The sequence below is a fragment of the Sphingomonas sp. Leaf17 genome (genome assembly GCF_001421505.1).
Lineage (GTDB): Bacteria > Pseudomonadota > Alphaproteobacteria > Sphingomonadales > Sphingomonadaceae > Sphingomonas.
The window spans coordinates 335,298-388,886 of sequence record NZ_LMKL01000006.1 but is presented as its reverse complement, the minus strand read 5'-3'; the positions used below and the strand labels follow the sequence as shown (position 1 = coordinate 388,886).

General features: G+C 68.5%; 63 protein-coding genes (2 of these 63 running past the window's edge). 22 read left to right on the top strand and 41 right to left on the bottom strand.

All coding sequences use genetic code 11. The features are described from left to right. From ASE75_RS16040 to ASE75_RS10770, 24 genes are all read right to left on the bottom strand, one after another. A protein-coding gene (locus tag ASE75_RS16040) for a phage tail protein (RefSeq protein ID WP_055933226.1) crosses the window boundary here: on the bottom strand, positions 1-761 show its 5' portion. 1,399 nt of this gene lie to the left of the window's left edge; 761 of the gene's 2,160 nt are visible here — the first part of the coding sequence; it begins with the start codon at positions 759-761; the stop codon falls past the left edge of the window. A gap of 1 nt (position 762) precedes the next feature. Beyond that, a complete protein-coding gene (locus tag ASE75_RS10880; protein ID WP_055933223.1) occupies positions 763-1,179 on the bottom strand; it encodes a hypothetical protein in 417 nt (138 codons plus the stop codon). Continuing rightward, positions 1,176-1,988, bottom strand: a complete 813-nt coding sequence (locus tag ASE75_RS10875) for a DUF2163 domain-containing protein (RefSeq protein WP_055933220.1) — start codon at positions 1,986-1,988, stop codon at positions 1,176-1,178. The genes ASE75_RS10880 and ASE75_RS10875 overlap by 4 nt, the downstream gene beginning before the upstream one ends. After that, positions 1,985-4,255 (bottom strand): DUF2460 domain-containing protein, encoded by a 2,271-nt coding sequence (locus ASE75_RS10870; RefSeq protein ID WP_055933217.1) that lies wholly within the window; start codon positions 4,253-4,255, stop codon positions 1,985-1,987. Before ASE75_RS10870 ends, ASE75_RS10875 begins: the two co-directional genes overlap by 4 nt. A gap of 122 nt (positions 4,256-4,377) precedes the next feature. Then, positions 4,378-4,944, bottom strand: coding sequence for a hypothetical protein (locus tag ASE75_RS10865; protein WP_055933214.1), 567 nt, complete (start codon positions 4,942-4,944; stop codon positions 4,378-4,380). Continuing rightward, a complete protein-coding gene (locus tag ASE75_RS10860; RefSeq protein WP_235512649.1) occupies positions 4,937-5,161 on the bottom strand; it encodes a phage tail assembly chaperone in 225 nt (74 codons plus the stop codon). Before ASE75_RS10860 ends, ASE75_RS10865 begins: the two co-directional genes overlap by 8 nt. After that, positions 5,161-5,484: a gene transfer agent family protein gene (locus ASE75_RS10855; RefSeq protein ID WP_055933211.1), complete on the bottom strand. Its 324-nt coding sequence runs from the start codon at positions 5,482-5,484 to the stop codon at positions 5,161-5,163. The genes ASE75_RS10860 and ASE75_RS10855 overlap by 1 nt, the downstream gene beginning before the upstream one ends. Continuing rightward, on the bottom strand, positions 5,481-5,888 hold the full coding sequence (locus tag ASE75_RS10850) for a phage major tail protein, TP901-1 family (RefSeq protein WP_055933207.1): 408 nt from the start codon (positions 5,886-5,888) through the stop codon (positions 5,481-5,483). Before ASE75_RS10850 ends, ASE75_RS10855 begins: the two co-directional genes overlap by 4 nt. Before the next feature lie 135 nt (positions 5,889-6,023). Further along, positions 6,024-6,416, bottom strand: a complete 393-nt coding sequence (locus ASE75_RS10845; protein WP_055933204.1) for a DUF3168 domain-containing protein — start codon at positions 6,414-6,416, stop codon at positions 6,024-6,026. Further along, entirely contained in the window at positions 6,413-6,592 is a 180-nt protein-coding gene (locus ASE75_RS10840; RefSeq protein ID WP_055933201.1) for a hypothetical protein, read from the bottom strand. Before ASE75_RS10840 ends, ASE75_RS10845 begins: the two co-directional genes overlap by 4 nt. Then, entirely contained in the window at positions 6,589-7,155 is a 567-nt protein-coding gene (locus ASE75_RS10835) for a head-tail connector protein (RefSeq protein WP_055933198.1), read from the bottom strand. Before ASE75_RS10835 ends, ASE75_RS10840 begins: the two co-directional genes overlap by 4 nt. Positions 7,156-7,272: 117 nt before the next feature. Then, on the bottom strand, positions 7,273-8,172 hold the full coding sequence (locus ASE75_RS10830) for a phage head spike fiber domain-containing protein (protein WP_055933194.1): 900 nt from the start codon (positions 8,170-8,172) through the stop codon (positions 7,273-7,275). Next, positions 8,172-8,438 (bottom strand): spike base protein, RCAP_Rcc01079 family, encoded by a 267-nt coding sequence (locus tag ASE75_RS10825; protein ID WP_055933191.1) that lies wholly within the window; start codon positions 8,436-8,438, stop codon positions 8,172-8,174. The genes ASE75_RS10830 and ASE75_RS10825 overlap by 1 nt, the downstream gene beginning before the upstream one ends. Positions 8,439-8,501: 63 nt before the next feature. Next, positions 8,502-9,503: a phage major capsid protein gene (locus ASE75_RS10820; protein ID WP_055933188.1), complete on the bottom strand. Its 1,002-nt coding sequence runs from the start codon at positions 9,501-9,503 to the stop codon at positions 8,502-8,504. 108 nt (positions 9,504-9,611) lie between these two features. Next, positions 9,612-9,989: an HK97 family phage prohead protease gene (locus ASE75_RS10815; protein WP_055933399.1), complete on the bottom strand. Its 378-nt coding sequence runs from the start codon at positions 9,987-9,989 to the stop codon at positions 9,612-9,614. A gap of 26 nt (positions 9,990-10,015) precedes the next feature. Continuing rightward, positions 10,016-10,321, bottom strand: coding sequence for a DUF6127 family protein (locus tag ASE75_RS10810; RefSeq protein ID WP_055933185.1), 306 nt, complete (start codon positions 10,319-10,321; stop codon positions 10,016-10,018). Further along, on the bottom strand, positions 10,318-11,427 hold the full coding sequence (locus ASE75_RS10805) for a phage portal protein (RefSeq protein WP_055933182.1): 1,110 nt from the start codon (positions 11,425-11,427) through the stop codon (positions 10,318-10,320). Before ASE75_RS10805 ends, ASE75_RS10810 begins: the two co-directional genes overlap by 4 nt. A 72-nt stretch (positions 11,428-11,499) precedes the next feature. After that, entirely contained in the window at positions 11,500-11,685 is a 186-nt protein-coding gene (locus ASE75_RS10800; protein ID WP_055933179.1) for a hypothetical protein, read from the bottom strand. Positions 11,686-11,743: 58 nt separating this feature from the next. Further along, positions 11,744-12,220 carry a hypothetical protein gene (locus tag ASE75_RS10795; RefSeq protein ID WP_235512647.1) on the bottom strand — a complete coding sequence of 159 codons (477 nt, stop codon included), beginning with the start codon at positions 12,218-12,220 and terminating at the stop codon, positions 11,744-11,746. Positions 12,221-12,272: 52 nt separating this feature from the next. Next, a complete protein-coding gene (locus tag ASE75_RS10790) occupies positions 12,273-13,571 on the bottom strand; it encodes a DNA-packaging protein (protein WP_055933173.1) in 1,299 nt (432 codons plus the stop codon). Continuing rightward, positions 13,568-14,050: a hypothetical protein gene (locus ASE75_RS10785; RefSeq protein ID WP_156340385.1), complete on the bottom strand. Its 483-nt coding sequence runs from the start codon at positions 14,048-14,050 to the stop codon at positions 13,568-13,570. Before ASE75_RS10785 ends, ASE75_RS10790 begins: the two co-directional genes overlap by 4 nt. Before the next feature lie 242 nt (positions 14,051-14,292). Continuing rightward, positions 14,293-15,234 carry a diaminopimelate epimerase gene (gene dapF, locus ASE75_RS10780; RefSeq protein WP_055933396.1) on the bottom strand — a complete coding sequence of 314 codons (942 nt, stop codon included), beginning with the start codon at positions 15,232-15,234 and terminating at the stop codon, positions 14,293-14,295. 97 nt (positions 15,235-15,331) lie between these two features. Continuing rightward, positions 15,332-16,333: a GGDEF domain-containing protein gene (locus tag ASE75_RS10775; RefSeq protein WP_055933167.1), complete on the bottom strand. Its 1,002-nt coding sequence runs from the start codon at positions 16,331-16,333 to the stop codon at positions 15,332-15,334. A gap of 82 nt (positions 16,334-16,415) precedes the next feature. After that, complete coding sequence (locus ASE75_RS10770; RefSeq protein ID WP_055933164.1) at positions 16,416-17,414, bottom strand: ligase-associated DNA damage response exonuclease; 999 nt, start codon at positions 17,412-17,414, stop codon at positions 16,416-16,418. Positions 17,415-17,584: 170 nt separating this feature from the next. On the opposite strand from ASE75_RS10770, the gene ASE75_RS10765 reads away from it, so the two are divergent. Both ASE75_RS10765 and ASE75_RS10760 read left to right on the top strand, forming a co-directional pair. After that, complete coding sequence (locus ASE75_RS10765; RefSeq protein ID WP_082463918.1) at positions 17,585-20,020, top strand: ligase-associated DNA damage response DEXH box helicase; 2,436 nt, start codon at positions 17,585-17,587, stop codon at positions 20,018-20,020. A gap of 77 nt (positions 20,021-20,097) precedes the next feature. Further along, positions 20,098-21,495, top strand: coding sequence for a M20/M25/M40 family metallo-hydrolase (locus ASE75_RS10760; RefSeq protein WP_055933161.1), 1,398 nt, complete (start codon positions 20,098-20,100; stop codon positions 21,493-21,495). 112 nt (positions 21,496-21,607) lie between these two features. Here ASE75_RS10760 and ASE75_RS10755 read toward each other — a convergent pair whose 3' ends face one another. Then, entirely contained in the window at positions 21,608-22,015 is a 408-nt protein-coding gene (locus ASE75_RS10755) for a hypothetical protein (protein WP_055933158.1), read from the bottom strand. Between the two features lie 93 nt (positions 22,016-22,108). Continuing rightward, the gene (locus ASE75_RS10750) at positions 22,109-23,995 is read right to left on the bottom strand and encodes a potassium transporter Kup (RefSeq protein ID WP_235512658.1); all 1,887 of its coding nucleotides are present in this window, start codon (positions 23,993-23,995) and stop codon (positions 22,109-22,111) included. 221 nt (positions 23,996-24,216) lie between these two features. Here ASE75_RS10750 and pdeM point away from each other — a divergent pair, with 221 nt between their 5' ends. Next, positions 24,217-24,879, top strand: coding sequence for a ligase-associated DNA damage response endonuclease PdeM (pdeM, locus tag ASE75_RS10745; RefSeq protein ID WP_055933151.1), 663 nt, complete (start codon positions 24,217-24,219; stop codon positions 24,877-24,879). A gap of 25 nt (positions 24,880-24,904) precedes the next feature. Here pdeM and msrA read toward each other — a convergent pair whose 3' ends face one another. From msrA to pabB, 4 genes are all read right to left on the bottom strand, one after another. Then, positions 24,905-25,570 carry a peptide-methionine (S)-S-oxide reductase MsrA gene (gene msrA, locus ASE75_RS10740; protein ID WP_082463917.1) on the bottom strand — a complete coding sequence of 222 codons (666 nt, stop codon included), beginning with the start codon at positions 25,568-25,570 and terminating at the stop codon, positions 24,905-24,907. Positions 25,571-25,610: 40 nt separating this feature from the next. Continuing rightward, positions 25,611-25,754 carry a hypothetical protein gene (locus tag ASE75_RS15755; RefSeq protein ID WP_200922346.1) on the bottom strand — a complete coding sequence of 48 codons (144 nt, stop codon included), beginning with the start codon at positions 25,752-25,754 and terminating at the stop codon, positions 25,611-25,613. A gap of 149 nt (positions 25,755-25,903) precedes the next feature. Further along, positions 25,904-27,103, bottom strand: a complete 1,200-nt coding sequence (locus tag ASE75_RS10735; RefSeq protein ID WP_055933148.1) for a pyridoxal phosphate-dependent aminotransferase — start codon at positions 27,101-27,103, stop codon at positions 25,904-25,906. Between the two features lie 39 nt (positions 27,104-27,142). After that, a complete protein-coding gene (gene pabB / locus ASE75_RS10730; RefSeq protein ID WP_055933145.1) occupies positions 27,143-28,942 on the bottom strand; it encodes an aminodeoxychorismate synthase component I in 1,800 nt (599 codons plus the stop codon). Between the two features lie 78 nt (positions 28,943-29,020). On the opposite strand from pabB, the gene ASE75_RS10725 reads away from it, so the two are divergent. The 5 genes from ASE75_RS10725 to ASE75_RS10705 all read left to right on the top strand — a co-directional run bounded on the left by ASE75_RS10725 (position 29,021) and on the right by ASE75_RS10705 (position 36,113). After that, a complete protein-coding gene (locus tag ASE75_RS10725) occupies positions 29,021-29,722 on the top strand; it encodes an MBL fold metallo-hydrolase (protein ID WP_055933141.1) in 702 nt (233 codons plus the stop codon). Between the two features lie 128 nt (positions 29,723-29,850). Further along, positions 29,851-30,969: a phenylalanine--tRNA ligase subunit alpha gene (gene pheS / locus ASE75_RS10720; protein WP_055933138.1), complete on the top strand. Its 1,119-nt coding sequence runs from the start codon at positions 29,851-29,853 to the stop codon at positions 30,967-30,969. Further along, positions 30,966-33,332: a phenylalanine--tRNA ligase subunit beta gene (pheT, locus tag ASE75_RS10715; protein ID WP_055933135.1), complete on the top strand. Its 2,367-nt coding sequence runs from the start codon at positions 30,966-30,968 to the stop codon at positions 33,330-33,332. Before pheS ends, pheT begins: the two co-directional genes overlap by 4 nt. 228 nt (positions 33,333-33,560) lie before the next feature. Continuing rightward, on the top strand, positions 33,561-34,448 hold the full coding sequence (locus ASE75_RS10710) for an aldose 1-epimerase family protein (protein ID WP_055933133.1): 888 nt from the start codon (positions 33,561-33,563) through the stop codon (positions 34,446-34,448). A 96-nt stretch (positions 34,449-34,544) separates the two neighbouring features. Further along, positions 34,545-36,113: a peptide chain release factor 3 gene (locus ASE75_RS10705; RefSeq protein WP_055933130.1), complete on the top strand. Its 1,569-nt coding sequence runs from the start codon at positions 34,545-34,547 to the stop codon at positions 36,111-36,113. Between the two features lie 159 nt (positions 36,114-36,272). Here ASE75_RS10705 and ASE75_RS10700 read toward each other — a convergent pair whose 3' ends face one another. From ASE75_RS10700 to rpmF, 5 genes are all read right to left on the bottom strand, one after another. Next, positions 36,273-36,611 (bottom strand): MerR family transcriptional regulator, encoded by a 339-nt coding sequence (locus tag ASE75_RS10700; protein ID WP_055933127.1) that lies wholly within the window; start codon positions 36,609-36,611, stop codon positions 36,273-36,275. 8 nt (positions 36,612-36,619) lie between these two features. Then, entirely contained in the window at positions 36,620-36,925 is a 306-nt protein-coding gene (locus ASE75_RS10695) for an integration host factor subunit alpha (protein ID WP_055933386.1), read from the bottom strand. Positions 36,926-37,026: 101 nt separating this feature from the next. Continuing rightward, positions 37,027-37,995 (bottom strand): beta-ketoacyl-ACP synthase III, encoded by a 969-nt coding sequence (locus ASE75_RS10690; protein ID WP_055933124.1) that lies wholly within the window; start codon positions 37,993-37,995, stop codon positions 37,027-37,029. Further along, on the bottom strand, positions 37,992-39,062 hold the full coding sequence (gene plsX / locus ASE75_RS10685; RefSeq protein WP_055933121.1) for a phosphate acyltransferase PlsX: 1,071 nt from the start codon (positions 39,060-39,062) through the stop codon (positions 37,992-37,994). Before plsX ends, ASE75_RS10690 begins: the two co-directional genes overlap by 4 nt. A gap of 32 nt (positions 39,063-39,094) precedes the next feature. Next, a complete protein-coding gene (gene rpmF, locus ASE75_RS15170; protein ID WP_082463916.1) occupies positions 39,095-39,274 on the bottom strand; it encodes a 50S ribosomal protein L32 in 180 nt (59 codons plus the stop codon). A 213-nt stretch (positions 39,275-39,487) separates the two neighbouring features. Here rpmF and ASE75_RS10680 point away from each other — a divergent pair, with 213 nt between their 5' ends. Next, complete coding sequence (locus ASE75_RS10680) at positions 39,488-39,931, top strand: MAPEG family protein (protein WP_055933118.1); 444 nt, start codon at positions 39,488-39,490, stop codon at positions 39,929-39,931. Positions 39,932-39,979: 48 nt separating this feature from the next. On the opposite strand, the gene ASE75_RS15485 is transcribed toward ASE75_RS10680, so the two are convergent. From ASE75_RS15485 to ASE75_RS10665, 4 genes are all read right to left on the bottom strand, one after another. Further along, positions 39,980-40,186 carry a hypothetical protein gene (locus ASE75_RS15485; RefSeq protein WP_156340383.1) on the bottom strand — a complete coding sequence of 69 codons (207 nt, stop codon included), beginning with the start codon at positions 40,184-40,186 and terminating at the stop codon, positions 39,980-39,982. Between the two features lie 354 nt (positions 40,187-40,540). Continuing rightward, positions 40,541-40,909 carry a 50S ribosomal protein L20 gene (rplT, locus tag ASE75_RS10675; RefSeq protein ID WP_055933116.1) on the bottom strand — a complete coding sequence of 123 codons (369 nt, stop codon included), beginning with the start codon at positions 40,907-40,909 and terminating at the stop codon, positions 40,541-40,543. A gap of 19 nt (positions 40,910-40,928) precedes the next feature. Continuing rightward, positions 40,929-41,132 carry a 50S ribosomal protein L35 gene (rpmI, locus tag ASE75_RS10670; protein ID WP_055933113.1) on the bottom strand — a complete coding sequence of 68 codons (204 nt, stop codon included), beginning with the start codon at positions 41,130-41,132 and terminating at the stop codon, positions 40,929-40,931. 125 nt (positions 41,133-41,257) lie between these two features. After that, positions 41,258-42,088 carry an inositol monophosphatase family protein gene (locus ASE75_RS10665; protein ID WP_055933110.1) on the bottom strand — a complete coding sequence of 277 codons (831 nt, stop codon included), beginning with the start codon at positions 42,086-42,088 and terminating at the stop codon, positions 41,258-41,260. A gap of 94 nt (positions 42,089-42,182) precedes the next feature. Here ASE75_RS10665 and ASE75_RS10660 point away from each other — a divergent pair, with 94 nt between their 5' ends. The 3 genes from ASE75_RS10660 to ASE75_RS15480 all read left to right on the top strand — a co-directional run bounded on the left by ASE75_RS10660 (position 42,183) and on the right by ASE75_RS15480 (position 44,151). Beyond that, the gene (locus ASE75_RS10660) at positions 42,183-42,716 is read left to right on the top strand and encodes a peroxiredoxin (RefSeq protein ID WP_055933107.1); all 534 of its coding nucleotides are present in this window, start codon (positions 42,183-42,185) and stop codon (positions 42,714-42,716) included. 63 nt (positions 42,717-42,779) lie between these two features. Beyond that, positions 42,780-43,868, top strand: coding sequence for a GGDEF domain-containing protein (locus tag ASE75_RS10655; RefSeq protein WP_055933104.1), 1,089 nt, complete (start codon positions 42,780-42,782; stop codon positions 43,866-43,868). 16 nt (positions 43,869-43,884) lie between these two features. Next, entirely contained in the window at positions 43,885-44,151 is a 267-nt protein-coding gene (locus ASE75_RS15480) for a hypothetical protein (RefSeq protein ID WP_156340381.1), read from the top strand. A gap of 39 nt (positions 44,152-44,190) precedes the next feature. Here ASE75_RS15480 and ASE75_RS10650 read toward each other — a convergent pair whose 3' ends face one another. Then, positions 44,191-44,841, bottom strand: a complete 651-nt coding sequence (locus tag ASE75_RS10650) for a YbhB/YbcL family Raf kinase inhibitor-like protein (RefSeq protein WP_055933102.1) — start codon at positions 44,839-44,841, stop codon at positions 44,191-44,193. Between ASE75_RS10650 and ASE75_RS10645 the strand changes: the two genes are divergently transcribed. The 6 genes from ASE75_RS10645 to ASE75_RS15165 all read left to right on the top strand — a co-directional run bounded on the left by ASE75_RS10645 (position 44,809) and on the right by ASE75_RS15165 (position 49,422). Next, positions 44,809-45,300: a hypothetical protein gene (locus ASE75_RS10645; RefSeq protein WP_235512644.1), complete on the top strand. Its 492-nt coding sequence runs from the start codon at positions 44,809-44,811 to the stop codon at positions 45,298-45,300. The two genes, ASE75_RS10650 and ASE75_RS10645, sit on opposite strands and share 33 nt — an antisense overlap. Before the next feature lie 14 nt (positions 45,301-45,314). Continuing rightward, on the top strand, positions 45,315-46,295 hold the full coding sequence (gene ribD / locus ASE75_RS10640) for a bifunctional diaminohydroxyphosphoribosylaminopyrimidine deaminase/5-amino-6-(5-phosphoribosylamino)uracil reductase RibD (protein ID WP_327196315.1): 981 nt from the start codon (positions 45,315-45,317) through the stop codon (positions 46,293-46,295). Positions 46,296-46,297: 2 nt separating this feature from the next. Continuing rightward, positions 46,298-46,918 (top strand): riboflavin synthase, encoded by a 621-nt coding sequence (locus ASE75_RS10635; RefSeq protein ID WP_055933099.1) that lies wholly within the window; start codon positions 46,298-46,300, stop codon positions 46,916-46,918. Then, a complete protein-coding gene (gene ribB / locus ASE75_RS10630; RefSeq protein ID WP_055933097.1) occupies positions 46,905-48,053 on the top strand; it encodes a 3,4-dihydroxy-2-butanone-4-phosphate synthase in 1,149 nt (382 codons plus the stop codon). Before ASE75_RS10635 ends, ribB begins: the two co-directional genes overlap by 14 nt. A gap of 1 nt (position 48,054) precedes the next feature. Further along, positions 48,055-48,477 carry a 6,7-dimethyl-8-ribityllumazine synthase gene (gene ribH, locus ASE75_RS10625; RefSeq protein WP_055933094.1) on the top strand — a complete coding sequence of 141 codons (423 nt, stop codon included), beginning with the start codon at positions 48,055-48,057 and terminating at the stop codon, positions 48,475-48,477. Positions 48,478-48,720: 243 nt separating this feature from the next. After that, positions 48,721-49,422, top strand: coding sequence for a glycosyltransferase (locus ASE75_RS15165; RefSeq protein ID WP_082463915.1), 702 nt, complete (start codon positions 48,721-48,723; stop codon positions 49,420-49,422). Positions 49,423-49,506: 84 nt separating this feature from the next. Here ASE75_RS15165 and ASE75_RS10615 read toward each other — a convergent pair whose 3' ends face one another. Then, complete coding sequence (locus tag ASE75_RS10615; RefSeq protein WP_055933089.1) at positions 49,507-50,592, bottom strand: alkene reductase; 1,086 nt, start codon at positions 50,590-50,592, stop codon at positions 49,507-49,509. A gap of 219 nt (positions 50,593-50,811) precedes the next feature. Here ASE75_RS10615 and ASE75_RS10610 point away from each other — a divergent pair, with 219 nt between their 5' ends. The 4 genes from ASE75_RS10610 to feoB form a co-directional block, all read left to right on the top strand. Then, positions 50,812-51,684, top strand: coding sequence for a DMT family transporter (locus ASE75_RS10610; protein WP_327196314.1), 873 nt, complete (start codon positions 50,812-50,814; stop codon positions 51,682-51,684). Then, a complete protein-coding gene (locus tag ASE75_RS10605; RefSeq protein ID WP_055933086.1) occupies positions 51,681-52,337 on the top strand; it encodes a COQ9 family protein in 657 nt (218 codons plus the stop codon). The genes ASE75_RS10610 and ASE75_RS10605 overlap by 4 nt, the downstream gene beginning before the upstream one ends. Before the next feature lie 86 nt (positions 52,338-52,423). After that, complete coding sequence (locus tag ASE75_RS10600; protein ID WP_055933083.1) at positions 52,424-52,705, top strand: FeoA family protein; 282 nt, start codon at positions 52,424-52,426, stop codon at positions 52,703-52,705. Beyond that, positions 52,706-53,589 carry the start of a ferrous iron transporter B gene (gene feoB / locus ASE75_RS10595; protein WP_055933081.1) on the top strand. It continues 988 nt past the right edge of the window, so the window shows 884 of its 1,872 coding nt (coding positions 1-884); the start codon lies at positions 52,706-52,708; its stop codon lies beyond the right edge, outside the window.

The following is a 53,589-nucleotide window of genomic DNA, read 5'->3' as shown; positions in this document are numbered from 1 at the left end:
CCCCGCAGCATCAGCCGCGCGCCGTCCAGCGCGAACACCGCGCCGCTTGCCTGCGCCAGCGTGTCCAGCACCGCGCGCACGCTGCCGCCCGCCACCGCAAAGCCGTCGACCGCAAACGCCACGTCGCCGGTCACCGTATCGGCGATGGCCCGCGCGATCGTCCCGACGTCGACCGGCCCGTCCTCGGCGATCACCTCGAACGTCAGTGACGGGATGCGGTTGCCATAGTCGGCCAGCGCCAGCCCCTCGAACACCGCATAGGCGCAGCCCCGGTGCGCCGGTGTCGCCGCCCCTTCGGCCGACGCGATCAGCGGGTCGGGCGTCTGTGCCTCGCCGCCCCGGTGCAGCCGGAACAGGCCCGCCACCTTCAGGTCGCCCGCCGCCCCGCGCAGCAGCGTTCCATCCGCCCAGATCCGCCCGACGCCGGCAATCGCCCGCGCCGACAGCAGCACCGCGAACGATGCGGCATAGCTGTAGCTGGTCGTGCCGGGCTGCCCCTTGCCACCGCCCGCCGTCCCGCGCGTCTCGATCAGGTCGGTCGCCCAGATCACCGTCCCCGCCACCCGCATCCGCCCGAACACCTGCGGAATCTGCGCGCCGTAGCGCGACGTCTGCACGGCGAGGTCGGTCAGCCGCGGCCCCTCGCGCCGCTTTGGCCCCAGCACCCGCCGGTCGACCGCCTGGCCGATCAGCGCGCCGATCGCCCCGCCGACCGGACCGCCCACCGCCGTCCCGACCGCGCTCAACACCAATGTCGCCATGTCAGTCCTCCCCCGACGTTCCGATTGGCGGCGACCACGCTCCCAGCAGCGGCCACGGCGCGACACCCGGTCTCAGCACCACGCGCCGCAGTCCCGCATCGGCATGGACCAGCCCGCCGCCGGCGCGCACCGCCAGATGCAATTGCCCCGGCCCGCTCGCGAACAGCAGGACGTCGCCATCTGCCCACCCGCTGCCCCTTGCAAACCGCGCATCCAGCATCGCCGCGACCGCATCGGGATCGCCACCGCGCAAGCCATAGCCCGTCGGCACCACCCCCGTGCGCGCACCACCCCCGGCCAGCGCCAGCGCGACCAGCCCGACACAGTCCAGCCCATGTTCCACATCGCGCCCGTGCAACCGATAGCGCACGCCCACCGCCGCCAGCGCCGCCGCCGCGACCCGGTCCCCGGCCGTCACGCGCCGGGATACCGCGTCAACAGGTCCATCCCCGGCAGATACGGTTCCCCGCGAAAATTCACCGCATTGCCGAACCGCGCGGTGCAAGTGGCGATGCTGCGGTCGCATCCCTCGATCAGCTCGACCAGCGCCCCCGCCGCCACCGGCAACGCCGGCGGCGAGCGCAACGTCACGGTCGCGCCCTCCGACCGTGCGACCGCCTGTTCCAGCCCGCTGTTCCCGCCCCCGAACCAGCGCAGCAGCCCAGCCCCATAGGCGTCCGCTACCGGCTCGCTCCCGTCCAGCGTCAACGCCGCGCCCTCGGCGGCGACCACCCGCGCGAACCGCCGCCGCCCGGCCATCGCCACGCGGCACCGCCGGTCGCCAAGGTCGGCGCGACACTCGGGCGACGTCTCCTCCACCACCGGCCGGTCCAGTGCCGCATTGCCGCCGCGCAGTTCGGCGGTGAAACCGCCTTCGCGCAGTTCGACCGCGCCGATCGTCCCCTCGCCAAGGTCGACCCGGCCGGATTCGCCACTCCAGTCGACCGCGAACAGCATCACCCGCGCCCCGTCCCATCGCCCGGCCAGCAGGTCGCGCTCGCTGATCGCCCCGGCCGACAGCGCGCCCGACACGTCCATCGTCTCCGCCTCCAGCCCGATGCTTCGCGTGATCGCCGACGGCACCATGCCCGGCGCGGCCCGGTGGACCAGCCCGTCGATCGTCAGGTCGCGGTCATGCGCGGTCAGCCCGATCGCCACCCCGTCGCGCCGCTCGATCCGCCAGCACAAGGCAATCGTCGCCAGTTCCGCCGCCAGCCAGCCGCTCATACCCGCACCTCGACCAGCGGCACCGACGCGGCCATGCCGGCCAGATGCGTCGCCCGGTTCACCGCCAGCCGGTCCTGCGCGAACCGCACCACCACGTCGAAGGTGCAGGCGGCGCTGACCACCGCACCGGCCGGCGGCGCGGCGTCCAGCACCACCCACCCGTCCGGCTCCACCGTGAAGGCCGCCGTCGCCACACCGGACACCGCCACCGCCACGCTGCCCGCCACCGGCCGGACGATCCGCCGCATCGTCTCGCCATAGCGTTTGGCCAGCGCGAACCGGCGCGTGCGCCCGTCGCCGGTGCCGATCGGCGTGTCGGCCATCGTCGCATCGAACGGATCGCGCAGGCGAAACGCGCGCGCCGGCCCCATCCGCGCCCGGAAAAAGTCGAGCAGCAGCGCGATGTCGCCTTCCGACCGCAGCCCCGGCCCGACATCACAGGTCGTCCGCGCCTCCGCCCAGGCCGCCACCCGCTGCTCGGTCCCGCCGGCCCCCGTCAGGATCGTCGTTGCGAACCCGGGTGCCACCTCCGCCTCACGCCCGATCGGCATCGGAAACAGCACATCGTCATAGGCCTGCATCGCATCCTCCCCGTCTGTATCGAAATGCACAAAGCCGTCACGCATCACCTGCGGCAGCGCCCAGACAAAGGTCGCCGCCACCCCGCGCGCGCGCGCCACGTCGGCCGCCGCGTCGATCAGCGCCCACTGCGCCCGCTGGTCGGGCCGCAGCACGAACCCGCTCAGATAATGCTGCCGCGCCACCGGATAGCCCAGCCGCGCGCCCGCCACCGCGACCCCCGCCGCGCTGGCGGCGGTGTCGCCCCCGGTCACCCAGTCATAATCCTCCAGCTGCAGCACATCGAACGCCGGGCTGGCCCAGCCGACCGGCATGTTCGCCCGCGCCATCGCCGGTGCCGCGCGGTCCAGCACCGTGGGCAGATACGTCAGCAGATGCGTGACGCACCCCGGCGCGGCCGCCTTCGCCGCCGCCACCAGCGCGGCGGTCGATGCCGCCAGGCACGCCCCCGCCCGCTCCAGCGTCGCCAGTTGCGCCGCCGTCTTGTCGCCCTTCGCGGAGGGAATCGCGACCGGCGCGAACGCGGCGACGGCGGCGGCATCGTACAGGCACGGCTTCCCGTCCGGCGTCACCCACCACCACGGCTCCCCCACCTGGAACTTCGGCACCAGCCCGGCGTCGATCGTCACGCCCAGAAACGCAGCCGCAACCGCGCGCAGATACGCCATCGCCCCGCCATGCGCGGGCGACAGCAACGTCGACGGCGGCACCCACCCGGTCAGCGCCGGCGCGCCATCCGCCGCCCGCTGCTTCCAGTCGCCCCAGCAATGCGCGTCGAACACTTCGTAACTCAGCGACCAGATCACGCCGATCCCCAGCGCCTGCGCCCGGCTCGCAAAGTCGCGATGCCACGCCGCACACGCGTCATTCAGCACACCGCCCGCCAGACTGACGAACAGCCCGTCCCCGGCGCGTTCCAGCCGGAAATAATGGCTCATCCCCACATAATGGATCACGTCGCCGCGATACCCCAGGTGCAGCATGGTGCGCAGCAATCGCGCCGGCGTCAGGTGATAGCTGTCGTCATAGCCGCTCGCGATGCCCAACCCGTGTTCGGGCACCACCGCCTCGCCGATCGCCAGCACCGACCCCGGCCCGTCGCAGGCTATGTCCGACAGCGCGACCCACCCCTCGGCCGGCGTCGCCAGAAATCCATCCGTCCCGTCATAGTCCGGCGCGACCAGCGACACGAACATCCGGTCGACGTCCCCCGCCCACACCGGATCCGCCTCACCCGGCAGCAGGAACCCGCCGGTCACCTGCGCGAAGTCCAATGTGACGACCGCATCCTCCGGCGTGCCGTCCGCATAATTCCACAGCCGCACATACCAGGCGCGCGGCCGTCCACCCGCATCGCGCCCCTCGATCGTCAGCGTCGGTCCGTTGACCGCATCCAGCGCCCGCACGCCCGCCGACCGCCAGCGAAACCGCAAGGTGCAGTCCCGGAAATCCCGCGCCGTCTCATACGCCAACAACGGATGATCATGGACGTCCTCGGCCTCCCAGATCAGCCCGGCCAGGTCGTCCCGGCGATAGAACACGCAATCCACGCGCAGCGCATCCGGCGCGGTCGTCGTCACCGCCGCCATCATCGGCCGCGGAAAATTCACCGTCCAGAACCGCGGATCGAACCGCGTCAGGACCCCTTCCGCCTGCACCGTCCGCGCCGCCGCCAGCCAATGGCCCATGGTCCTACTCCCCCACCCCAAATCCAACCCGTGTTCCTGCGAACGCAGGAACCCCGGAGCCGCGCGCCGAACCCTCGCGACGACCCCAGCCTTCTGCGCTCGCGAAAGAACAGCCCGCCGCCTCAATCCTCGGCCAGCAACGCACCCCGCACCGCCCGCGCCACCTGCCGGCTCGACTGCGCCATCGCGCCGGCCGCCTCGCCCGCCCCCGCATGGACGATGATCGACACCCGCACGTCGCGCCCGCCGCCGCCGGCCACCGGCACGGCCACACTGCCGCTCGCGGTCGGCACGAACAGCTCCGGCCCGCGCTCCCCCACCCAATAGGGTCGCCCCGGCGACACCGGCCCGCCGGTCGCCCGCCCCGGTGCGCCGCCGAACAGCGCCAGCAAACCGGAAACCAGACCGCCGGCCAGACCGCCGCCGCCCGCCATCTGCTGCACCCCGCCGCGCAGCGAAGCCGCAGCAATCTCGCTCATCGCCTGCACCGCCACCGCCTTCAGATCGTCGAAGCCCAGCTTGCCGGTCCGCACCGCGCGCAACAGCGATCCCTCGATCGCGCGCCCCGCCCGGTCCGCACCCATGCCCAACGACCCCTCCAGCATCTCGCGCAGCAACCCCACATCGCGCGCAAACCCGGCGGTGTCGGCGCGCACGCCGATCACCAGCCGTTCGATCTCCTCATCCATCCGGAAACGCCTCCCGCAATTTCATGATCGCCGCCGCATCGGGCGGCGCAGTCATGCCGTCGCCCACACCCCGGCTCTCGGTCATCGCCGTGACGACCACCGCCAGTTCCGCCGGGGTCGCCGCCCAGAATCCGTCCGGCGACCAGCCCAGCACCGCCCCCGCAAACCCCGCCAGCCGCGCCGCGCTGTCGCCGAACATCCCCTGCTCGACGACCATCACCGCCCCGCCAGGATCTGCCCGACCAGCGTCTTCAGCGCGGGCATCGCCGCGACCAGTCCGGCCGCCGCCACCGCCTCCCCGAACTGCTCGCGCGACACCGGCGGGGAATCGCGCAGGCAATGCCAGAACAGCGCGACGATCTCGCCCAGCCCAAGCCGTCCTTCCGCCACCCGCTCGACCAGCGCGAACAGCGGCCCCAGCTCGCCCTCCGCCGCGACCAAAGCCGCGAAACTCGGCCGCAGCACCAAAGCCACGCCCGCCACCCGCACCACAGCCTCGCCGCGATGGCCATTTGCGGGAGCGTCCTGATCGCGGATCATGCCGACACCACCGGCCCGGAACTCTCCAGGCTCAGCGTGTAGGATCGCTCCCCGTTGAAATCGCCGGCATAGTCCAGCCGCGACACCAGGAACCGCCCGGTCATCGACGCCCCGCTCTCGAAACTCAGCCGGTAATCGTCCAGCACGCCGGCCAGCGCATTGGCCTTCACCCGCGCCTCCGCCACCGATCCGGTGAACACGCCAGCGCCCGACACGCTGACCGACCGCACGCCTGCGCCCGACAGCAATTCGCGCCAGCCGCCCGATTCCTTAGTCGTCACCACCACCGCCTCGCCGTTGACCGACAGCTGCGTCGTGCGCAGCCCCGCCACCGTCGCGAACGCCGGCGTCGCCGCCCCGTCGCCGATCTTCAGCAGAAACGCGCTACCCTTCTCCACGCCCATGCCCGGTCTCCCAATGATGAATTGAAACGCGAAAACAACAACCCGCACGCCACCCCGGCGAAGGCCGGGGCCAATCGGGCAAGCAGCGGCAAGAACGCGACCACCGCCGTCCCATCCGGAATCCGCCCGTCGCCGCTAACTCTGCGCCCGGTACATCCGCACCGCGAACTCGCTGGCGGCACTCCACCGGTCCGCGGCACCCCGCGTCATCCGCCCGCGCACGAACCGGATCGACGCGATCCGCCACCCGCCGCCAAGGTCGACCGGCATCGCGCACACCGCATCCTCGATCCCCTCGATCGCGACGCGCAGCCGCACCGGCCGCTCGCCCGCATCGTGCAGCACGACCACGATCCGCCCCTCGCGCCCGCTCCAGTCCTTCGCGCTCCAGTCGACCAGCACCGGATCGACCACGAGGCCATAGGGCACCGTCGCCCGCACCGGCGGCGCGTCGAACAGCGCAAAGCCCGGAACGCCGGCACGCGCCGCCGCCAGCACACCCGCCTGCAAGGCTGCGCGCGCAGTCATCGCAACAGCCCGCCGGCCCAGCGCACCGCGTCGAACACGCCGCGCCCCTCGACCCGCAGCGTATCGCCGTCCCGCACCACCCGCGCCTCGGGCACCGCCTCCGCCACCCGCGCCTCCAGCCGTGCGACCGCCGCTGCGACCGCCCGCGCGCCGGCCCGTTCCGCCACCGCGCTCATGCCCGCACCGGGCGGGCAGGGGTCATCACCACGCGCCGCCACGGTCGCCACAATGCGGCCACCGCCGCCGGCGGACCTGCCCCGCTTCCCCGTTGGTCGACCAGGTGCGCGGTCAGCATCACGATCCCCTGCGCGATTCCCATCGGCAGCGTCGCCCAGTCGCCCGCCAGCCCCGCCGAATAGGCCACCGCCACCCGCGCCGCATCGCCCGGCGCAGCCACCCGCACCCAGCCATGCCCTGTGCCGTCAATGTCGATCGCATAGGCCCCCACCGGCAGCACGAACGGCGCGGCGCCCGCCGGCAATCCGGTCACCCCGGCAATCGCCTGTACCGGCGCCCGCGCCAGCCGCTGCCAACCGCCGCTGACCGTCAGGACATCCTCCTGCATCGCAACGATCGGCACCGCGCCGATGAACGCCTCGGCCAGCGCAAACGCGCTCCCCGCCGCGCGCGCCAGCACGGTGTCCTCTCCCGTCTCACCGCTTCGCAGGAACGCCCGCGTCGCCACCACCGCCTCCGCGATCGCGCTCGCGGGCACCCCCGCGCCCAATTCCGTCCGCATATCCGCCTCCCGTCATCCGATGCAGTATTCCGCCCCGTGTTTCCCCGCGAAGGCGGGGATCCAGAGCCAGGCATGGGGCAAGGGCTTGTCGTGCCGCCACGCCGCGCAGGCTGTCGTTCAGGCGATCGCCGCGCGTACCACCCGCGCCCGCGCCAGCGTCGTCGGCACGCTCGCCAGGCCGCCGGCGATCGTCGTCGCCACGCTCTGCCCCGTCCCGTCGTCGAAGGTGTAGCGGACCGTCGCCGCGCCATCCGGCACGCCGCGCATCCGCCAGTCGATCGTCACCCCGTCGCGGCCGCGCGTCGCCATCGCGCCCGCCGTCGGGACATAGCTGCCGGCGGCCGTCCCCAGTTCGACCTGCGCCCCCCACATCAGCATCGTCCCCGCCGTCACCAGCCGCGGGTTGCAGGTGATCCCGGTCCCGGTCGCGACATAGCCGATCACGCAGCGATACCAGCCGCCGCCGACCGCCACGCAGGCGTGGTGCGTCAGCGCGCTGGTCGACATGACCGCACCGGTCAGCAGGTTGACGACCATGTCGTGATTGTCCGCGCTGTCCCGCAGGCGCACCACTCCGGGATTGCCCGCCTTCAGATAGATCGACTGCACGACCGCCGCCCCCGCCGTCACCACCAGATCCTGCGACGGCCCGGTTTCCCCGGCGCCCTGGGTAATCAGGTCGGCGGTGCCGGATCCGTCCGGCGCGGTGGCGGCATCGGTGCTCACCGTCGTGCCGCCGATCTTGCTCCAGTTTGCCGCTCCGATCGTCTCCGACCACAGCAGCCGGTTGGTCGCCTGCTCCTCGATCAGCAGCCCGCGCACCGCCAGCGTGACCGGATCATGGTCGAACCGCGCGCCATCGACCGGTTCGGTCGCGATCCGCCCGTTCGCGTCGATCCGCGTCGCCGCTGTCCCCCGCGACAGGGTCACGCCGGCCGGCAGCGCGGGTCCGCGAAACTCCACCGCCTGCGGCCCCGGCCGCTGCCGCAACGCCAGCCCCACGCCGAACGCGGCCATCAGTACAGCGCCAGGATGTCGGTCGCGGTCGTGCCGCTCGCCCGCACGAACTGCGCGCGGAACGGCAGGATGCTGCCCGAACCGACATTGCGGAACACCGTGTCCGCGCTCCCGGCGACACCGCGCATCGTGATCGCGCCGCCGCCGCCCACGAACAGCGCCTTGGTGATGTCGGCCAGCGGGTTCGTATCGTGCGGCACCACCGCCACCGCGCGCGTGGCGGGCGCGGACACCGCATCCGCCGCATTGGAAAAACTGTCGGCCATGTGTGTGCCTCCCGTAAGACTGAAATTGCCCCCTCCCGACCATTGGGGAGAGGGCAGGGGGGATCAGGACACCGCGATCTTCATCAGCTTGATCGCGTCCGAATTGGCGACACAGCCGCCGACCCGCTTCGTCGCGTAGAAATTGACGAACGGCTTGTTGCTGTACGGGTCGCGCAGGATCGCGGTCTCCTGGCGTTCGGCGATAATGTACCCCGCGCGAAAATTGCGGAACGCGATCGGCGTCGTGTTCGCCGCCACATCGGGCATGTCCTCCGCCTCCACCACCGGATAGCCCAGCAGCGTCGCCGGCTGCCCGGCGGTAAGCCCCGGCGTCCACAGGAACGCGCCGTCCGCGGTCTTCAGCTTGCGGATCCGCGCCAGCGTCGCCGCGTTCATCACGAAACACGCCCCCTGCCGGTATCCGCCGCGCAGGGCGTGGACCAGATCGACCAGCCGGTCCTGCGCCATCGACCCCAGGTCGACCGCATTGCCACTCGGCAGATATTGCAATGTCCCGAACGCACGCGGTCCATCGCCGGTCACCGCGACCGGCGACTGCAGGAACCCCTTCGGCCGGTTGACGCCCGACCCGTTCACGAACGCCGCCCCTTCGGCCTTGGCGAACTCGGTCGCGATCTCGCCCGCCAGCCACGCCTCGACGTCGAACGCGGCATCGTCCAGCATCGCCTGGCTGGCACTCGGATTGGCGTACAGCTCGCCCATCGGCGGCGCGATCTCGACGAACACCGGCGTCGCCGTTTCCGGCCGCGTGGCCGTCTCCGCCGCCCAGCCCGACGGCGTGCCCCCGGTCGTCACCAGCTTGCGATAGCCCGCACTGCCCACCGTCACGACATTGGCGATGGCGCGGATCGGCGACACGGCCTTCAGCGTCGCGTCGATCACCGCATCAATCTCGCGCGGCACCGCAAAGCCGCCCGCGTCACCGGTCACCCCGGTAAACGCCTTCATCTCGACCGTCGCGCCACTGCGCACGAACGCCCCGAACGCCCCTGCCGCAACACTCGCACCCGACAGCACCGGCCGGCTCACCACATCATTCGACATAACCCATCATCCCCATGAAAAAAGGCCCCCGCCAAACCAGCGAGAGCCTCCAGAAAAACCACCCGTGTTCCTGCGCACGCAGGAACCCAGGGCCACGCAATGGTACCCTCACGGATCGGCCGCAGCCCCCACGAAATCCACCCGCGCGCGCCTCTGCATCGGCACCGCCACCAGACTGACCTCGACCAGATCGACCGCGACCAATTCCCGCCGCGCGCCCTGCCGCACGGCCCGCGCCCGGTATCCGACCGACAACCCGGTCAGTCCCCCCGACCGCACCAGTGCCGCCACGCGGGCGTCATCGACCCGCCCCTCCACCCGCAAGCCGCACGCGTCCGATTCAATCGCCGTGATCGCCCCCACCGCCGCGCCGCCATGCTGCCACAGCAACGGCACCGCCCCCACGTCCCCGAACGCCCCCGCCCGGAACACGTCACCCGCCCGGTCGACCACCCCGAACACCGCCGCATAGCCCCCGAACGCCACGCTCCCTCCCACACTCCCCCCCACGCTCACCGCAGCCACTCGGCAAAGCCCAGCTTCATCGCCAGTCCCGCCAGCAGCACCGCGCCCGCCACCCGCGCGACCCAGGCGAACCCCGCCTTCCACGCCGACCGCTTCGCATCGCGCCACGCCGCCAGCAGGTCGCGCAACTCCGCCATGTCGCGCTGCGCCGCATCGTCGGCCAGCCCCAGCCGCGTCAGCGCCCGCGTCGCCCCCAGCTCGCCCGCATCCTCGACGATCGCGCGCAGCGTCATCAGGTCCGCGCCCTTTGCCGCCCCTTGCGCCATCAACTGCGCCAATACCGCCCCGCTCATGCCATATCCCCCAACCCGACCATCCGCCGCTTCTCCGCGACACTCAGGAAATCTGCGCCCGACACCGCCGCCCACAACCGCTCGCGATCCTCGGCCAGCGCCGGCACACGATCCAGATCGACCGACAGCGCGGCGTGCCGGAACCACCCCCGCAACGCCTGCTCCAGCCCCGCCAGGATCGTCCCCGCCAGCGGCAGGATCGCCAGCCGCCACAGCGCGCGGTTCGCCTCGCGGTAATTCGCATGGGTCGAATCGCCGGGCAGCCCCAGCAGCATCGGCGGCACCCCGAACGCCAGCGCGATCTCGCGCGCCGCCGCCGCCTTCAGCCCGACAAAGTCCATGTCGGCCGGCGACAGGCTCAGCGCCTGCCATTTCAGGCCGCCCTGCAACAGCATCGGCCGCCCGGCATTCATCGCACCCGCAAAGCTCGCGTCCATCTCCGCCTGCAACTGCGCCTGCTGGTCCGCGCTCAGCACCGATCCGTCACCCGGATCATAGACCAGCGCACCGCTGGGTCGCGCGGCATTGTCCAGCAGCGCCTTGTGCCAGCGCGCCGACGCATTGTGGATCGCCACCGCTCCCGCCGCCGCGCCCAGGCACCCGAGACCATAATGGTCATCAAGCGGGTGAAAGGTCTTCAGATGCACCACATCGGGTCGCGGCCCATCCGCGGTCAGCCGCGTCACCCGCTCCCCCACCCGGTAGCGATACGCCGCCGGCCACCCGCCCGCATCCGCCTCGACCGCAACCCGCTCGGGGCGCAGGGCGAACAGCTCGACCACGTTTCCGTCGCCATCGCGCAACATCTGCACATAGGCATTGCCGTGCAGCAGCATCTGCGCCGCCACCGTCTCCAGCAACGCCTGCCCGCCAGACCGCGCCGCCACCAGCGCCCCCAGCGCCGGGTCCGACGCCGTCACCGGCACCGCCCCCACCCCTTCCGCCACCAGCTTCACCGCGCGCTGGGCGACGGCATTGCGCGCATACCCCTCGCGCACCTGCGCCTCGTAACTCAGCGGCCACTCCCCACCGCCGAAAACGACGCCCCCACGCGCCAAGGCCGGACGCGATCCCTCGCGCCCGGCCCACCTGCCGAACCATTTCATGTGATATCCCCCAAACGCAAAAAGCCCCGCCGAAGCGGGGCTTTTCAGATGCTTATTGTCGTAGCTCGCCGATCAGCAGCAGGCAGCGCGCCTGGTTTCATGCGAAAACAGCGTACCATCATCCTGACCCGGTGCCGGCTTGGACACGACAGCACGAACCGTCCGGTTTGCCATCCATGCGGCAAACCGTGTTTCGTGGCGGTCTTTCGATCCCAGCATCAGTTCGATCTGCTGGTCACGGTTCAACGGGGCGGTCATGCTTTGCTCCACATGCGTGGTGTAACGTCTTCAATCATCTGCGCGACAGGGTGGTTCCCTACCGTCGGTCCATCATCCAGATATGCCGACCATTATATTGGTCCGCCTTACCAGCAATGAACCCCTGTGCCCGCAACATCGCGCATATTCGATCAAACTTCGTTAAAGCCGCACGCGGCAAGTGCGCCGTATGCGTGGTCATGCTTACAAGATTGGGTCTGGCTTCGTCAATCAAGGTGCCGATGCAGGAAAGAACGACGCTCAACACCTGCTTGCGCAAGGTGGCGTCTGTCAGGAACCCGCGCGTTTCCCGGCCATCCCAACAGGCATGGACCGTAGATTCGTCGGTTGCCGCAACGACGATGTTGAAAACCAGTTCATATCCCGGAACGTCCGCATACCCGATCAGCGGCGACAGTGCGACGAACACCGAATAGACCATGCCAAGATCATCGTCATAGCCGATCGGCACACGAATGATGAACTCGCCATCCCCTTTCAGGATGTCGAGCAGAATTTCACCAGTCAGATCCATCGCCGATACGAACATAATGGCAACATATCATTCGGATGGCTGCTGGCAACCCTCACAACACCCGCACCGAAGGCCCGACCCGCGCCGCCCCCAGCATCACCTCCGTCATCGCCCAGACCAGCGCATCCGCCCGGTCCGGCGAACGTCCCGGCCCCTCATATCCACCCCCGCATACCAGCCCGCACAATTCGTCTTCCAGCGCGGGAAACGCCCCGACGTGAAACGCGCGCCCCGCCTCGTACAGCGTCGCCACCGGCTCGGCTCGCGCAGACTTCCCGCGCGTCGCATGGACCAGCCGCAGCGACAGGCCCGCATCCGCCGCGCGCAGCACGCTGCCGACCATCGCGCCGCCCTGGTTCGCCTCCGCCACCACCTTGTCCGCGCCGTGCCGCGCGGCGCACGCGACCACCGCCCGCGCCCAGCCTTCGGGCGTCATCCCGGCAACGCTCGCATCCTCCAGCACATAGGCTTTCCCGTCGCGTCCCCGCGCCACCGCGACGATCCCGCAGGCATCGCCACCGACGCCGGCGGGCGGATCGACGCCAACGACCACCCGCGCCACATCCGGCACCGACCGCACCCGGCACGCCTCCAGCGCACCGCGCGTCCACAAGGCACCGGCCACCTCCTCGATCAGCTCGCCGTCCAGCTCCTGCCGTCCCAGCCGCGTGCCCCCGTACGCCGCCGTCACCGCCGCCACGAACGCGGCGGGCAGCATGCGATTGTCCGCCGTCCGCCCGGTCACCACCACGGTATCCGCCCCGTCCCGCAACGCCTTCACCAAGGCGGTCGGGCGCGGCGTCGTCGTCACCAGCGCGCGCGGCCGCGCCCCCAGCCGCAAACCCATCGCCAGCGTGTCCCACGTCCCTTGCGGATACGCCCATTTGGCCAGCTCGTCGCACCACGCGACATGATGTTGCGGCCCGCGCAGGCTTTCCGGATTTTCCCCCGAATAGACGAACGCCTGCGCGCCCGACCGCCACACCAGCCGCCCGCGTGACGGTTCCCAGCGCGGCCGCGTCGCCAGTGGCGAGATCGCCAGCAGCCCGCTTTCCCCCTCGACCATCACCGCGCGCGCCTCCGCCCGCGTCGCGCCCACCAGCGCGATCCGCAACGACCCGTCCGCCTCGGCCAGCCCACGCACCCATTCCGCCCCGGCCCGCGTCTTGCCGAAACCCCGCCCCGCCAGCATCAGCCACACCCGCCAGTCGCTGCCCGCCGGTGGCAACTGGCGCGGATCGGCCCAGAACGGCCAGTCCGCCAGCACCGCCCGCCAGTCGCGCGGTTGCTGAACCCAGCCACGGGCGGCGGCGGCATCGCGCGCCAATACCCGCGCACGCGACCCGCTCATTCCGCATCCCCGGCATCCGGTTCAGCCAGCCGATCGAGCCGCCGCACCACCTCGGCCCGCGCCTCGTCATCGGTCATCTGGCTCGCATCGGACGGCGACCCCACCGCCGCCCGGCCGTAAATCTCCGGTCGCCGCCCACGCAGCACGAACATCCCCAGCGTGTCGGAATAGGTCTTCACGCTCCCCACCACGCCGCCGCGATAGAACACTGCCCGCTCGGTCCCGTGCTTGGCCCGGTGGATCAGCGCATCCTCCAGCGCGTCCAGCGCCTCGGCCACCGCCGCATCCCATTGCTCGGCAAAGGCGGCATGACCCGCCCGATACTTGTACAATCCGGACGTCCCCAGTCCCGCCTCACGCGCCGCCCGTGCCACATTCGCCGTCTCGCGCAGCACCGCCAGAAACCGCACCCGCCGCACCGCCGCCGACGGCGTCTTCGCGCCCGTTGCCGGTTTGCCCCCGGTTTTCCGCTGTTTCACCACCGCCATCGCCCGCCCCCAAACGACGATCGGGCCAGCGACCCTGCGCCCCGGGGTCTCCCCCGAACAGCGCCGTCACCAGCCCGACCCGCAATTCCTCATCGTTCCTGATATGTACCGAATCAGCGTGACGATGTCAAGCACAAATAACCAAATAGGATATTTATTTTCGGTACGGGGAGGGGGCTACCGGCAAAGCCGATGGTGGAGGGGCAGGGCCACACATCCGCCGCTAGCCGAAATCACCCAGCGACCCGCTTCGCCGCCTCCCAGGCCGCAACCTCATCGGGATACCGCGCCGTCACCACCAGGCCGAAGGCAACCCTGGTCGCCAGATCGACCTCGACCGACCCGGCCCACTCGAATGTCGCGTTGCCGCAGATCGTCACGACACCGTCAGCATCCGCCTGCGCCCGCACCAGCCCGCCGCGATTGAACACCACCGTCTCGCGGTCGGTCGGAATCCGCCCGGTCAGGCAGGCGGCGTGGGTCGACGCGGCCATCGCGCTGCCGCAGCTGTCGGTCAGGCCCACCCCGCGCTCGAACGTCCGCACGAACAGATCCCCACCCCGAACCTCGACAAACGACACGTTTGCCCGGTTCGGCAACCAGTCCGGCGCGCCCTCGCAAATCGTCCCGATCCGCACCAGCTCGGCCTCGTCGACCGTATCGACGAACGCCACCAGATGCGGGTTCGGCATCGCGACGGCGGTAAACCGGATCGTGTCGGACAGGGCAGGGACCACCCCCTCGATCAACCGATCCGTCCTGATCCGCATCGGCCAGGCGGTCACATCCATCCCCGCCGGCCCCGCCGTCTCGCGCACGGTATAGACCCCGGGTGCCAGGTCGGGATCATGCGCCGCGAACGCCGACGACGTCTTCAGCCGCACCTGCGCCTGGTCGATCCCCAGCGCGGCGAACCCGGCCCGCGCGACACAGCGCACGCCGTTCAGGCACGTCTCCGCCTCGCTCCCGTCCGAATTGCGCATGACCATGCCGAATGCGTGGACTTCGTCGCCGGCGGTCAGCAGCAGCAACCCGTCACCGCCAACCGGCCCCGCCCGGTCGGCCAGCGCCCGCGCGACGACGGCCCATTCGGCCTCGTCCAGCGCGATATCCCGCGCGTCGATCAACGGGAAATCATTGCCCGACCCATGACATTTGACGATTTCGAACCGCATCCGCCTCACCATTTCCTGACCCGCACCGGGCATAGGCGCATCGCCATGCACCCCCCGCGCGCCGGCCGCAATCGTCCGGCGAGCGGGCAGGGGGCCGTCAGCGCGCCGCCAATCCGATCACCGCCGGTTCGGCCAGCACCAGCCCGCGCCCGCGCGCCTTGGCCGCGCGCAACAGATCCTCGGCCGCCGCGATCACCAGCCCCGCCGCGCGCGACCGCGACGCCGCCACGCCGGCCGAAAATCCGATCGTCCCGATCTCGGTATCATCCTCGAACAGCTTCAGCCGGCGCGCAGCCAGCGCCTGCCGCACCGCATCGACGATCCGCCCGCCCTCGCTCGCCGACAGCCCCGCGAACAGGATCAGGAAGCCGTCGCCGCCCCACCGCGCCACGGGATGCGGCGCGCATTGCTCGCGCAGCATGTGCGCCACCGCCACCAGCACCCGGTCGCCGACCGCCTCGCCATGCGCCGCGTTCAGCGCGCGGAACCGGTCGATCCCGACGATCGCGACCGAATATGCCCCATCCCTGGCCGATGCCTCGCCCGGCATCGCCGCCAACCGCCGTTCCATCGCCGCCCGGTTGAGCAAGCCGGTCAACCGGTCATGCGCGGCATCGTCACGCGCCACGTTCAGTTCGTCGCGCAGGGTCTGCACCTGCCGGCTGGCCGCCGCCATGCTCGCCTCGGCCTGCGCGGTGCGCTCGATCATCGCCGCCACGATCAACTCGATGCTCGGTGCGTCGGGGGCCAGCATCGACGCGGTCGCCATCACCAGTTCCTGGTTCAGCGCGCCGGTCGCCTCGACCGCGTCGGTGATGATGGTCAGGAACCGCAGCGCCAGATGATCGAGCTTCGGCGTGGCCGCCGCCTGCGGTCCATCGTCCGGCCCCGCCCGCTCGGCCAGCAACGCCACCTGTTCGGTCGTGATCCGAACCCCGTCGTCGGTGATCCGCGACACCGCGTCGCGAAACGCGCTATCGTCGCCGAACAGGAACCGGTGCGCGAACGCATAATGCGCGGGGCCGTGATCCAGCCGGTGATCGTCGAGAAACTGCAAGACGCGGTGACCGACCGACGGGTCCTGGCGGGATGAAGGCATGGCCGGACCCTATGACGATTTTAGGCCGCCGCGCGATCCCAAAAATGCACGGAAATGGACGCAAAAGCGCGGGGCGTTCTGGTTAATCGTCCTCGTCCTCGAACCCCACCAGCGCCAGCGCGCGCGCCTTGATCTGGCGCGTCATGCACCAGTGGACCAGCGCCTCCTCGCGCCCATGCGTCACCCACACTTCCTTGGGCGCGATCTCGCTGAGCGTCGTGGTCAGCTCGTCCCAGTCGGCATGGTCGGACAGGATCAGCGGCAGTTCGATGTTCTTCTGCCGCGCCCGCCCCCGCACCCGCATCCAGCCGCTGGCCATCGCGGTGATCGGGTCGGGCAGGCGGCGCGACCAGCGGTCGTTCAACGCGCCCGGCGGCGCGATCACGACATGGCCGGCGATCTCCGCCTTCGCCACGCCGGTCGCCGGCCGCAACTCGCCCAGCCGCACGCCGTGCTCCTCGTACAGGTCGCACAACCGCTGCAACGCGCCGTGGATATAGATCGGCGCGTCATGGCCCCGCGCCCGCAACTCGGCGATCACCCGCTGCGCCTTGCCCAGCGCATAGGCGCCGACCAGCACGCAACGATCCGGGTTGGCGCGCACCGCCTGGATCAGCTTGTCGATCTCGTCGCCCGTTTCCGGGTGGCGGAACACCGGCAGGCCGAACGTCGCTTCGGTCACGAACACGTCGCATTTCACCGGCTGGAACGGGGTACAGGTCGGGTCCGCCCGCCGCTTGTAGTCACCCGACACCACCACCCGCTCGCCGCGATAATCCAGCACGATCTGCGCCGACCCCAGCACATGCCCGGCCGGCACGAAACCGACCTCGACCTCCCCCATCCGGATCGTCTCGCCATACGCCACGGGAATGCCCGCCTGCGGCCCGTACCGCGCGTCCATGATCGCCAGTGTTTCGGGCGTCGCCCACACCGCCCCATGCCCGCCCCGCGCATGGTCGGCATGACCATGCGTCACCAGCGCGCGCGGGGTCGGTTCCGACGGATCGACCCACGCATCGGCGGGTTTCACATGGATTCCATGCGGATGCGGTTCGATCCAGTCGCCGAGCTTTGCCATCGTTCCTATATGGCCCGGATGCAGCGATGTTCCATCCCGGCCGTCAACGGACTCGCCCCTTCTGCCGTTTCCCCGCGCAGGCGGGGATCCAGGACCCAGCAAGACCACACCCGGCGGTCCGCTCAACCCTGGCCCCCCGCCTGCGCGGGGGAACGGCCAGGCCGGGCATCATGACGGCGACCACGATTCACGCCGGCCCCCGCGCCCTCCCCAAACCCCTGACCGACTGGTTCGAGGCGCGCGGCTGGTCCCCGCGCAGCCACCAGACCGCGATGCTGGCGCAGGCCCGCGCCGGCCGCCACGCGCTGCTCGTCGCCACCACCGGGGCGGGCAAGACGCTCGCCGGCTTCCTCCCCACGCTGGCCGACCTGATCGAGCATCCGACCGACGGCCTGCACACGCTCTACGTCTCGCCGCTGAAGGCGCTGGCGGTCGACGTGCAGCGCAACGTCCTGACCCCGGTCGCCGAGATGGGGATCGACATCCGCGTCGAGACCCGCACCGGCGACACCCCCAGCGACCGCAAGGCGCGCCAGCGCGTGAAGCCGCCGCAGGTCCTGCTGACCACGCCCGAATCGCTGTCGCTGCTGCTCAGCTACCCCGACGCCGCGACGATGTTCGCGGGCCTTCGCACAATCATCGTCGATGAGGTCCATGCGTTCGCCACCGGCAAGCGTGGCGATCTCCTGTCGCTCTGCATGGCCCGGCTCCAGCGCCTGTCGCCCGGCCTTCGCCGCGTCGCCCTGTCGGCGACGGTCGCCGATACCGACGGCTACCGCGCCTGGCTCGCGCCCGATGGCGATATCGACCAGGTGGCGCTCGTCCACGGCCAGCCCGGCGCGGACCCGACCATCGCCATCCTGCTGCCCGACGGCCGGGTGCCGTGGTCGGGCCATTCGGGCCGGTACGCCGCCGAACAGGTGATGGCGCAGATCGCCGCGCACCGCACCACCATCGTCTTCTGCAACACCCGCAGCCTCGCCGAGCTGATCTTTCAGGACCTCTGGAAGGCCAACACCGGAAACCTGCCGATCGGCGTCCATCACGGCAGCCTGTCGAAAGAGGCGCGGCAGAAGGTCGAGGGTGCGATGGCCGACGGCCACCTGCGCGCGCTGGTCGCCACCGCCAGCCTCGATCTCGGCGTCGACTGGGGCGATGTCGATTGCGTGATCCAGATGGGCGCGCCCAAGGGATCGTCGCGCCTGCTCCAGCGGATCGGCCGCGCCAACCACCGGCTGGATGAGGCATCGGAGGCGATCGTCGTCCCCGGCAACCGCTTCGAATATCTCGAAGCGCGCGCGGCCCTCGACGCGGTCGAGGCGGGCGAACTCGACCCCGACCTGTTCCGCAAAGGCGCGCTCGACGTGCTGGCCCAGCACGTCATGGCCTGTGCCTGCGCCGGGCCGTTCGTGCAGGGCGACCTGCTCGACGAGGTCCGCTCCGCGCTCCCCTATTCGGCGCTCGATGCCGAGACGTTCGACCGCGTCCTCCATTTCATCAGCGACGGCGGCTACAGCCTCAAGGCCTATGACCGGTTCAAGCGGCTGGCGCGGGATCCCGACGGCCGCTGGCGGCTCGCCCACCCCCGCTTCGCGCTGCAACACCGCCTGAACGCCGGCATCATCGTCGAGGCGACGATGCTTGGCGTCCGCTTCAAGAACGGCCGCACGCTCGGCCGGGTGGAGGAGGGGTTCGCAGCCCAACTCTCGATCGGCGACAGCTTCTTCTTTGCGGGCCTAAGCCTGGAGGTCCAGTCGATCACGCTGGAGGACGTGCTGGTCCGCGCCAGCAGCAAGCCCGCGCGCATCCCGACCTATGGCGGCAGCCGGATGCCGCTGTCGACCAACCTCGCCGACCGCGTTCGCGGCTTCCTCTCGCAGCCGACCGAATGGCATCGCTTTCCGCCCGACGTCCGCGACTGGCTGGAAATGCAGGCCAACCGCTCGGTCATGCCGCGTCCCGGCCAGCTGCTGGTCGAAACCTTCCCGCGCGAGGGGCGGCACTACATGGTCGCCTATAGTTTCGAGGGGTGGAACGCGCACCAGTCGCTCGGCATGCTCATAACCCGGCGGATGGAGACATTGGGGCTGAAACCGGTCGGCTTCGTCGCCAACGACTATGCGCTCGCCTGTTACGGGTTGGAGAAAATAACCGATCCCGCCGCGCTGTTCTCGCCCGACATCCTCGAACATGAATTCGTCGACTGGGTCCAGCAGTCGCACCTGCTGAAACGCGCGTTCCGCGAAGTCGCGGTCATCGGCGGGCTGGTCGAGCGCCAGCATCCCGGCAAGCGCAAGACCGGCAAGCAGGTCACGTTTTCCACCGACCTGATCTACGACGTCCTGCGCAAATACGAACCCGGCCACCTGCTCCTGCAGGCCGCATGGGACGACGCCCGCGCGCGCATGACCGATGTCGGCCGCCTCGCCGGCCTGCTCGACCGCGCCCGCGACACCATGCTCCACGTTGATCTCGACCGCGTGACTCCGCTCGCGGTCCCGGTCCTGACCCTCATCGGGCGGGAGAAGGTGACGACAACCCACGGCGACGACGCCCTGCTGATCGAGGCCGAGGCGATGATCGCCGACGCCATGCGCCCCGATTGATCGCGCGCCCGTAACCGGTTGCGCCACCGGGCAATAGCCGCTCTAGTCGCGACAGAAACAAACGGGGGAGAGCGAAAATGCGGCTGGCGACAGGATTATTGGCGGCGGCGCTCGCCCTCGTGCCGCAGATGACCGCCGCGCAAGGCCGCCCCGACCAGAAGGCGTTCTTCGGCCTGTACAAGCAACTGGTCGAGACCAACACCACCCTGTCGGCGGGCAGCTGCACCCAGGCCGCAGCGCAGATCGCCACCCGTCTGAAGGCCGCCGGTTTCCGCGATGCCGACATCACCCCATTCTCGGTCCCCGACCACCCGAAGGAGGGCGGCCTCGTCGCGATCCTGAAGGGCAGCGACGCAAGCCTCAAGCCGATGCTCCTGCTCGGCCATCTCGACGTGGTCGAGGCGAAGCGCGAGGACTGGGCGCGCGATCCGTTCACGCTGGTCGAGGAGGACGGATATTATTACGCGCGCGGCAGTGTCGACGACAAGGCGATGTCGGCGATCTGGGCCGACACGCTGATCCGCTTCAGACAGGCCGGCACCACGCCGAAGCGCACCGTGAAACTGGCGCTGACCTGCGGCGAGGAGACGACCTTCGCCTGGAACGGGGCCGAATGGCTGGCAAAGAACCGCCCCGACCTGATCGCCGCCGATTTCGTGCTGAACGAGGGCGGCGGCGGCCGGATCGACGACAGCGGCAAGCGGCAACTGCTCGCGATCCAGGTCGGGGAGAAGGCAGCACAGAACTACACCTTCGCCACGACCAATCCCGGCGGCCACAGTTCGCAACCGATCCCGGCCAACGCGATCTACGAACTGGCCGACGCGATCGAAGCGGTGCGCGCCTATCAGTTCCCGGTCGCCTTCACCGACACCACCCGCGCCTTTTTCACCGCCAGCGGAAAGGCGACGCCCGGCGTCGGCGGCGACGCGATCCGCCGTCTGCTGGCCAACCCCGCCGATGCGGACGCGGCGGCGATCGTCAGCAGCGACAAGGCGATGAACGCCACACTCCGGACCACCTGCGTGGCCACGCTGGTCAATGCCGGTCATGCCGAAAACGCGCTGCCGCAACGCGCGACCGCCAACATCAACTGCCGGATATTTCCCGGCGAGACCGTCGACGGCACGCTCGCCCAATTGCAGAAGCTGGCCGGCGAAAAGGTGACGGTCACCGCCAACCAGCCGGTCCGTCCCACCGCCGTCCCGCCGCCGCTCGACCCGCGCATCTTGGGGCCGGCAAAGGCGATCGCGGCCCGGCATTTCCCCGGCGTGCCCATGCTGCCGATGATGTCGACGGGGGCCACCGACGGCATCTTCTTCCAGACGATCGGCATCCCCGTCTACGGTGTGCCCGGTATCTTCATCGACAAGGATCTCGGCGGCATCCATGGCGTCAACGAACGCATCCGCGTTACCTCGCTCTACGACGGCCGCGACTATCTCTATGATCTGGTGAAAGCGTACGCGGGATAGCCCCACGCCCCCGTCACCCTCGTCAGCGCGAGGGTGACGGGGGAGGTATCGTCAGCTTTGCCCCCCCCCCCCCGTTCCGTTCGTTTCGGGCGAAATCGAGAAACCGACCCCGCTACCGCGCCGCGCCCAACCGGCTTCCCGCCGCGGTCATCGCGCCACCGGCCGCCTGCAACTCGCCGCTGCACCGTGTCAGGTCGGATCGGCTGTCCGCCGACACCGCCGTCGCCGCGCGCGCCAGCGCCGCGCTCAGCTCGATCGTCGGATTGCGCCCGACCAGCTTGCCGTAAAAGAACAACGACCCCAACTTCGCCGCCTGCGCGGTCTGCGCATTGGTCGCCGACACCAGCATCGCGAACGCCGCCAGGCAGCGCGCGTCTGATTCCTCGGCCGACGGCGTCGCGACCGGTGCGGGAAGCGGCGCGGGCGTGGCCGGAGCCGGGGTGGCCATCGGGGCAGGGGTGGCCGGCACCGCAGTCTGCGGCATCGTCAGGACAAGCGCGGCAAGCAGGACCGAGACCATGACAGCTCCAACAACATCAGGGGACCGGGACCGTTACCGATCCGCCCGCCGCTGTCCAGCGAACGCAGGAGCACACGTTCCGCGGCAACCCCCTCACACCGTGACCTGTTCGCCCAGTTCGACCACCTTGCCCGGCGGAATCCGCAGGAAATCGGTCGGGTCGCTCGCGTTGCGCTGCAAAAACATGAACAGCCGGTCCTGCCACAGCGGCATGCCCTGATCGCTGTCGGGCTTCAGCGTGTTGCGGCCGATGAAGTACGACGTCTTCATCGGATCCAGCCCCAGCTTCGCCCGCGCCTGCCGCAGGCCCAGGTCGCGCGGCACGTCGGGCGATTCCATGAAGCCATAGGTCAGCACGACGGAGGAGAAATTGTCGTCGATCCGCTCCAGCTGCACGCGCTTCTCATCCGCCACCACCGGCCGGTCGGCGGTCCGCACCGACACGATCAGGTTGCGTTCGTGCAGCACCTTGTTGTGCTTCAGGTTGTGGAGCAGCGCGCCCGGCGTCGCCAGCGGGTTGGCGGTCAGGAAGACCGCCGTGCCGCTCACCCGCTCCGGCGGACGCTTGGCCAGCGCCGCGGCCAGATCGGCCAGCGGAATGCTCTGCCGCCGCTCGAACGCTGCGACGATGCCGCGCCCGCGCACCCAGGTATAGATCAGCAGGCCGATCGCGGCGGCGACCACCAGCGGCACCCAGCCACCCTCGATCACGCGCAGGATGTTGGCGCCGAAGAAAATCAGGTCCAGCGTCAGGAACGGCAGGATGACCCCCAGCGCCAGCGGCCGCGACCAGTTCCAGCGATGGCGGACGACCAGATAGGCGAGGCACGTCGTCACCACCATCGTGCCGGTCACCGCGATGCCGTACGCGGCGGCCATCGCCGACGACGTCTTGAACTGCACCACCAGCACCAGCACGCCGACCAGCAGCAGCCAGTTGATCGTCGGGACATAGATCTGCCCGGCATAGGCGGCGGACGTCTGGCGGATCTTCATGCGCGGCAACAGGCCCAGCTGCACCGCCTGCTGCGTCACCGAAAACGCGCCGGTGATGACCGCCTGGCTGGCGATCACGGTCGCCATGCCCGCCAGGATGACCAGCATCGGCCGCAGCGAATCCGGGGCCATCAGGAAGAACCAGTCCTGATTCTCGAACGGGACGCCCGCCGCCGCCGCCTGTTCCAGCCGCGCCAGCGCGAACGCGCCCTGTCCGAGATAGTTGAGCGCAAGCGCCGGAAACACCAGGGCGAACCAGCCGATGCGGATTGGCAGCTTGCCGAAATGCCCCATGTCGGCGGTCAGCGCCTCCGCACCCGTCACGGTCAGGAACACCGCCCCCAGGACGAACAGCCCGGTCACGCCGTGGGTGCCGAGGAACATGACCCCGTAATATGGCGAAAACACGCGCAGGATCGAAAGCTCGTCGGCGATATGCCACGCGCCAAGCCCGCCGATCGCCAGAAACCACAGGATGCAGACGGGACCGAACAGCTTGGATACCAGCGCGGTCCCGTGCGACTGGATGAAGAACAGGCCGATCAGGATCATGATCGTCACCAGCCGGACGACATGTTCGTCGAACACCGCCGCCGCGCCGGGAATCGTGCGCAGGCCCTCCATCGCCGACAGCACCGACAGCGCGGGCGTGATGATCGCGTCGCCATAGAACAGCGCCGCGCCCGCAGCCCCCAGCACGATCGCCACGCGCGACCGCACCCCGATCGCCCGCCGCGCCAGCGCCGCCAGCGCCAGCACGCCGCCTTCGCCCTGATTGTCCGCGCGCATCAGGAACACGACGTATTTCAGCGTGACGACCAGCAGCAGCGACCAGAGCGCCAGGCTCAGCACGCCCAGAATCTCGGACGGGTCGATCCCGTCGGCCGCCGACTGGCCCAGCGCCTCGCGAAATGCGTACAGCGGGCTGGTGCCGATATCGCCGAACACGACGCCGATCGCGCCGATCGTCAGCGCGACGACCATCGGATGGGGCACGGTGTCGGCCGCCGATCCAGGGTTCCGGGATTTGGGGTCTGGGGACGGCGACATGGTGACGCGTGATATTCCCGACAGGAGGACGCCCCGCGAACAGGACGGCGCGCTGTACGCCCATGGCGCGGGCAGGCAAGGGGTTTTCGTGAACGCGGCGTGGATGGCGGGATCAGGTCGCTTGATTGATGCCGCCCACCGCGTCATGGCGGGCCATGGTTCCCTTTTCGTTCGGCGGACATGCCCTGTATGCGCTGGCTGGCGGCGCGGTCTTCTGGCCCGCCCGCCGCGCGCTGCTGGTCGCCGACCTGCATTTTGAAAAGGCCAGCTGGTTCGCGCGCTTCGGCCAGATGCTCCCGCCCTATGACTCGCTGGCCACGCTGACCGACCTGACCGCGCTGGTTGCCGCCACCGACGCGCACGAGGTCTGGTGCCTCGGCGACAGCTTCCACGATGCGCAAGGGGGCGAGCGTCTGCCCGACACGGCGCAGGCCATGCTCGCCGCGCTGACCGGTCGCGCCCGCTGGACCTGGATCACCGGCAACCACGATCCCGTCATTCCCGATCGCTGCGGCGGCACCGTGGTCGAGGAGGTCGAGGTCGACGGGCTGGTCCTGCGCCACGAGGCCACACCCGCTGACACCCGGTACGAACTGTCCGGCCATTTCCACCCGAAACTGCGCCTGCGCGTCCGCGGCAAGCAAGTCGCCCGCCGCTGCTTCATCGCCACCCCGACCAAGCTGATCCTGCCCGCCTTCGGATCCCTGACCGGCGGCCTCGACGCCACCCACCCCGAGATCAGCCGCGCTGTCGGGGCCGGAGCCGAGGCCCTGATCCCGGTCGAAAACCGGATGCTGCGCTTCCCGCTGGCGGCTTGACGACCCGCCCCCTGGCGGAGCGTCGCTACCGTGCGATAGTCGGAAACGCCGCCCTGAACGCCGCGACCTTCGGCTTGTCCCATGTCACGATATACGGGTGCGACGGGTTCCGGTCATAGAAATTCTGGTGATAGGCCTCGGCCGGATAGAACGTCGCCTGCTCGATCTTGGTCGCGATCGGCTTCCCGAACGCGCGGGTCGCGCCAAGCTGCGCGATGTAGCGGGCCGCGACCGCCTTCTGCTCGGGGCCTTGGGCGAAGATCGCCGAGCGATAGCTGGGGCCGTTGTCGGGGCGCTGGCCGTTCACCTGCGTCGGATCGTGCGCGACCGAGAAATACACGCGCAGCAACGTCGCATAGCTGACCTGTGCCGGGTCGTAGACGATACGGATCGCCTCGGCATGGCCGGTCCGTTCGGTCGACACCGCGTCATAGGTCGCGGTCTGCGCGGTGCCGCCGGCATAGCCGGCGGTGACCGACTTCACGCCCTTCACCCGCTCGAACACCGCCTCCATGCCCCAGAAGCAGCCACCCGCCAGCACGGCGGTCTGGGTCGCGCCGGTGCGCGGCACGTCGATCGCGGCGGCGGGGATGACGACCGCCTTCTCCGCCTTCTCCGCGCTGGCGACGCCCGACAGGGCGGCAGCGGCGGCGATCGCGGCCAGGGATAAAGTGGTGATGGCTGTTTTCATGGCATCGAGATGGGGCCGCGCTGGCCCCACGCCAAGGGGGTCAGCGGACCGGTGCGGTCACGGCCACCGGCTGGTCGAATCCTCGCGACGCTTCGGCCGGCTGCAACGCGAACAGGCCCACCGTGCCCAGCGCGAAGCCGCCGACGAAGCGCCACAGAAAGCTGGAGGTGATGAGCGCACGCATGGTTCAGGATCCCTTGTCGATATCGGTCGCCGCCCACGCGGTCGCCCGATGAAAACCAGCCGCCGCCGGACCAATTCCAGCGACGGTGTGTCGATATAGCAGCTACGGATTAACCGGCGATTGGGACGCCGTTCATACCGCCGTAAGCATCACCGCAGCGCGGCGCACGCGGTCTGGATGCGGGTGCAGGCTTCCTTCAGCAGCGCGTCCGACGTGGCGTAGCTGATCCGCATGGCGGGCGAGAGGCCGAACGCCGATCCCTGGACGGCCGCGACCTTCGCATCGTCGAGCAGATAGGTGACGAACGCATCGTCGCTGTCGATCCGCTTGCCCGCCGGTGTCGACTTGCCGATCAGCCCGGCAACCGACGGATAGACGTAGAACGCCCCCTCCGGCATCGGACATTCCACGCCGTCGATGGCGTTCAGCATCGCCACCACCATGTCGCGACGCACCTGGAACGCGGCATTGCGGTCGGCCAGGAACGACTGGTCGCCGTTCAGCGCGGCGGTGGCGGCGGCCTGCGCGATCGAACAGGGGTTGGACGTCGACTGCGACTGCAATTTCGCCATCGCCTTGATGAGCCACGCCGCGCCGCCGGCATAGCCGATCCGCCAGCCGGTCATCGCATAGGCCTTGGAACAGCCGTTCACCGTCAGCGTCCGCTCGGCCAGATCGGGGCAGACCTGCGCGATCGTCGCGAAGCGAAACCCGTCATAGACGATGTGTTCGTACATATCGTCGGCGAAGATCCAGACATGCGGATGCCGCGCCAGCACGTCGCCCAGCGCCTTCAGTTCCTCGACGGTATAGCCCGCGCCGGTCGGGTTCGACGGCGAGTTCAGGATCACCCACTTTGTCTTCGGCGTGATCGCCGCGTCGAGCGCCTCCGGGGCCAGCTTGTAACCGACCTCCGGCCCCGCCTTCACGATCACCGGCACACCGCCCGCGAACTGCACGACATCCGGGTAGCTGACCCAATAGGGCGCAGGGATCACGACCTCGTCGCCCGCATCAAGCGTCGCGACCATCGCGTTGAACAGCGTATGCTTGCCGCCGACATTGACGCTGATCTGGTCCGCGCCGAAGGTCAGGCCGTTGTCGCGCGCGAACTTCGCCGCGATCGCCGCCTTCAATTCGGGCGTGCCGTCGACATTGGTGTACTTGGTCTTGCCGTCGCGGATCGCCTGGATCGCGGCTTCCTTCACGAAATCAGGCGTGTCGAAATCCGGCTCGCCCGCGCCCAGCCCGATCACGTCGACGCCCGCGCGCTTCAGCTCCATCACCCGGCTGGTGATGGCAAGGGTCGGCGACGGGCTGATGCGGCCAAGGGCAGCGGATGGGTGCATGACGGATCGGGCCTTATACGAAAAGAAGCGCGGGCGGGCCTATACGCGCAACGTCGTCGGTGCCGCAACCGCCAGAACCGCCGGAATCAATCCGCGCAGGGCATTGCCGATATAGAATTCGCGTGTGAGGTCGTCGGGCGTCAACACCCCCTCGACCGCGCGCCCATCCTCCAGCATCGCCCCGCGCAGAACGCCGGGCAGCAGCGCAGCCAGCGGCGGCGTGACCAGAACCCCGTCGCGTGCCACGAACACCGACGTGAAGCTGCCCTCGGTCAACCGCCCGTCGGGATCGACGAACACCACCTCGTCGGTGCCAGCCGCCGCCCGTGCCGCGTCGTAGAAGGCGCGGTCGCTGGTCTTGTGCCGCAGCCGCACGTCGCTTGGGGCAACCGGCAGTGGCACGACCGCGACGGTGGCCGGCCCGTCGAATGCCGGCGGCATCGGTCCGACCTCGATCGCGATGGCCCCGCCCGCGCTGGCCAGCACCCGGACGCGGGCGGGCGCGCGCAACCGGAAAGTCGCGGCCTGCAATTCGTTGCGCACACCGTGGCGGTCGAACGCGAAGCCAAGGGCCGTCGCGCTTCCCCGCATCCGCTCCAGATGCCGTTCCAGCAGCGGCAGGCCCAACAGCGGATCGAACGCCATCGTCTCGATCAGGTCGAACGCGCGCGCGCCGGCGGTCAGGAAATCGCCCTTGGCCGCGCATTCGTCCCACTCGGCATCGGCGTCCGAGTCGGCGACGATGCCCGATCCGACACCGAACGCCGCATCGGCCTCCCCGTCGCGGATCGTCAGCGTCCGGATCGCGACGTTGAACGCGGCGTCGCCCCCTGCGTCGATCCGCCCGATCGACCCGGTGTACACGGCCCGCGCGCGCGCCTCGATGTCGCCGATCGCCTGCATCGCCCGGATCTTCGGCGCGCCGGTGATCGACCCGCACGGGAACAGCGCGGCGATGACGTCGACCGTGTCGCGCTCGTCGGCAAGGGTCGCGGTCACCGTCGACACCATCTGGTGCACCGTCGGATAGGTTTCGACCGCGAACAACTGCGGCACCGCGACGCTGCCGGCGCGCGCGACCCGCGACAGGTCGTTGCGCATCAGGTCGACGATCATCAGGTTTTCCGCGCGCTGCTTGGCATCGCCCCGCAACGCGGCGATCGCGGCGGCATCCCCCGCCGCCGTCTCGCCGCGCCGGGCCGTCCCCTTCATCGGCCGGCAGGTCAGCGTCGCGCCGTCCCGCGCGAAGAACAGCTCGGGCGAGAACGACAGCAGCGTGTGCGTCCCCGTCGCCACGACCGCGCCATAGCCTGCCGCCGCACCCGTCCGCACCCGCGCATACACCGCCAGCGGATCGCCCGAAAACGGCACCCGCGCGGCGTAGGTCAGGTTCGCCTGATACAGGTCGCCCGCCGCGATCAGCGCCTGCACGGCGGCCAGCCGGTCGCCATAGGTCGCCCGGTCGATCGCCGGTTCCGGCGCGCCGATCCATGCCCCCGCCGGATCGGGCAGCCATGCCGGCACGTCGTCGATCGCGGTCCAGTCGGTGAACAAGCCGAACCACAGCAACGGCACGTCGTCCGACCGGGCTGCGCCAAGCACCGGCTCGAACGCCGCGCCCGCGTCATAGGACAGGAACCCTGCCGCGTGCAGCCCGGCGCGCGTCGCCGCACGAATCGCGTCCAGCGCCGGCGCGACCGCGTCCGTCGTCCACGCCTCGATCACGCGCCCGGGTGTGCGATACAGCCGCGCCGGCGTCCCGTCGGCGGAGTCCAGCAGCACGAATGGCGCGGCTGCGGCTGCGGCTGGGGGTGGGGGCAGGGGAGAGAAATCGGCCATCCGTGCCGAAATCGCGACCTTTGCGCTTCGGGGCAAGCGGAGATTGCCGGACACGTCGATGCCGCCTATTTCCGGGGGATGGCCAATCCTCCCCAGAATCCCCCGCCCCAGAACCCACCGCCCCAGAACCCACCGCTGCGCGTCATGATCGTGCCCGTCACCCCGTTGCAGCAGAATTGCACCGTCATCTGGTGCACCGCGACGATGAAGGCGGCGGTGATCGACCCCGGCGGCGACCTACCCAAAATCCGCGCCGCCATCGCGCAGGCCGGCGTCACCGTCGAACAGGTGTTGCTGACCCACGGTCATATCGACCATGCGGGCGAGGCCAAGCCGCTGGCCGAGGAACTGGGCGTGCCGATCGTCGGCCCGAACGAGGCGGACCGTTTCTGGCTTGCGCGGCTGGACGAGGATGGTCGCAACTACGGCATTCGCGGCGTCGTGTTCGAACCCGACCGCTGGCTGGTCGAGGGTGACACCGTGCAGGTCGGCGACCTGACCCTCGACGTGTACGAGACGCCCGGCCACACGCCGGGCCATGTCGTGTTCCACCATCCGCCCTCGAACCTCGCGCTGGTCGGCGACGTGCTGTTCCAGGGATCGGTCGGCCGCACCGACTTTCCGTTGAGCAATCATCAGGATCTGATCGCGTCGGTCCTGACCAAGCTCTGGCCGATGGGCGACGCCACCACCTTCATCCCCGGCCACGGCCCCGCCAGCACCTTCGCCCACGAACGCCAGCACAACATGTTCGTCAGCGACCGCGCGCTCGCGGCGTAGGCGGGCAGCCCGCCCCCACCTCCCGTCATTGCTTCGCGTGCGCTGGCAATGACGGGCGCGCGCCGCCCGACTTTGCACACGCCGCGCAAGGCCCTACAGGCCATCGCCTGATCAGGAAAACGGACTCCATGACCGAACTCGATACCATGCGCGACCACATGCTCGCGGCCATCGCCGCCTCGGCCAGTCTCGACGCGCTCGACACGGTGCGGGTCGACGCGCTCGGCAAGCAGGGGCGCATCACCCAGTTGCTCAAGACGCTCGGCAAGATGTCGCCCGACGAGCGGCAGGTGCAGGGGCCGCGGATCCAGGCGCTGCGCGAGACCGTCGCCAGCGCGATCGCCACGCGCAAGGCCGAGCTGGAACGCGCCGACCTCGACGCGCGCCTCGCCAGCGAAACGCTCGACATGACGCTGCCGGTCGAGCCGGCGCTGGTGGGCACGATCCACCCGGTGTCGCAGGTGATGGACGAACTGGCGGAAATCTTCGCCGACTTGGGCTTCGCGGTCGCGACGGGGCCGGAGATCGAGGACGACTGGCATAACTTCACCGCATTGAACATTCCCGAAAGCCACCCGGCCCGGGCGATGCACGATACATTTTACTGCGAGCCGCAGCCGGACGGCGACGGCAGCTATGCCGATGGCGTGGCGCGCAAGATGTTGCTGCGCACGCACACGTCGCCCGTGCAGATCCGCACGATGCTGACGCAGAAGCCGCCGATCCGCATCATCGCGCCGGGCCGCACCTATCGCTCCGACAGCGACGCCACCCACACGCCGATGTTCCATCAGGTCGAGGGCCTGGTGATCGACAAGGGCATCACGCTCGGCCATCTGAAATGGACGCTCGAAACCTTCCTGAAGGCGTTCTTCGAGCGCGACGACATCACGCTGCGCCTGCGCCCGAGCTATTTCCCCTTCACCGAACCCTCGGCGGAGGTCGATGTCGGCTACACCATGGTCAAGGGCAAGCGCGTCATCGGCGGTGGCCCCGATTCGGACGGTGGCGGCTGGATGGAGGTGCTCGGCTCGGGCATGGTCCACCCGAAGGTCATCGCCGCGTGCGGCCTTGATCCGGCCGAATATCAGGGCTTCGCGTTCGGCTGCGGCATCGACCGTCTGGCGATGCTGAAATACGGCATGGACGATCTGCGCGCCTTCTTCGACGGCGATATCCGCTGGCTGAAGCATTACGGCTTTTCCGCGCTCGACGTCCCCACGCTGTCCGGAGGAGTCGGCGCATGAAGTTCACCATCGGCTGGCTCCGCGAGCATCTCGACACCGACGCCACGCTCGACCAGATCGTGGAAGGGTTGACCCGCATCGGCCTGGAGGTCGAGGGCGTCGAGAATCCCGGCGAGAAACTGTCGGCATTCCGCGTCGCGAAGGTGCTGAGCGCCGAACGCCACCCGCAGGCCGACAAGCTGCAGGTGCTGTCGGTCGACGCCGGAAACGGTCCGCTTCAGGTCGTCTGCGGCGCGCCCAACGCCCGCGCAGGAATGGTCGGCGTGTTCGGTGCGCCGGGGGCCTACGTTCCCGGCCTCGACGTGACGCTGAAGGTCGCGGCGATCCGCGGCGTCGAATCCAACGGCATGATGTGTTCGACGCGTGAACTGCAACTGGGCGAGGATCATGACGGGATTATCGAACTGCCCGCCGACGCCCCCGTCGGCACGCCCTATCCCGACTATGCCGGGCTGAACGATCCGGTCATCGACGTGAGCATCACGCCGAACCGTCAGGACTGCATGGGCGTGCGCGGCATCGCCCGCGATCTTGCCGCCGCCGGTCTCGGCACACTCCTGCCGATCACCGTGCCCGTGATCGCCGGCGAAGGCCCGGCGCCCGACATCGCGACGCTCGACCCCGCCGGCTGCCCCGCCTTCTTCGCGCAGACCGTGCGCGGCGTCACCAACGGCGAATCGCCCGACTGGCTGCGCCGCCGCCTGATCGCGATCGGCCAGAAGCCGATTTCGACTTTGGTCGACATCACCAACTACATCATGTTCGACCTCGGCCGTCCGCTGCACGTCTATGACATGGCGAAGCTGTCGGGCGGCCTCGTCGCGCGCAAGGCGGTGGCGGGCGAACAGGTCGTCGCGCTCAACGGCCGGACCTACACGCTGGCCGACACGATGACGGTCATCGCCGATGATGTGGCCGTGCACGACATCGGCGGCATCATGGGCGGCGAGCATTCTGGCGTGTCGGCGGACACGACCGACGTGCTGATCGAGTGCGCCTATTTCGATCCCGACCACATCGCCCGCACCGGCCAGGCGCTGACGCTGACCAGCGACGCGCGCACCCGGTTCGAGCGCGGCGTCGACCCCGCCTTCCTTGCCGACGGCCTCGCCATCGCGACCGGCGTGGTGGTCGCACTGTGTGGCGGCACCCCGAGTGTCGCAAAAACCGCCGGAGAAGCCCCACAGGCCGTCCACTTCGTCGATTACGATCCTCACCATGCCGAAACCCTCGGCGGGCTTGTGGTGGCCCCTGAGCGGCAAAAGGCGATTCTGGAGTCACTCGGCTTCACGGTCGGCGACGACTGGCGGGTCGGCGTGCCCAGCTGGCGGCGCGATATCGACGGCAGCGCCGACATCGTTGAGGAGGTGATCCGGATCGAGGGGATCGACGCGGTCCTGCCCGTGCCGTTGCCGCGCGCACCCGGCGTCGCCCGCCCGACCGCGACGCCCGACCAGCTGCTCGAACGCCGCGTCCGCCGTGCGGCCGCCGCGCGCGGGCTGAACGAGGCGGTGACGTGGAGCTTCCTGTCACGGCCCCAAGCCGACGTGTTCGGCGGCGGCGCATGGACGCTGGCCAACCCGATCAGCGAAGACCTGAAGGTCATGCGCCCGTCGTTGCTCCCCGGCCTGCTGGCCGCGACCGAGCGCAACCTGAAGCGCGGGGCGGGCGCGATCCGCCTGTTCGAGCTTGGCCGCCGCTATCTGGCCGATGCAGAGCGCCCGACGCTGGGCGTGATCCTGGCCGGCGAGAAGCGCCCGCGCGGCTGGCGGGCCGGCAAGGCGACCGCCTTCGACGCCTATGACGCCAAGGCCGAGGCGCTGGCCCTGCTCGCCGCCGCCGGCGCGCCGGTCGACAATCTGGCGGTGATGGGGGAGGCAGGGGCCGCCTGGCATCCCGGCCAGTCCGGCACGCTGCGGCTGGGGCCGAAGACCGTGCTCGCCGCGTTCGGCATGATCCACCCCAGGGTCCTCAAGGCGTTCGACCTTGATGGCGCGGTCGCCGGTGTCGAACTCTATCTCGACGCGCTGCCGGCCAGGCGCGGCTCGACCGGCTTCATGCGCCCGGCCTATGCGCCACCCGCGCTTCAGGCCGTCCGCCGCGACTTCGCCTTTTTGGTACCGACCACGCTGCCGGCCGAAACGCTGGTCCGTGCAGTGCGCGGTGCCGACAAGGCGGCGATCGTCGCCGCCCGCGTCTTCGACGTGTTCGCCGGCACTGGCGTCGAACCCGGTCACCAGTCGGTCGCGGTCGAAATCATCCTGCAACCCACCGGCGCCAGTTTCACCGACGACCAGCTGAAGGCGATCGCCGACAAGGTGGTCATCGCGGCGGCGAAGCAGGGCGCGGTGTTGCGGGGCTAGGCTCCCCCTGTTCCCCGGCGAAGGCCGGGGTCCAGTCGGGAAGGCGAGCGCGACGGCGCGATACCCGCCGTTACACCGTCGCGCCCGACTGGACCCCGGCCTTCGCCGGGGAACAGAAAACCAGATGCCCGTCACTCTCGCCTGCGCGCGAGGGACGAAGACGCGTTGACCGCAGAGCCGCAACACCCGCCCTCGACTTGCCCCCGCCCGAGCGGGTATGGCCGGCGCATGACCGACGCCACCCTAGTCACCATCGCCAGCAACCGGCTGTCCGCCGTGATCAACCCGTTCGGCGCGGAGCTGACGCACCTGCGCGACGCGGCTGGTCGCGAGTTGATGACCGATGCGGATCCCGCCTTCTGGTCGCGCCACGCGCCGTTGCTGTTCCCGGTCATCGGCCGCGTGCACGGCGACGCGATCCGCATCGACGGCACAGGCTATCCGATGCCCAAGCACGGTTTCGCGCGCAACCGCAGCTTCGACATGGTGGCGAACGCCGCCGACCGCGTCACCTTCCGGCTGGAGGCGGATGCGGAAACCCGCGAGGCCTACCCCTTCGCGTTCGTCCTCGACGTGACCTACCGGATCGAGGCGGCTACGCTGGCGATCGACGTCGTCATCGCCAATCGCGGCGATTTGCCGATGCCCGCGCAGTTCGGCTTCCATCCCGCCTTCGCCTGGCCGCTGCCGTACGGACGCCCTCGCGCCGACCACCGCATCGTCTTCGACGCCGACGAACCGGTGCGCTTGAGCGAAGTGACCAAGGACGGCTTCATCGGCGCGGACACGCGCCCGTCGCCGCTCGATGGGCGGACGCTGCACTTGGCCGACGCCCTGTTCACCGACGACGCGCTGGTCTGGGATCCGGTCGCCTCCGACGCGGTCACCTATGGCGCCAGCGACGGCCCGCAGCTGCGGATCACCTTTCCCGACACGCCGAAGCTCGGCATCTGGACCATTCCGGGTGCCGCCTATGTCTGTGTCGAGCCATGGCACGGCATCGCCGATCCGGCCGATTTCGCCGGCGACTATGCCGACAAGCCCGGTATCTTCACCGTCGCGCCGGGTGACACGAAAACGATCGGCCTGCGCGTCGCGCTGGTCGAGGAACCCTAGCCTGTCCTGTCCGGCCCCGGCCGGAGCGTCACCCTGTTGCAAGGGTCCGGCCATGCGTCCGGGCCGACGGCGTGAGCCGTGTCGAAAGCTGAAGTCATGACCCAATTTCCCCGCCGCACCTTCGCGATCATTTCGCACCCAGACGCCGGCAAGACGACGCTGACCGAAAAATTGCTGTATTTCGGCGGCGCGATCCACCTCGCCGGCGAGGTGAAGGCGCGCGGCCAGAACCGCCGCGCCCGATCGGACTGGATGAAGATCGAGCAGCAGCGCGGCATTTCCGTCACCTCCTCGGTCATGACGTTCGAGCGGCAGGGCATCACCTTCAACCTGCTCGACACGCCGGGCCACGAGGATTTCTCGGAAGATACCTATCGCACGCTGACTGCCGTCGATTCGGCGGTGATGGTCATCGACGCGGCCAAGGGCATCGAGCCGCAGACGCGCAAGCTGTTCGAGGTCTGCCGCCTGCGGTCGGTGCCGATCATCACCTTCATCAACAAGGTCGATCGCGAGGGTCGCCCCCCGTTCGAGCTGCTCGACGAGGTGGCCGAGATGCTCCAGCTCGACGTCTGCCCGATGAGCTGGCCCGCCGGCATGGGCGGCCAGTTCGAGGGCGTGTATGACCTCTACGCCAACACGCTCAGCCGGCCCGAGGGCGATAGCCGCGAGTTTCTGGGGAAGGCGCTGCCCTTCACCGGGCTGGACGATCCCGCGCTGGCCGCCACGCTGACGCCCGAGGGCATCGACCGGCTGCGCGAGGAGGCCGAGCTGGCGCAGGGGGCCTATGCCGAATTCGACGCCGACCGCTACCGCGCGGGCGACCTGACGCCGGTCTATTTCGGTTCCGCGTTGAAGGATTTCGGGGTGGCCGAACTGATCGCTGCGCTGGCGGACTTCGCGCCGCCACCACGCCCGCAGCCGGCCGAACCCGCCCCCGTCTCGCCCGACGAGCCGGAAGTGACCGGTTTCGTGTTCAAGGTGCAGGCGAACATGGACCCCAATCACCGCGACCGCATCGCCTTCATGCGGCTGTGTTCGGGCGTGTTCAAGCGCGGCATGAAGCTGACCCCGACCGGCCACGGCAAGCCGATCGCGGTCCATTCGCCGATCCTGTTCTTCGCGCAGAACCGCGAACTGGCGGACGAGGCGTTTCCCGGCGACATCATCGGCATCCCCAACCACGGGACGCTCAGGGTCGGTGACACCCTGTCCGAACGCGCGGCGATCCGTTTCACGGGGCTGCCCAATTTCGCGCCCGAAATCCTGCGCCGCGTCGCGCTGAAGGATCCGACCAAGACCAAGCAGTTGCGCAAGGCGCTCGACGACATGGCGGAGGAGGGCGTGACGCAGGTCTTCTATCCCGACATCGGCTCGAACTGGATCATCGGGGTCGTCGGCCAGCTTCAGCTCGAAGTGCTGCTGTCGCGGCTGGATGCCGAGTACAAGGTCGCCGCCGGGCTGGAGATGGCCCCGTTCGAAACCGCGCGCTGGATCACGGCGGAGGATCCGGCCGAGCTGAAAAGCTTCATGGAAATCAATCGCGGCGCGATGGCCAAGGACCGCGACGGCAACCCGGTGTTCTTGTCCAAAAGCGCGTGGGAAGTGAACTACATCGCCGAACGCTACGCCAAGGTGAAGTTCGCCGCGACGCGGGAGCGGTAGGGGGTATTTGCCACCCCCGTCATTGCGAGCACGGCGAGGCAATCCAGCGCGTAACGGGCGACCCCGAGTTGCTTCGCTGTGCTTGCAATGACGGAGTGCGGTGTCGACATACAACCGGCAGGGTAGCGCGGGGCGTGCCCCCCCAGCCAATCCTAAACCCTACCGCCCATCCTCGACCAGCGCACCGGCCAGCAGGTCGCGGATCGCGCGCAGCGCGTCCATGGGGGATGCCGCGGCGGCGCGCCCGTCTTCGCGTTCCAGCAGTTGCTGAACGCCGCGAATGGTATAGCCGTCGCGGTTGAGCAGGCCGTCGATCCGCCGGACCAGCGCGGTATCCTCCGGCCGGTAATAGCGGCGGTTGCCCGCGCGCTGCATGGGGCGCAACTGGGGAAAGCGCGTTTCCCAGTACCGCAGGATATGCTGCGGCAGGCCGGTTTCGCGCGACAGTTCGCCGATCGTCCGAAATGCACCCGCCGCCTTGGACGTACCGGCCGCCATGCCTAGGGCTATCCGGCCGCGACGATGCGGTCGCGCATCATCTGGCTGGCGCGGAACGTCAGCACGCGGCGCGGGGCGATCGGCACCTCGACCCCGGTCTTGGGATTGCGGCCGACGCGCTCGCCCTTGTCGCGCAGTACAAACGTGCCGAAGCCGGAAATCTTGACGTTCTCGCCGCGCGACAGGGCGCCGCACATTTCGGCCAGAATATGTTCGACGATGCTGCCCGAATCCGCGCGCGACAATCCTATCTCGCGGTGCAGCGCATCGGCCAGATCAGCGCGGGTCAAGGTTCCCGCAGGCTCCGTCGTCATATCCATTCCGTCCACTCCCCCGAGCCTTACAGCCTATGGCTTACACCCGAGACGGGATGACTGAAAGATGTTTGTCATCCCGTCGGGTCGACCGGGGTGCATCAGAACCGGACGATTGCGGCACCCCAGGTAAAGCCGCCGCCCATCGCCTCCAGCACGACGATATCGCCCTGTTTCACGCGCCCGTCGCGCACCGCTACGTCGAGCGCCAGCGGCACCGATGCGGCCGAGGTGTTGGCGTGAATGTCGACGGTGACGACGACCTTTTCCGGCGCCAGGCCCAGCTTGCGCGCCGTCGCATCCAGGATGCGGGCGTTGGCCTGATGCGGCACGACCCAGTCGACATCGTCGCTGGTCAGCCCGGCCAGCGCCAGCGTCTCGGTCATCACCGACGCCAGATTGACGACGGCGTGGCGAAACACCTCCCGCCCCTTCATCCGCAGCTTGCCGACCGTACCGGTGGTCGACGGTCCGCCATCGACGTACAACAGGTCGTTGTGGCGGCCGTCGGCGTGCAGCCGGGTCGCCAATATGCCGCGCCCGTCGGCGTCGGCGCTGTCCTGCGCGGCGAGCACGATCGCACCCGCGCCATCGCCGAACAGGACGCAGGTCGTGCGATCCTCCCAGTCGAGGATCCGGCTGAACGTCTCCGCACCGATCACCAGCGCGCGTTTCGCCACGCCCGACCGGATCATGCTGTCGACGACCTGTACCGCGTACAGGAAGCCGGAACACACCGCCGCCACGTCGAACGCCACGCAGTCGTTGATGCCCAGCATCGCCTGCACCTTGGTCGCGGTCGCCGGGAAGGTCTGGTCCGGCGTCGCGGTCGCCAGCACGATCAGGTCGATATCGCCGGCGTCGATCCCGGCGGCGGCGATCGCCGCGCGGGCGGCGTCGGCGGCCAGCGTCGCGGTCGTCTCGCCGTCGCCCGCGATGTGGCGGAAGCGGATGCCGGTGCGCTCGACGATCCAGTCGTCGGACGTGTCGACCCGCTCGGCCAGTTGCGCGTTCGACACGCGGCTGGCGGGCAGGGCCGATCCCGTGCCGAGGATCACCGATCGGATCATGCGGCGTCCGCCGTCGATCGCGGAGACGGCGTGGGCGCGGGCATCCGCGACTCGACGCTGCCCAGATCGTCCAGAATCCGGCGGGTCAGGTCGTCGCGGACCATCTTGGCCGCCGCCCCGATCGCGGTGGCCACGCCGCGCTCGTTCGCGCTGCCATGGCTTTTCAGCACCAGCCCGTTGAGACCCAGGAAAACCGCGCCATTGTGGTTGTTGGGGTCGAGATGCTCGCGCAGCAACTGCGTCGCCGGCTTGGAGATCAGGAAGCCGATCTTCGAGCGCACCGAACTGCGAAACGCGCGTTTCAGCAGGTCGGCGACGAACCGCGCGGTACCCTCGGCGGTCTTCAGCGCGATGTTGCCGGAAAAGCCGTCGCAGACGATGACGTCGACATCGCCGCGCGACAGGCGGTCGCCCTCGATGAAGCCGGTGAACTTCAACGGCAGATGATCCGCCCGGCGCAGCGCCTGCGCCGCGTCGCGGATCGAATCGGTCCCCTTCATGTCCTCGCTGCCGATGTTCAGCAGCGCGACGCGGGGCGAGGCGAGATCCATCGTCGTCCGCGCATAGGCCGCACCCATGACCGCGAACTGGACGAGGTTGCGGGCGTCGCACTCGGTATTGGCGCCCAGATCGAGCATGACGACGTCGTTGTCGCCCAGCGTCGGCAGCAACGCCGCCAGCGCAGGCCGGTCGATACCGGGCATCGTCCGCAGCGACAGCTTGGCCATCGCCATCAGCGCGCCGGTATTCCCGGAGGATACCGCCGCGCCCGCCCGCTTCTGCTTCACCAGGTCGATCGCGACGCCCATCGACGTGACCTTGGCCCGGCGAATCGCCTGGCTCGGTTTGTCGCTGGATCCGACGACTTCGGGCGCGTGGACGATTTCCGAATGCTGCGCCAGATTCGGATGCGCCTTCAGCCCATCGCGAATCGCCGATTCGTCGCCGACCAGGAAAAATCCCATGTCGTCGAAACGATGCCGCGCACGCGCGACACCGGCCAGCATGACGGCCAGCCCGTCATCCCCGCCCATCGCATCGACGGCGATCCAGGCGCGCTCGGGCATGGTCGTTACGTCCTCTTTACCGGTGGCGGGCCTCAGCCCTCGACCGAGAGAACGGCCCGACCGTTGTAATGGCCGCACGACTGGCAAAGATTATGCGGGCGCTTCAGTTCGCCGCAGTTCGGGCATTCCTGAAACGAATCGATGGTCAGCGTGTCGTGCCCACGACGCATGCCGCGCTTGGAGGGCGAAGTCTTTCTTTTGGGGACGGCCATTGCGGCACCTTGTCTTGAACTGAATGATAGCGAAAACCGACACGATCGAACGATCAGGGCACCGCCGCAACCGACTCGAGGGCCGGCCGCGGCAAAAGCCATGAACCGGCCGAACGCATCGCGAAGTGAGGGGCCTATAGCGATTTCGGCCTGCGTTGCAAGCAATCCGGCTATATCCGGCGGCAGACACGCAGGCTGGGTGGGGGAAAGAGCATGATACTTCCGGTGACATTGACGATCGCGGCGGCCGCCGCCGTCCTGAACCTGTGGCTCGCGATGCGAATCGTGCGCGGCCGGTTCCAGACCAAGGTGATGACCGGCGACGGCGGCGACGCGATGATGCTTGGCCGCATGCGCGCGCAGGCGAACTTCATCGAATACGCGCCGTTCGTGCTCATCCTGATGGCGCTCATCGAACTGGCGGGTGGCTCGGCCACGGTGTTGTGGGGCATCGGTGCGGTGTTCGTGGCGGCGCGGATCGCCCACGGGCTGGGCATGGGCGGCAAGACCCCCAATATCCTCCGCGCGGCCGGTGCGCTGGTCACCTGGGCCGTGCTGGCGGGCCTTGCAGGCTGGGCGCTGGCGTTGGTGTATTACGGCTATGCCAGTCCTGTACCCACCGGGGTAATCACGCTGGACGCTACGGTGCGCGGATAGCGGCTGTGGTTGTCTTCAGATCCAGACGTTTACGTCCGGAAGTGGTGGTTAGCCGCCGTTGGTTTTTGCGACCCGGAACGGATGTTGCGGGTTTCTGCGGACGAAGTCGTCAACCTCCCGCAAGCGCTTCGGGAAAGGCTCCGCCTCTTGCCAGCGCGTGTGATTTACAAAGCGAAACCCAGCAAACCAGAGCGAACGCACCTTGGCCCATTGCTCGTTGTCGGACTTTTTTGGCGCCTTGAACGCACGCCCCATTGAATGAAGCGCCGCGCCACATTCCGGGCACTTACCAGTAGCTTCGTCCGGCAGCTTCCATGACTTATGGCAGTCGAAGCAGGCGTGTGGCCAAAGGCAGAGTGGCCCTCGATGGTAGGGAGCGCATGTCATCACATGCGGTGCCCTGTCCCTCGTCGCAGCACGAAGCTCCATCAGTCTTTCTTTGGAGGGAGGCTGGGCCATCCGACTGACATGCGATGATTCGGCAAAGGTGCACAAGTGGGCGAACGCGGCCAATCCGATATGTCGGGTTACCAAACGAGATACGCATCAAAAAGGGCACCGGTGTCGCCACCGATGCCCTTTTCGTTACCAAACCTTGATCGCGTAGGGTTACGCGGCCTCGGCGGGCAGTGCGGCCTTCGCCTGTGCGACGATGGCGCTGAACGCAGCGCCCTCATGCATGGCGATGTCGGCCAGAACCTTGCGGTCGAGCTGGATGCCGGCCAGCTTGCAGCCGTGCATGAAGCGCGAATAGGTCAGGCCCTCGGCGCGGACGCCGGCGTTGATGCGCTGGATCCACAGGCCGCGGAAGGCGCGCTTCTTGACCTTGCGATCGCGGTACGCATACTGGCCGGCCTTTTCGACGGCCTGGCGGGCGATGCGGATGGTATTCTTGCGGCGGCCATAATAGCCCTTTGCCTGTTCAAGAATCTTCTTGTGCTTGGCGCGGGTGGTAACACCCCGTTTTACGCGTGCCATTGTCTAATTCCTTCTCAGCTCAACGCAGGCCGTAAGGCGCCCAGGCCTTCACAGCGGCCGTATCGGCCTTCGACAGCACCTTGGTGCCGCGATTCTGACGGATGTACTTGCCGTTGTGGTGCAGCAGGCGGTGGCGCTTGCCGGCCACGCCATGCTTCAGCAGGCCGGTCGCGGTGAGCTTGAAGCGTTTCTTGACGCCGCTCTTGGTCTTCAGCTTGGGCATTTTGGTCCTTTCGGTTTTCGAACCCTCGCTACAATCGCCGCGGCAGCCCACACTGGCCGGGCGATTCTTTCGACGCGAACGTTCGAGGAAGCGGGCCGCATAGACGCAAGTCGGGCCGAACGCAATCAGTCGTGATCGTGATGCCCATGGCCGCCGTGCCCATGGCGTGCGTGGAGCGCCTCCAGCACGTCGTCGACCCGCGCCGGATCGCCGATCGCCAGAACGCGCCCGTCGCTGTCGGCGGTCAGCGGGTCGCCGTTCCAGTCGCACATGCGCCCGCCCGCGCCCTCGACGATCGGGGCCAGCGCGGCGAAGTCATACAGCTGCAGGCCCGATTCGCAGACGATGTCGAGATGGCCCGACGCCAGCAGCCCGTAATTGTAGCAGTCGCCGCCATAGACCGGCCCCTGACGTGGTTTGCCGGCCGATGCCGCGGCGATCAGCGCCATGTAGGCGTCGGCATCGCCCTCGCCGAACAGATGCGGGCTGGTGGTCGCGACGATCGCCCCCTCCAGCGCGGGGCAGGCGCGGGTTTTCGCGGGCGCGCCGTTGAACAGGGTCGTGCGGCCGGCGGCACCCACCCAGCGCTCGCGCGCGATCGGCTGGTCGATGATGCCCAGCAGCGGCCAGCCATCCTCGACCAGCGCGATCAGCGTACCGAAGATCGGGCGGCCGACGGTGAAGCTGCGGGTGCCGTCGATCGGGTCGAGGATCCAGCGACGGCCGGTCACCCCCTCCTTCACGCCGAATTCCTCGCCGACCACGCCGTCGCCCGACCGTTCGGCGTCGAGCAGCCGTCGGATCGCGCTTTCGGCCGCGCGGTCGGCCAGCGTGACGGGCGATCCGTCCGCCTTGGTCTCGACGCCGTGCGGCTGGCGGAAATAGGGGCGGATCGCCGCACCCGCCGCATCGGCGAGGGTGCAGGCGAAGTCGATATCGGCTTGAGTGACGCGCATCGCCACCGCCTATCGGTTCCGGGCGGTACGGGCAATGGACGGGTCGCGTCCAAGCGCCTAGCGTCACGCCATGCCTTCCTCGGAGTTTTTCCCAATGCGCAATCTTGCTGTCGCTGCCGCCCTGATGCTCGCCGCATCCCCCGCCGTCGCCGCGCTGTCGCCGGGGTCGAAGGCCCCCGACTTCACGACGCGCGGGGCGATGGCCGGCAAGGTGTCGACGATCCATCTGGCCGACCAGCTGAAGAAGGGGCCGGTGGTCCTGTATTTCTTCCCCGCCGCCTTCACGTCCGGGTGCAGCGCCGAGGCGCGCGCCTTCGCCGAGAAGATCGGCGCGTTCAAGGCGGCCGGCGCGACCGTCATCGGCATGTCCGCCGATCCGATCGAGCCGCTGGTGAAGTTCTCGTCCGCCGACTGCGCGGGCAAGTTCACCGTCGCCAGCGCCGGCCCGGCGGTGGTCGCGGGGTATGACGTCGCGCTGGGCCGCAAGATGGCGGGCCGCGAGATCACCAAGCGGACCAGCTATGTCATCGGCCGCGATGGTCGCATCGTGTTCGTCCATGACGACATGAACCCGGCCGAGCATGTCGCGCTGACGCTGGCCGCCGTGCAGAAACTGCGCGCGCGGTGACGCAATCATAACCAATCCGGACCTAAGCTGCCCGCCGACGATATCAAAGGCGGTGAGGAACGGATGCACAGCGCGAATACGGCGCAGATATGGCTTGAGGGGAGTACCGACGACGATCTGTTCGATCGTGTCGGTGCCTTCCTCGCCGCCAATCGACTGAGCGCGGAGCCGACGCATTATGCGTTCGCGCACGAGGTGCTGCGCGATCCCGGCAGCGCGATCGCGCTGGCCGTCGCCCGCCTGACCGAGGACGGCGTCCGCCTGACCCGGCAGGATATCGAAGCGCTCGGCGGCATCGTCGCGACCGGCCGCCCGACCGATCCGCACGCGACCATCGCGGTTGCCGGCGTGTCGCTGATGGCGGTCGTGCCGCCGGTGCCGACTGCGGCGAACGACGAGGCCGACCGTCTGGTCGCCTCCACCCAGTTGCAGGTCGCCGATTTCGCGGCGATGGTCCGTGCGATCCATAGCGAAACCGCCGATTTCGGGCGCGACCTGGCCGAAAACGCGCAGGCGCTGACCCTGATTCCGGTCAATGACTTTTCGTCCGAGATCGCCCGGCTGGCCGCCACCATGGTGTCGCGGGTCCGTGACGCCGAGATCAGGCTTGCCGCTGCGGTGCAGGAGTCCGAGGATCTGCGCGTACGGCTTGAGGAGGCGCATGACAGTGCGCGCCGCGACCCGATGACCGGCCTGCCCAATCGGCGCGCGTTTCAGGAAGCGTTCGACCGGTCCACCGCAACCGGCCTGCCCCGATTGGTGGCGATCTGCGATGTGGATCGGTTCAAGCGGATCAACGACGAATTCGGTCATGCCGTGGGCGATCGGGTCTTGAATGCGATCGGCCGCATCCTGGTCGACGATTGCGCCGGTCAGGTTGTGTCGCGCTACGGCGGCGAGGAGTTTGCGATCCTGCTGACCGGGGTCGAGCCGAACGCCGCGTGCGCGATGCTGGAAGCCGCCCGGTCCAGCGTTCGCGCCAAGCGATTTCGCTGCCGCGATACCGATCGTCCGATCGGTCAGATCACCCTGTCGGCGGGGCTGGTCGAGGTGGAAGCGGACGAGGCGATGGACGAGGCGCTCAATCGTGCGGACCGGCTGCTCTACGCCGCGAAGGCCAATGGTCGCGACCGCATAGAGATGCGGAAATAGATCGCCATATTGTGGCGTGAACCGCCGCGACGATGTGGCGCTTTTTGCCAATAATGAAGCGGCGGCGTCTCAAGGCTCTGATATAACGCGAAACCCAAAACTGGCACGGCGCGTGCAAACCCTTCTGGCATCGGCACCGAACAGGTCGGATGCCGACAAAAAGGGACACACCGCCATGACCATCCGTTTTGAAGCCGCCCGCATCGTCGCTTCTGTCGCCGCCGCCTTCTTCTTCGCTGCCGTCGCGATCAGCGCCGCCGTACCCGTCCTCCCCGTCGCCTGAACGGGTTTCGACACAGCATATAAGGCACCGTCAGGCGGATCAGGCCGGGGCGACGGACCCCGGCAGGCCGGAAAACGAGCCGCCGCCCGTGACCGGCGCATCCGCCACCGCACCGCGTGCATACCGGCCCACGAGCAATCCCGCCGCCAGCACATGACCCGTCATCGCCTCGACCAGCGCCCCGCGCCCGGGGCTGTCGCCCGGATCCGGTGTGGTCGCGTCCAGCGCGAACAGCTGGAACGCATAGCGGTGGTCGCCGTGCCCGGTCGGGGGATCGGGCGGCAGCCAGCCCTCGCGCAGATAGGAATTGCGACCGACGTCACCCTGCGCATCGCCCGCGCCCTCGGCCACGATCGCACCTTCCGCCAGCCGGCCGGTATCGGCGGGGATGCCCCAGATGATGGCATGAACCAGCGGTTGCAGCGCTGGCGCGTCGGCATCCTCGACCAGCAGCGCGAATGACGCGGTGCCGGTCGGTGGCGCGCTCCAGACCAGCGGCGGGGACACGCCTTCGCCATCTGCGGTGAACCGCGCCGGCATCATCGCATCCTGGGCAAAGGCGGGGCTGGACAGCTCCAGCGTCGCATGACCGATGTCGACTAGGCCGGGTTGCAGCACGGTCAGTTTCTCCGCCCCGGCGCGGACGTTGACGAGGGCATGGCCAAGCCAGGCCGGAATATGTTCGAGCATCGCCGCAATTCTCCTCTGCCTGGGGGGACAACGCGCAAGCCTGTCCGGCGTATCCGCCCGGCACAAGCCTTGGGGCTGGCCTTGGACGGGCGGCGCGCCTATCTTCGGTTCATGAACTTCCTGCGCAACATGTCCCCTGTCCGGGCGTATCGCGATCTGCGGGTCTTCCTGGCGGGCCGCGAGCGTTACGAACTGGGTTTCCTGGTGGCGGCGATGCTGGTCACCGGGTTCTTCGTCTACGCCTTCGCCAAGGACTCCTATTTCGCGCCGGCGTACAAACCCAACATCATCTATGTCGAACAATGGCCGGCAACGCGCACCGACGCCGAGATCCGCGCGCAGCAGAAGATCGACGCGGTGACCAAGGCCAAGCGCCTCGCCGAGCAGAAGGCGCGGGAGGACGAGGTGCGTGCGGGCTTCAAGAAAATGGATGACCGGATGACGTCCTGGGGGCTGTGACCCCCGACCGGTCCATGGATGCGCGCTGGATGGGCGTCGCGCTGGCCCTGTCACAGCGAACGCGCGGGCGGACCGCCCCAAACCCCAATGTCGGTTGCGTCATCGTGGCTGATGGTCGCGTTGTCGGCCGTGGCTGGACCCATGCAGGGGGGCGTCCCCATGCTGAGGCGATGGCGCTGGGGCAGGCGGGCGCCCGGGCAGCGGGTGCCACCGCCTATGTCACGCTGGAACCCTGCGCGCACCGATCGGCGCGGGGGGCGGCGTGCAGCGACCTGCTGGCGGCGGCGGGCATCGCTCGCGTCGTCGCCGCGCTCGGCGATCCCGACCCGCGCACCGATGGATCGGGTTTTGCCCGGCTGCGGGACGCCGGGATCCCGGTCGATGTCGGTGTCCGCGCAGCCGAGGCCGCGCGGTCGATGGCCGGGTTCCTGACGCGCCGCGCGCTTGGTCGACCCTTCGTGACGCTGAAACTCGCCACCTCGCTCGACGGGCGGATCGCGATGGCCGACGGGGCCAGCCGCTGGATCACCGGACCCGGCGCGCGCGCCCACACGCATCTCGAACGTGCGCGCCACGAGGCCATTCTGGTCGGGCGCGGTACGCTGGAGGCCGATGCGCCGATACTCGACGTGCGGTTGCCGGGGCTGGCGGATCGCTCGCCCCTCCGTGTGGTGCTTGGCCACCGGCACGCGGGCGATACCCGCTCCGGCTGGCAGTGGATCGACTCGCCCGCGGCGATCGCCACCCTGCCCGACGCCGACCATGTGCTGGTCGAGGGGGGGGCGCAGACCGCCGCTGCGTTCCTCGCCGCCGATCTGGTCGACCGGCTGGTGCTGTACCGCGCACCGATCCTGATCGGCGGGGGGGTGGCCGCGTTGGGCGACATCGGCCTGACCGGTCTGGCCGCCGCGCACGGACGCTGGGCCTTGTACGATTCGCGGATGCTTGGCAGCGACCGGCTGGAGGTCTACGAGCGCCTGCGAAACGAGGGTTGAGGATGTTCACCGGAATCATCACCGATATCGGGCGCATCGCCCGCGTCGACCAGCGCGGCGATACGCGCGTGGTCGTCGAAACCGCCTATGACATGGGCGACGTCGATCTGGGCGCGTCGATCGCCTGTTCGGGCGTATGCCTGACCGTGGTCGACAAGTCGGCGGCGGGCAGCCCCGGCTGGTTCGCGGTCGACGTGTCGGGTGAGACGATCGCCCGCACCGCGCAGGGGCAGTGGACGCAAGGCCGCCGACTGAACCTGGAACGCGCGATGAAGCTGGGCGACGAGCTGGGCGGCCATATCGTCACGGGCCACGTCGACGACATGGCCGAGGTGACGTCGGTGACGGCGGAGGGCGATTCGAAACGGATCGACATCACCGTGCCCGCGACCCTCGCGCCGTATCTGGCGACCAAGGGATCGGTGACGGTCGACGGCGTGTCGCTGACCGTCAACGGCGTCGATGACGACGGCCCCGTCAGCCGCTTCTGGATCAACGTGATCCCGCATACCCAGGCGATGACCACGATCGGCGGTCTTGCTGTCGGCGATATCGTCAACATCGAGATCGACGTCCTCGCCCGTTACCTGCAACGCATGGAGCATTATCGTGCAAAAGCCTGAAGTTGCGCGCCTGCGCCACGCGTTTCTGTCGACCCCGGAGGAAATCATCGACGAGGCCAAGAACGGCCGCATGTTCATCCTGGTCGATGACGAGGACCGCGAGAACGAGGGTGATCTGGTCATCCCCGCGCAGATGGCGACCCCGGAAAAGATCAACTTCATGGCCCGCCATGGTCGCGGCCTGATCTGCCTCGCGATGACCAAGACGCGGGTCGAGCAGCTTGGCCTCGGCCTGATGAGCCGCCACAACGGCACGCGCCACGAAACCGCGTTCACCGTGTCGATCGAGGCGCGGGACGGGGTGACCACCGGCATTTCCGCCGCCGACCGCGCACGCACGATCGCGGTGGCGATCGACGCGGGCAAGGGTGCGGACGAGATCGTGACGCCGGGCCATGTCTTCCCGCTGGTCGCGCGCGACGGCGGCGTGCTGGTGCGCGCCGGCCATACCGAGGCGGCGGTCGACGTGTCGCGCCTTGCCGGCCTCAATCCCTCGGGCGTGATCTGCGAGATCATGAACGAGGACGGGACGATGTCGCGGATGGACGACCTCGTCACCTTCGCGCAGTTCCACAATCTGAAGATCGGCACGATCCGCGACCTGATCGCCTATCGCCGCCGTCACGACCATCTGGTCGAGAAGCGCGCGGAAATGATGTTCGAGAGCAAGTGGGGCGGCGACTGGCGTGCCATGACCTTCTTCAACAAGGCGACCGGCGACGAACAGATCGCGCTGGTGAAGGGCCGGATCGACCCGGATTCGCCGACGCTGGTCCGGATGCACACCCTGTCCTATTTCGTCGACGCGTTCGGCGAGGCGAACGAGCGGTCCGGCCTGCTATCGCGTTCGATGGAACTGATCGCCGAGGAGGGCACCGGTGTCATCGTCGTCATCAACCGGCCGATGAAGGACAGCGTCTCGCGCTTCATCCGCCTGCGCGGCGAGGGCAAGAGCGCCGGCGCGCCGGAAGTCGAGGAACTGCGCGATTACGGCATCGGCGCGCAGATCCTGGCCGATCTGGGCGTGCAGGACATGATCCTGCTGACCAACACCCACCACACGCTCGTCGCGCTCGAAGGGTACGGCCTGTCGATCGTCGGCGAGCGTCCCATTCCCGGCACCGGAGGCGAATGACATGGCCCATATTTTGATCGTCGAGGCGCGATTCTACGACCATCTCAACGACCTGCTGATCGAGGGCGCGAAGGCGGCGATCGCGGCGGCGGGCCACACCCACGAGGTCGTGACCGTGCCCGGCGCGCTGGAAGTGCCCGGCGCGATCGCGCTGGCCGACGCGAGCGAGACGTATGACGGCTATGTCGCGCTGGGCGTCATCATCCGCGGCGAAACCTATCATTTCGAGGTCGTGTCGAACGAGAGCGCGCGCGGCATCATGGCGCTGACGCTGGAGGGCATCCCGATCGGCAACGGCATCCTGACCGTCGAAACCGAAGCGCAGGCGCTGACCCGCGCCAGGGTCAGCGAAGGCGACAAGGGCGGCGGCGCGGCGAAGGCGGCCCTGGCGATGCTCGCGCTGCGGGAGCGGTTTGCGGGGTGACTTGTAACAAGGGTTTTGCTCAAATACCAATTGTGGCATAATTGCCCTGTAGTTGAGAGAAATTCAGTTATTTTCGGTTACAATTCGCAAGTTGACGTTATCAATCGCAACACGGTAGCTAAAAATTAGGGTAGAGCGTCTCGAACATCATGCCCGGTAAAAAATCTAAAAACTAACTGTCGAGCACTAGCAAGATACAGTGTCGCAAAGCAGCATGATTCCATTCTAGATTTGAGGTAGATAATGTTGATTTCGATAGTTAGTCACTATTACAATAATCAGCGATCAATAGAAGGGATGCTGGAGTCATTCCAGCGCCTTGATTCAGCATATCCAAATTATTTCGATTTTATTTTGGTCGATGATCACAGTAGTGAAAAAATAGATAATTCTATTTTTGAAGGTATAAAAAATCTTCGAGTTTTTAGGATTGTCGAAGATATCGCATGGAACATGCCAGCGGCTCGAAATATTGGCGTTAAGGAAGCAAAGAGCGATAAAATTCTTCTCATCGATGTTGATCATACTATCAAGGGTGAAGATATCGATAGTTTTGTTGAGGATGCTGGCAACCTCAAGCGGGGAGAAGTGGCTCGCTTTAAACGATTCAGACTTAGCCCTGAAAAAGAATGGTACGAGATCAAGAGCCACATCAACAGTTTTATGATACATAAGGCTGATTTTGATGAAATTGGCGGATATGACGAGCAGTTCTCAGGTCGATACGGTGGCGAAGATTCTTTTTTCAAGTTTTGCTGTGAACGGCATAACTTCAAAGATATCGTGGTGGATACGCCACTTTATGTAAGTGGAAAGAGTACTGCGGGCCTTGATCGGGATAACAGCGAAAATCGAAAAATATATCTAAGCTTGGTCGAGCGAAATATCGGAAAACCGCAGAAGACCATGCTTTGCAGTTGGGATCAGATTTACCCGACGAAATAATCTTTTGAATTTAACGGTCAGATCAGAACCATGTTTCCCACCGTCGCAATGACGATGGGAAACATATCTGTCAGATTTTGACTCTTAAACCGTGGCCGCTTCCAGCGCCGGGTAGTCGATGTACCCCTCCGGTCCCTGGCTGTACCACGTCTTCATGCTGTCGGCGGCCAGCGGGGCGTTCTGGCGGAAGCGTTCGGGCAGGTCGGGGTTGGCGATGAACGGGCGGCCGAAGGTGATCGCGTCGGCCTTCCCCGCGGTCAGATCGGCATCCGCTTCCTCTCGCGTGTAATCCGAGTTCAGGACCAGCGGGCCGGTGAAGACCTCGCGGATCTGCGGCGACAGCTTGGGCACGTCGGTCTTGCCGAAGGTGCCGTCCGGGCCGGGTTCGCGCAGTTCGAGGAAGGCGATGCCGATCGCTGACAGCGCCCTGGCCGCCGGCACGAAGACCGATGCCGGATCGCTGTCGTCGACGCCCTGCGATTCACCATTGGGCGACAGGCGCACGGCGGTGCGGTGGGCCCCGATCGCGGCCGCGACCCGCTCGGTCACCTCGATCAGCAGGCGGATGCGGTTTTCCGGCGAGCCGCCGTACCGGTCGTCGCGCAGGTTCGCGTTGTCGCGCAGGAACTGGTCGATCAGATACCCGTTGGCGGCATGGATCTGCACCCCGTCGAACCCGGCGGCGATGGCATTGCGCGCCGCATGCTCATACTCCTCCAGCAGGCGCGGGATCTCGTCGAGGGTCAGCGGGCGCGCAGTCTCGAAATCCTGCTTGCCCTCATAAGTGTGCGCCTGGCCCTGGGTCGCGGTGGCCGAGGACGATACCGGCTGCTGGCCGATCACCGACGAATGGACCTGCCGTCCCATGTGCCACAGTTGCGCGATGATCCGGCCGCCGGCGGCGTGCACGGCGGCGGTGACCGGCTTCCAGCCCTCGACCTGTGCGTCGGACCACAGGCCCGGCGCGAACGGCCAGCCAAGACCCTCGCGGCTGATGCCGGTCGCTTCGGAGATGATGAGGCCGGCACCGGCGCGCTGTGCATAGTAATCGACCATTATCGGCGTCGGCACCGCATCACGGTCGGCACGTCCGCGTGTCAGCGGGGCCATGAAGATCCGGTTGGGGGCGGCGATCGCGCCGAGCTGGATGGGATCAAAGACGGTCGGCATCGGAATTTCCTTACAAACGACTTGCAAACGAATAGTCTTAAAAACTGACGGATCGCAGATGGGGCGTTACAGGGCGGGATGCACCGGCCCGAACGACCAAGAAAAACTATTCCCCCCACAAAGACGTCGTTTGCCCGATCGCGAAAACCGGCTTTTTCGGATGGGCCGCGCATAGCCGCGCCGGCACGGCCGCGGGCGGGTGCCGGCGCCGTCGCTGCGTTGATCGTCGCTAACCTGGCACTGGCGTTCGGTCCGTGGTTCGTCCGGATGGCGGATACCGGCCCGGTTTCGTCGGCGTTCTGGCGGATCGCGCTGGCCGCGCCGGTGCTGGCGCTGGCCGCGCTGGCCGGTGGCGCGCGACCCCGACGGCTCGACGCGCGGTTGTGGACGGTGCTGGTGGTGGCGGGCGTGTGCTTTGCCGGTGACCTGGGGGCGTGGCATATCGGCATCCTGCACACGACGCTGGCGAATGCCACGCTGTTCGGCAATTCGGCCACGTTCATCTATCCGATCTATGGCTTCCTGATCGTGCGCGCCTGGCCGTCGCGGTTGCAGGCGCTGGCGCTGGTGCTGGCGGCGGCGGGGGCGATGCTGCTGATGGGGCGCTCCTATCAGCTGGATCCGCGCAATCTGGTCGGCGACCTGTTCTGTCTGCTGGCGGGCATTCTCTACACCGCGTATTTCGTGCTGATGGCGCGCGCGCGGGACAGCCTGGCTCCGTTGTCCGCGCTGGCGATGTCGACGCTGTTCAGCGTCGTGCCGCTGCTGCTGTTCGCACTGGCGATGGGGGAGCGGATCCTGCCGGCGACCTGGACGCCGCTGATCGCGCTGGCGCTGTGCAGCCAGGTGCTGGGGCAGGGGCTGATGGTGTATGTGCTGGGCAAGTTCACGCCGCTGGTCATCGGCATCGCGCTGCTGATGCAGCCGGTGATGGCGGGGGTCATCGGCTGGATCGCCTATGGCGAGCGGCTGGGGCTGGTCGATCTGGTCGGGGCGGGGATGGTCGGCATCGCACTGGTCATGGTCACGCGCGCGGCCCCGGTTGCGCCGCGCGACGCCGGGGCTATCTTGGGGACGGGAGACGAACGATGACGATGGAAGACGCGACCCTCGACGAGATCCGCGCCGCGCTGGCCCCGGGAATCGCGACCAACGCCGCGTTCGACGGCTGGGGTGACGCCGCGCGCGACATGGCGGCGGATGCGGCCGGCGTCGATCGCGACATTGCCCGCATCGCCTATCCCGGCGGCGCGGTCGACATGATCGACGCCTGGTTCGCCGATGTCGACCGGGCGATGATCGGTGCGGTTCCGGCCGGCGCGATCGCCGCGATGAAGATCCGCGCGCGGATCACGGCCCTGGTCGAGGCGCGGCTGGATGCGGTTGCGCCGAACCGCGAATCGTTGCGCCGCGCGCTCGCCATCCTGGCCATGCCGCAGAACATCGCGGTGGCGGCGCGGCTCGGCTGGCGGACGGTCGACCTGATCTGGCGGATCGCCGGCGACACCGCGACCGATTACAATCACTATACCAAGCGGACGATCCTGCTGGGCGTCTACGCCGCGACGATCAACGCGATGCTGACCGACGACAGAGACGACCTGGCGGAAACGCACGCCTTTCTGGGGCGGCGTATCGACGGCATCATGCGGTTTGAAAAGGCCAAGGCCGGGTTTACCCGCCGCACCCGCCACACCCCCAGCCTTGCCCGCTTCATCGGGCGGTTGCGCTATCCCGTCGTGTAACCGTCCCGGCGGTGTCGGCCCGGGCAGTGTTGGCGGGGGTGTGATGGGTAATTGATAATCAATCGCATCACCGATATAGCCACGACATGCCCAGCCCGACGCAAGCCGATCTCAGCCCCGCCGATCTCAGCCTCGAACGCCTGCCCCGCAACCAGCGCGCCACCGTCGCTGTGATCGAGTGGGACCGGCTGGCCGTGCCGGAGGCCCGCCGCCTGCGCGAGCTGGGGTTCGATGAGGGCGTGGGCGTCGAGGTGCTGCACCGGGCCACGCTGGGACAGGGGCCGATCGCCTGTCGCATCGGCCGGATGACCGTGGCGCTGCGCCGTGCGGTTGCCGGTGCCATCCACGTCGCACCGCTCGCCGGATAAATGAACGCTGCACCGCTGGTGGCGCTGGTCGGTAATCCCAATGCCGGCAAGAGCGCGCTGTTCAACGCCCTGACCGGTGCCCGGCAGAAGGTCGGCAATTATCCCGGCGTGACGGTCGAGCGCAAGACCGGCCGGCTGGTGCTGGCCGACGGGCGGCCGGTCGAACTGGTCGACCTGCCCGGCGCCTACAGTCTCGACCCGTCCTCCCCTGACGAACGCGTCACGCGTGATGTCGTGACCGGAACGCAGGATGGCGAGCGCCTGCCCGATGCGCTGGTTGTCGTCCTCGACGCCGCCAATCTCGACAATCACCTGCGCTTCGCGTTGCAGCTGATCGCGCTCGGCCTGCCGGTCGTCGTCGCGCTGAACATGGTCGACCTGGCCGAGCGTGACGGGCTGACGCTGGATACGCAGGTGCTGGAACGCGAACTGGGCGTGCCGGTGATCCCGACCGTCGCGGTACGGCGGCGCGGGCTGGACGACCTGTCGGCGGCGATCGGCCGGGCGACCGCCACGCGGACCGGCGACATCGTCCGCCTGCGCGCGTCGGACGGCAGCATCGCCGAGGATATCGTGACGCTGCAACGCCGCGCGCGCCGCATCGCCACCGCCGCCACCGTGTCGGAAACGCCGGGCCGTCGCTGGAGCCACACGCTCGACGCGGTGGCGCTGCACCCGGTGTCGGGGCCGATCGTACTGGTCGCGCTGCTGTTCATCATGTTCCAGGCGGTATTCACCTGGTCGGAGGCACCGATCGGCTGGATCGAGGGCGGTTTCGCGCTGCTCGATGGCTGGATCGACGGGGTACTGCCGGCCGGCGTCTTCCGGTCGTTCCTGACCGACGGGCTGATCGCCGGGGTCGGCGCGGTCATCGTCTTCCTGCC

What these genes read in the sequence shown, in the direction of transcription:
- ASE75_RS10875 (WP_055933220.1), bottom strand. Translation starts at nt 1,988, where the DNA reads ATGAGCGGCTGGCTGGCGGCGGAACTGGCGACGATTGCCTTGTGCTGG.
- ASE75_RS10870 (WP_055933217.1), bottom strand. Translation starts at nt 4,255, where the DNA reads ATGGGCCATTGGCTGGCGGCGGCGCGGACGGTGCAGGCGGAAGGGGTC.
- ASE75_RS10865 (WP_055933214.1), bottom strand. Translation starts at nt 4,944, where the DNA reads ATGGATGAGGAGATCGAACGGCTGGTGATCGGCGTGCGCGCCGACACC.
- ASE75_RS10860 (WP_235512649.1), bottom strand. Translation starts at nt 5,161, where the DNA reads ATGGTCGTCGAGCAGGGGATGTTCGGCGACAGCGCGGCGCGGCTGGCG.
- ASE75_RS10855 (WP_055933211.1), bottom strand. Translation starts at nt 5,484, where the DNA reads ATGATCCGCGATCAGGACGCTCCCGCAAATGGCCATCGCGGCGAGGCT.
- ASE75_RS10850 (WP_055933207.1), bottom strand. Translation starts at nt 5,888, where the DNA reads ATGGGCGTGGAGAAGGGTAGCGCGTTTCTGCTGAAGATCGGCGACGGG.
- ASE75_RS10845 (WP_055933204.1), bottom strand. Translation starts at nt 6,416, where the DNA reads ATGACTGCGCGCGCAGCCTTGCAGGCGGGTGTGCTGGCGGCGGCGCGT.
- ASE75_RS10840 (WP_055933201.1), bottom strand. Translation starts at nt 6,592, where the DNA reads ATGAGCGCGGTGGCGGAACGGGCCGGCGCGCGGGCGGTCGCAGCGGCG.
- ASE75_RS10835 (WP_055933198.1), bottom strand. Translation starts at nt 7,155, where the DNA reads ATGCGGACGGAATTGGGCGCGGGGGTGCCCGCGAGCGCGATCGCGGAG.
- ASE75_RS10830 (WP_055933194.1), bottom strand. Translation starts at nt 8,172, where the DNA reads ATGGCCGCGTTCGGCGTGGGGCTGGCGTTGCGGCAGCGGCCGGGGCCG.
- ASE75_RS10825 (WP_055933191.1), bottom strand. Translation starts at nt 8,438, where the DNA reads ATGGCCGACAGTTTTTCCAATGCGGCGGATGCGGTGTCCGCGCCCGCC.
- ASE75_RS10820 (WP_055933188.1), bottom strand. Translation starts at nt 9,503, where the DNA reads ATGTCGAATGATGTGGTGAGCCGGCCGGTGCTGTCGGGTGCGAGTGTT.
- ASE75_RS10810 (WP_055933185.1), bottom strand. Translation starts at nt 10,321, where the DNA reads ATGAGCGGGGCGGTATTGGCGCAGTTGATGGCGCAAGGGGCGGCAAAG.
- ASE75_RS10805 (WP_055933182.1), bottom strand. Translation starts at nt 11,427, where the DNA reads ATGAAATGGTTCGGCAGGTGGGCCGGGCGCGAGGGATCGCGTCCGGCC.
- ASE75_RS10800 (WP_055933179.1), bottom strand. Translation starts at nt 11,685, where the DNA reads ATGACCGCCCCGTTGAACCGTGACCAGCAGATCGAACTGATGCTGGGA.
- ASE75_RS10795 (WP_235512647.1), bottom strand. Translation starts at nt 12,220, where the DNA reads ATGGATCTGACTGGTGAAATTCTGCTCGACATCCTGAAAGGGGATGGC.
- ASE75_RS10790 (WP_055933173.1), bottom strand. Translation starts at nt 13,571, where the DNA reads ATGAGCGGGTCGCGTGCGCGGGTATTGGCGCGCGATGCCGCCGCCGCC.
- dapF (WP_055933396.1), bottom strand. Translation starts at nt 15,234, where the DNA reads ATGCGGTTCGAAATCGTCAAATGTCATGGGTCGGGCAATGATTTCCCG.
- ASE75_RS10775 (WP_055933167.1), bottom strand. Translation starts at nt 16,333, where the DNA reads ATGCCTTCATCCCGCCAGGACCCGTCGGTCGGTCACCGCGTCTTGCAG.
- ASE75_RS10770 (WP_055933164.1), bottom strand. Translation starts at nt 17,414, where the DNA reads ATGGCAAAGCTCGGCGACTGGATCGAACCGCATCCGCATGGAATCCAT.
- ASE75_RS10765 (WP_082463918.1), top strand. Translation starts at nt 17,585, where the DNA reads ATGACGGCGACCACGATTCACGCCGGCCCCCGCGCCCTCCCCAAACCC.
- ASE75_RS10760 (WP_055933161.1), top strand. Translation starts at nt 20,098, where the DNA reads ATGCGGCTGGCGACAGGATTATTGGCGGCGGCGCTCGCCCTCGTGCCG.
- ASE75_RS10755 (WP_055933158.1), bottom strand. Translation starts at nt 22,015, where the DNA reads ATGGTCTCGGTCCTGCTTGCCGCGCTTGTCCTGACGATGCCGCAGACT.
- ASE75_RS10750 (WP_235512658.1), bottom strand. Translation starts at nt 23,995, where the DNA reads ATGGTCGTCGCGCTGACGATCGGCGCGATCGGCGTCGTGTTCGGCGAT.
- pdeM (WP_055933151.1), top strand. Translation starts at nt 24,217, where the DNA reads ATGGTTCCCTTTTCGTTCGGCGGACATGCCCTGTATGCGCTGGCTGGC.
- msrA (WP_082463917.1), bottom strand. Translation starts at nt 25,570, where the DNA reads ATGAAAACAGCCATCACCACTTTATCCCTGGCCGCGATCGCCGCCGCT.
- ASE75_RS15755 (WP_200922346.1), bottom strand. Translation starts at nt 25,754, where the DNA reads ATGCGTGCGCTCATCACCTCCAGCTTTCTGTGGCGCTTCGTCGGCGGC.
- ASE75_RS10735 (WP_055933148.1), bottom strand. Translation starts at nt 27,103, where the DNA reads ATGCACCCATCCGCTGCCCTTGGCCGCATCAGCCCGTCGCCGACCCTT.
- pabB (WP_055933145.1), bottom strand. Translation starts at nt 28,942, where the DNA reads ATGGCCGATTTCTCTCCCCTGCCCCCACCCCCAGCCGCAGCCGCAGCC.
- ASE75_RS10725 (WP_055933141.1), top strand. Translation starts at nt 29,021, where the DNA reads ATGGCCAATCCTCCCCAGAATCCCCCGCCCCAGAACCCACCGCCCCAG.
- pheS (WP_055933138.1), top strand. Translation starts at nt 29,851, where the DNA reads ATGACCGAACTCGATACCATGCGCGACCACATGCTCGCGGCCATCGCC.
- pheT (WP_055933135.1), top strand. Translation starts at nt 30,966, where the DNA reads ATGAAGTTCACCATCGGCTGGCTCCGCGAGCATCTCGACACCGACGCC.
- ASE75_RS10710 (WP_055933133.1), top strand. Translation starts at nt 33,561, where the DNA reads ATGACCGACGCCACCCTAGTCACCATCGCCAGCAACCGGCTGTCCGCC.
- ASE75_RS10705 (WP_055933130.1), top strand. Translation starts at nt 34,545, where the DNA reads ATGACCCAATTTCCCCGCCGCACCTTCGCGATCATTTCGCACCCAGAC.
- ASE75_RS10700 (WP_055933127.1), bottom strand. Translation starts at nt 36,611, where the DNA reads ATGGCGGCCGGTACGTCCAAGGCGGCGGGTGCATTTCGGACGATCGGC.
- ASE75_RS10695 (WP_055933386.1), bottom strand. Translation starts at nt 36,925, where the DNA reads ATGACGACGGAGCCTGCGGGAACCTTGACCCGCGCTGATCTGGCCGAT.
- ASE75_RS10690 (WP_055933124.1), bottom strand. Translation starts at nt 37,995, where the DNA reads ATGATCCGATCGGTGATCCTCGGCACGGGATCGGCCCTGCCCGCCAGC.
- plsX (WP_055933121.1), bottom strand. Translation starts at nt 39,062, where the DNA reads ATGCCCGAGCGCGCCTGGATCGCCGTCGATGCGATGGGCGGGGATGAC.
- rpmF (WP_082463916.1), bottom strand. Translation starts at nt 39,274, where the DNA reads ATGGCCGTCCCCAAAAGAAAGACTTCGCCCTCCAAGCGCGGCATGCGT.
- ASE75_RS10680 (WP_055933118.1), top strand. Translation starts at nt 39,488, where the DNA reads ATGATACTTCCGGTGACATTGACGATCGCGGCGGCCGCCGCCGTCCTG.
- ASE75_RS15485 (WP_156340383.1), bottom strand. Translation starts at nt 40,186, where the DNA reads ATGGGGCGTGCGTTCAAGGCGCCAAAAAAGTCCGACAACGAGCAATGG.
- rplT (WP_055933116.1), bottom strand. Translation starts at nt 40,909, where the DNA reads ATGGCACGCGTAAAACGGGGTGTTACCACCCGCGCCAAGCACAAGAAG.
- rpmI (WP_055933113.1), bottom strand. Translation starts at nt 41,132, where the DNA reads ATGCCCAAGCTGAAGACCAAGAGCGGCGTCAAGAAACGCTTCAAGCTC.
- ASE75_RS10665 (WP_055933110.1), bottom strand. Translation starts at nt 42,088, where the DNA reads ATGCGCGTCACTCAAGCCGATATCGACTTCGCCTGCACCCTCGCCGAT.
- ASE75_RS10660 (WP_055933107.1), top strand. Translation starts at nt 42,183, where the DNA reads ATGCGCAATCTTGCTGTCGCTGCCGCCCTGATGCTCGCCGCATCCCCC.
- ASE75_RS10655 (WP_055933104.1), top strand. Translation starts at nt 42,780, where the DNA reads ATGCACAGCGCGAATACGGCGCAGATATGGCTTGAGGGGAGTACCGAC.
- ASE75_RS10645 (WP_235512644.1), top strand. Translation starts at nt 44,809, where the DNA reads ATGGCCAAGCCAGGCCGGAATATGTTCGAGCATCGCCGCAATTCTCCT.
- ASE75_RS10650 (WP_055933102.1), bottom strand. Translation starts at nt 44,841, where the DNA reads ATGCTCGAACATATTCCGGCCTGGCTTGGCCATGCCCTCGTCAACGTC.
- ribD (WP_327196315.1), top strand. Translation starts at nt 45,315, where the DNA reads ATGGATGCGCGCTGGATGGGCGTCGCGCTGGCCCTGTCACAGCGAACG.
- ASE75_RS10635 (WP_055933099.1), top strand. Translation starts at nt 46,298, where the DNA reads ATGTTCACCGGAATCATCACCGATATCGGGCGCATCGCCCGCGTCGAC.
- ribH (WP_055933094.1), top strand. Translation starts at nt 48,055, where the DNA reads ATGGCCCATATTTTGATCGTCGAGGCGCGATTCTACGACCATCTCAAC.
- ASE75_RS15165 (WP_082463915.1), top strand. Translation starts at nt 48,721, where the DNA reads ATGTTGATTTCGATAGTTAGTCACTATTACAATAATCAGCGATCAATA.
- ASE75_RS10615 (WP_055933089.1), bottom strand. Translation starts at nt 50,592, where the DNA reads ATGCCGACCGTCTTTGATCCCATCCAGCTCGGCGCGATCGCCGCCCCC.
- ASE75_RS10605 (WP_055933086.1), top strand. Translation starts at nt 51,681, where the DNA reads ATGACGATGGAAGACGCGACCCTCGACGAGATCCGCGCCGCGCTGGCC.
- ASE75_RS10600 (WP_055933083.1), top strand. Translation starts at nt 52,424, where the DNA reads ATGCCCAGCCCGACGCAAGCCGATCTCAGCCCCGCCGATCTCAGCCTC.